This is a genomic window from Brevibacterium ihuae (assembly GCF_900184225.1).
Classification (GTDB): domain Bacteria; phylum Actinomycetota; class Actinomycetes; order Actinomycetales; family Brevibacteriaceae; genus Brevibacterium; species Brevibacterium ihuae.
On the sequence record NZ_FXWZ01000002.1, the window covers coordinates 403,337 to 458,067 of the forward strand.

The following is a 54,731-nucleotide window of genomic DNA, read 5'->3' on the forward strand; positions in this document are numbered from 1 at the left end:
GGGGAGACGTCCGCCACCTCGGCGGTGTGTGGGTCTGGCACCAGCACGGCGGCGTGCCGCACACCCACTCGCCCGAACCGGTGGCGCACCTGCTCGCCGAGCTCGCCCGGCGCGGCGAGGCCCCGCCGGACCTCGTCGTCGCCGACCACGGCTGGGCCGGGTACGCCGGCGGGCAGGGGCTGCGCGCGATCGGCTTCGCCGACTGCAACGATCCGGCCCTGTTCGTCGCCGAGGCGCAGGGACAGGTCGAGGTCGCCGTCCCGCTCGACGACGACATCGAGCCCCAGCTCTATCTGCCGCTCATCGAGTTCATCCTGCGGCGCGCGGGCCTCCCCGCCGAGGGGATCGCGCCCTAGCTGTACTTCCTCGGGAGGTTGTGATCGGGATTTGAGGTGAAAGAAGACCTCCGATATCGAAGTGGGTAACCACACTCACTCGAACCGGAGGTCTTCCATGACTCACCGTAATGCACCGATGACCGTCGAGGGTAGGCGCCGGATGGTCGCCCTGGTTGTTGAGGCCGGCTGGTCCCAGCGCCGCGTGGCCGAACGGTTCCAGGTCTCCCCGGCCACCGTGTCCCGCTGGGTGCGCCGCCACCGATCCGGGGCCGGGCTGCAGGATCGCTTCAGCCGTCCGCACCGCAGCCCGCACCGGCTGGCGCAGCGCACCGAACGGCGGATCATCGCCATGCGGTTCACCAAGCGGTGGGGTCCGCACCGCATCGGCTACCACCTGGGCATCCCGCGGTCGACGGTGGGACGGGTGCTGGCCCGCTACCGGATGCCGAAGCTGGAGTGCATCGATCAGGCCACCGGGCTGCCGGTGCGGCGACCACAACCGCACCGCTACGAGGTCGATGCTCCCGGGCAGCTGGTCCACGTCGACGTCAAGAAGCTGGGCCGGATCCCCGACGGCGGCGGCTGGCGGGCTCACGGCCGCGGTTCAGTCCAGGACCTGCGGGCGCAGTCGGCCCGCACCAAGGCGGCCCGTGCGAAGGGGTCCCCATCACGCGGGTATCGGTACCTGCACCACGCCGTCGATGACCACTCCCGGCTGGTGTACTCCGAGATCCTCGACGACGAGAAGAAACACACCGCCGCCGGCTTCTGGAACCGGGCGAACGCCTTCTTCGACACCATCGGCGTCACCGTGGAGGCGGTGATGACCGACAACGGGTCCTGCTACCGGTCCGGCGACTTCAGACAAGCTCTCGGCCCAGACATCAAGCACAAGCGCACCAGACCTCGCCGGCCGCAGACGAACGGGAAAGCCGAGCGGTTCAACCGGACCCTGATGGTCGAATGGGCCTACGCCAGGCCCTACTCCAGTGAAGCCGAGCGGGAAGCCGCCTACGAGACGTTCCTCCACGACTACAATCAGCATCGAGCCCACACCGCTATCGGAGGCCTCACCCCAGCCGACCGCGTTCACAACCTCACGGGGAAGTACATCTAGGCGAAGGCGGCGGCGAACTCCGGGCTCGGCTCGATGGGCTGGATGATGTCGACGAGCACCTCGTCCGGGCCGGCGACGATGAAGTGCCGCTGACCGAAGTCCTCGTCGCGCAGTGGGAGGACCGGGGTGAGCCCGTGCTCCCGTGTCAGGCGCTCGTGCACGGCGTCGACGTCGTCGACCTCGATGTTGACGATGATGCCGCGCGGGACCGCCCGGAAGGGTTCGGGAACGGTGGGGTGGTCGAAGCGGAGCACGGCGAGCTCGTGGTCGCCGAGCCGCATGCTCACGTACCAGTCCGCGGCGAACGTCGGGGTGAAGCCGAGCACCTCCCGGTAGAAGGCCGCCGTCCGGGCGACATCGGGGGTCATGAGGACTGGGTAGCAGCCGGTGACGGTCATGAGGGTCTCCTCGCGGGGATGCGGGGTCGGGTGGACCGGAGGATCCGGTGACGGATGCGCCGGTGTTACGTACACTGTGTACGTAACGTGTTCAGCATACATACACCGTGTACGTAAAGGAACTGTCGATGCCCCGTGCCTCTGTCACCGATGCGCTCCGCACCGCGAAACAGATCCGTGCCTCCGCCGAATCCCTCTTCGCGCGCGAGGGATTCGCGCAGGTCGCGCTCGAAGACGTGGCGAGTGATGCGGGGGTGACGCGCGGCGCGGTCTACCACCACTACCGGAACAGGGCAGGGCTGTTCCACGCGGTCGCCGCACACCTGCAGTCGCGGGTGGCCGAAGCGGTCGTGGAAGCGGCCGAGCAGGCCGGGGCCGACCCGTTCCGGCAGCTGAGCGCCGGCTCGCATGCCTTCCTCGACGCCATCACCTCGGTCTCCGCGGCGCGCATCCTTCTCGTCGATGCGCCGGCGGCGCTCGGCTGGGACGAGTGGCGGCGACTCGATGCCGAGCATGCGGGAGCGCACCTGTCCGATGCGCTCACTGCGGCCGGGGTGCCGGAGGGACGACGCGAGGCGATCGCGGCCGGGCTGTCCGGGGCGATGAACGAGCTCGCGCTCTGGGTGTCGCGCAGCTCCGGCGCGAGTACGGCCCGGGAGCAGGCGCACGCAGCGCTCGACCAGCTCCTGCGCGGCGTCGAGGCGGGCTGAGCGCGGCGTCCCCTGCGCCGGTCCCCGTTCCGGCGTACGTCCGGGCGGAATCTCCGGACTCAGACCTCGAGCGCGAGGTCCTCGATCACCTCGGCGCCGGGGAGGCGCGCGACCTCGGATCCCGGGAGGATGATCTTCGAGCCCCGGATGCCGGAGCCGATGATGACCTCGGAGGCGGCGACGACGCGGGCGTCGACGAGGAGCCGGTAGCCGGCGGGGAGCCCGATCGGCCCGATGCCGCCGTACTCCATCCCGGATTCCTCGACCGCGCGGTCCATCGGCAGGAACGAGGCCTTGCGGACGTCGAGGAGCTTCCTGACGCGCTTGTTGACGTCGGCCCGCGTGTGGGCGAGCACGAGGCACGCGGCGATGCGCTCCTCGCCCGCGCGGGTGCCGGCGACGAGCACGCAGTTCGCCGAGTGCTCCGGCCGCAGATCGTACGCCTCGGTGAGGGCGGCGGTGTCCGCGAGCTCGGGGTCGATGGGGAACACCTCGGCGGTGAGGTCGGCGGGGAGCGCGGCGAGCGCCTCGGCGGTGGGGCCGGCGACGAGGTCCGCGGTCTCGCGGGCGGGCACAGGGGTCACGGTCTCGGGGAGGATCGTCCACATCATGCGGTCCAGCCTACGTCCGGGCGCGTCCCTGCTTCCGGGCGTGTCCGTGTTTCGCGACCGGGGAGCGAGTCGGGTAGAGTGGATCGTCGGTCCTCCGTGGACCGATCGAATTTGAGCACTGGCAGGCGGATGCGGATCCGCACCAGGGGCTCACAGGAATTCAACGCGAAGGACATTCATGAAGAAGGACATCCACCCGGAGTACGGCACCGTCGTGTTCAACGACCTCGCCTCCGGCACCAAGTTCCTCACCCGCTCCACCGTGAAGAGCGAGAAGACCATCGAGTGGGAGGACGGCAACACCTACCCGCTCATCGACGTCGAGATCTCCTCGGCCTCGCACCCCTTCTACACCGGCAAGCAGCGGATCCTCGACTCCGCCGGCCGCGTCGAGAAGTTCAAGGATCGCTACAAGGGCTTCGGCAAGCGCAAGTGACGCACGCCTGAGACAGAGCGTCCGAGACGACAGCGGAGGGCCCCGGGAGATGTTCCCGGGGCCCTCCGCTGTTCACTGCTCCGCGCGCGTGGATGCTCAGTCGCGCGCGATGGTGATCGATCCGTGCGGGGAGCAGCGCGCGGCGGGGTGGAGCAGCGAGCGGACCCCGGTCGCGTTCTCGATCGCACCGGCGACGCCGTGGGCGACAATCTCCTTGGCACGGCCGACCGCGTCGGGCACGGACAGCCCGGTCGCGATGCCGGCGGCGATCGCCGAGGCGAAGGAGCACCCGGCGCCGTTGACAAGGTGGTCGTTGACCTTCTTCGCCCTGAACACCGTGACGTCCGAGCCGTCGAAGAGCACGTCCACGGCGTCCTCGCCCGCGAGCCGGGCGCCGCCCTTGACGACGACGTTCGCCGCGCCCATCGCGTGGATCGCCCGCGCGGCCTCGATCATGGCATCGACGCTCGTGAGCTCGTCGGAGCCGGTGAGCGTCGCGGCCTCCTCGAGGTTCGGGGTGATGACCGTGGCGAGCGGGACGAGGTTCTCGACGAAGAGATCTTTGAGATCGACCATGGTGCCCACCCCCTTGCACACGAGCACCGGATCGAAGACGTAGGGCAGGTGGTTGTCGCGGAGGCGCTCGGCGAGGACGAGGGCGGACTCCACCGAACCGAGCATGCCCGACTTGATGACATCGAAGTCGTGGACGGCCAGCGCGGAGTCGAGCTGGCGGTTGACAACCTCGGGCTCCAAGAACTCGATGACGTGGCCGAAGGAGTCCTCCGGGTCGAAGGTGACGATGCACGTCACCGCGGCAGTGCCGAAAACGCCGTACTCCTCGAACATCTTGAGGTCGGCGGCGATCCCGGCGCCTCCCGAGACATCGGAGCCGGCGACGGTGAGAGCGCGAGGGGTCATGTGGGGGTCCTTCCGTGGTGGGTGGGCGCAGCGCGCGGTTTCGGCCGCTGGGTGCGGTTCTCTGCGATCGCCCTACTCTACTCCGCTCCGGGCGGTCCGGCGGGGCGATGCCGGGGCGGGCCCACGTCCCCCCGGGGAATCCGAGCTGGCGCCATGCCTCGTAGACCGCGATCGAGGCGGCGTTCGCGAGGTTGAGGGAGCGCCGGGAGGGCTGCATCGGGATGCGGACGGCGAGGTCGACGTGGTCGTCGGCGAGCACCTCGGCGGGCAGCCCGACCGACTCGCGGCCGAACAGGAGGACGTCGTCGGAGGCGTACTCGACCTCATGGAAGCGGGTGTCGGTCTGTGCGGTGAAGGCGATGACGCGGCGGTCGCCGAGCGTCGCCCACAGGTCGTCGAGGTCGGGATGGACGGTGACGTGGGCGAGGTCGTGGTAGTCGAGTCCGGCGCGGCGGAGCTTGGCGTCGGAGAGGTCGAAGCCGAGCGGCTCGACGAGATGGAGGTGCGCCCCGGTGACCGCGGCGAGTCGGATCGCATTGCCGGTGTTGCCCGGGATCTCGGGGGTGCAGAACACGATGCTCAGGTTCATCACGGAGCAAGTGTAGTGCGCGGCGGCCCGGGTGCGCCCGCTGACGACGTCACAGCGGGGACGTCACAGCGGGGACGCGGATCGGGATGGCGCCGGGCGGGAGCTGAGGGCTTCGACCGTAATAGAACAGGGGCGATCAACCGTGTCAGTGGGTGGCGATAGCGTGATGACATGACGACGGTGACGGAGATGGGAACGATGACTGCGGGGTCGGAAGCGACGGCAGCGGCGATGACAACGACGACGGGGATTGCGATGGCCGGCCCTGTTGGCACGGGCGATCCGACCGGTGCCCGCAGACCGGGCGGCCCGCACGGAGGTGGTCGTGCGCAGGGCCCGGCCGGTGTGCATCGACCGGACGGTGCGGAACCGGAGGAGAGTGCGGCGCTCGGGCGTGATTCCGGCGGCGGCGCGGTGCAGGAGGGACCGGAGCGCACCGAGCTCGTCGCAGAGGTGCGCCGCGCCGCGGCCCGGATCGCCCAGTGCCAGGCGGGCTTCATCGCGCTGCTCGATCGCATCGAGCAGGAGCGGGCGTGGGAGGGGTGGGTCGGCATCCGGAGCTTCGCGCACTGGGTGGCGTACGCGTGCGAGATGACGCCCCACACCGCTCGCGAGTACATCCGAGTGGCACGCGGACTGCGCGAGCTCCCCGAGGTGGCCCGGCTGTTCGGGGAGGGGCGCGTGTCGTACTCGAAGGTGCGGGAGATCACCCGCCTCGCCGGTCGGATCGATGCGGACGAGGCCGCCCGGATGTGTCGGTACGCCACCTCGGCCCAGCTCTCACGCATGGTCTCCACCTATCGCCGGATCGCACCGGACCCGGAGCAGGATGTGCGGTCGCTGCCCGGTGATGTGCTCCGGGTCGAACCGCTGCCCGGCGATCGGGCGCGGATCGTCATCGAGCTCCCCGAGCCGGAGGCGGCCGAACTGCTCGCGCTCGTCGAAGCGGCGGTCGATCGCACGGTGAGAGCTGGCGCCGGGGAGGCCGGTGCCGAGAGTGATGGTGACGGCGAGCAGGTGGCTCCTGCGGAACCGATCTCGCGCGTCGACCGACTCCTCGATCTCGTGCGGCGGGGAGCGCGGAGCCCGGGTGAGGGCGGGGCGACCTCCCGCCGCGCCGAGGTCTACGTCCACGCCGCGGTCGGGACCGTGGCCGCAGCGGGAAGCGGAGCCGAGGGAACGGGGCCGAAAGCTGCGAAGCCGGTGACCGAAAGGGCGGGTGCCGAAGAGTTGACGGTCGATGCGGCGGCGGGGACCCGCGCGACGGTCGAAGTGCCCGAGGGCGAGGGACCCGTGGGTGAGGCGCCCGATACCGCCTACATCGAGGGGTACGGGCCGGTGTCCGCCGCCGTCGTCGGACGGATGGTCTGCTCCGCGCCACTGGTCGGAGCGCTGCTCGACGGATCGGGCGATGTGCTCGCGCTGGGGCGGACGCGGCGGCTCGCCTCCCACCGGCAGCGCCGCGCACTCGCCATCCGGGACGTCGGCTGCCAGTTCCCCGGGTGCTCTCGCACCCGTCTGCTCGAAGCGCACCACATCCGACCGTGGTCCGCGGGTGGGAGCACGGACGTCGACGGCATGCTCCTCCTGTGCCGCTCGCATCACATCGCGGTCCACGAGCATGCCGTGGTCATCACCCGGGCGGTGCCGTCCTCGCCCCCGTCCATGGATGCGGCATGTGCGGCACCTTCCGCATCCGCGGTCCCTTCTGCATCTGCGGCGGCGAGGCGCTTCGTCTTCACGGTCGACGGTGCGGACCTTATGCCGGAGCCGAGTGCCGGGAGCGATGTCGCGGTCTTCGACAGCGCCTGGTTCCGCTGGTCGGACGCGTACCGGATCCGGTCCGGTGAGCGGTCCGCCGGAACACTCCAGCAAGCCTCCGAGAATCAGGGCCCCGATGCCGTGGAGCCGGATCGCATCCGCACCCTCGGCGGGGGAGAGGGCTTCGACCTGGGCGAGTGCGTCCGCTGGATCTTCGACGCGGCCCGCCTCCTGGCAGAAGGGCAGGCCGAGGGGGAGGCTGAGGGACATATCGAGGGGCATGTCGAGGAGGGTGAAGCGGCGCACCGGGCTGCATGAGGAGTCGCGCCGCGGGAATGTCATGCTGCGGGCTCCCTCGGTACTCCAGGGCGCCCATCGCTCTGCTGCGCTCAGCGTTCCTGCACTCCCTTGCACTAAGCGCTCCTGCACCCCCTGCGCTCTGCACTCTGCGCTGCGGCCTCGCCCGTTCGCCGTTCCTATCCGGAATCCGTGGATGCCTCCGGTCGTGGTCCCGCCGGCGCGCGTCGGACACGTCCCCACGGGGACGTGCTCGACCTGCGCGGAGCGGATGATGCCCCCACGGGGCGGGGAGTGGGACGCGGGTCGGGGAGTGGAACGAGGGGGCTGGGAGACCGTCGCGGGGGCGGCCGCGGTGGTCGATCCGGCCGTTCGAACGGAGTGCTCACTCGGTCTGTTCGAACAGGGATTCGAACGGGTTGCGAATCCCGCTTGAATGATTAGAACTGACGTTCGATACTGGATGCATGTCCGCCGAACCCGCGCACTCGATGAGTGCGCTCACCGAACAGCTCACGCGCCTGCCGGGGATCCGGACGGCCTCCGAGCTGTTCGCGGGCTGTCCGCCGCATCCCGTCGACGCGCCTCTCGCCCCGCTCTTCCGGCGCGGAGGGCTGCCGCGCGGGGAGATCGTCGCCGTCACCGGCGAGCACGCGTTCTCCCTCGCGCTGGCCGCCTGCGCGGCCGCCACCCGGGAGCAGCTGTGGTGCGCGGCGCTCGGGATGGGGGAGCCGGCCGTCGCCGGGGTCGCGGACCTCGGGATCGACCTCGCGCACTTCGTCAGTCTCCGGACCCCGGCGCAGGACTGGCTGCGGGTGACCTCGATCCTCGTCGAATCCTTCGACATCCTCATCGTCCGCCCCGGCTTCGACGCCTCCCCGGGCGAGAGGCAGCGACTGCTGGCCAAGGTCCGCGAACGGCGGATGACCCTCATCACCCTCGAGGACGTCCCCGGCGCGGGGGAGCGCCTGCGCGTGGGCGGCCTCCGCTGGGAGGGGACCGATCACGGCAGCGGCCGCTTGGAGCAGTGCACGATCACCGTGCGCGCCGCACGCACCGGAACGCACACACTCCTCCTTCCCGCAGCCTCCGGCCGGGCCGAGCGTCCTGCCCCGGCGAGGGGGCCGGCCATGGGACCGGCGGCTGTGGTGCTCCCGGCCGACGCAGGCCCTCCGGAACCGAGGATCCGCAGTGTCGAGTGACCCTGATACCGCGCCCGCCCCCGCACCTGACCCCCCCGCACCTGCGTCCGCATCGGACCGGTCGGACTCCGTGCACCGCACTCTCGTGCTCGCGGTGCCCGACTGGCCGGCGACGGCGGCGGGGATCGCGCACGGGCTGGGATCCGCCGCCCCGATCGCCGTGCTGCGCGCCGGACGCGTGATCTCCTGCAGCGCCGCGGCGCGCGCCGCGGGCGTGGAGACCGGCCTCAATACCCGCTCCGCCCGGCTGCGGTGCCCCGCGCTCGAGGTCATGCCGTGGGACCCCGAGGTCGACCACCGGGTGTTCGCCGCCGGGGTCGGCGTGCTCGAGGAGCTCGTCGCCCGGTTCACGCTCCTGTCCCCGGGCGTGGTGAGCATCCCGGTCGCCTCGCTCCGCCGCACCCATCCGATGGAGGAGTCCGCCGTCGAAGCGCTCCTCACCGGCCTCACCGACGCCACCGGCTGGGAGTTCTTCCCCGGCGTCGCCGACACCGCCTTCGCGGCCCTGCTCGCCTCCCGCACCGCGACCCGGGTGCCGCCCGGACGGACGGCGGCCTTCCTCGCCCCGCTCCCGATCTCCTCGCTCACTGCGGTCGACGCCCACGCCTACGGCGCGCTCGTCCCGTTGCTCGGCAGGCTCGGCCTCACCACGCTCGGCGCCTTCGCCCGGCTGTCCGAATCCGCTGTCCATGCCCGGTTCGGCACGCTCGGGCAGCGCGCCCGGCGGCTCGCCCGCGGCCTGCCCGACCGCATCCCCGTCGATCACGTCCGCGCCCGGGAGTTCCGGGTGAGCAGTCCGCTCGAACCGCCGAGCGGCCGCGGCGACGTCCTCTCCTTCCGCGCCCGCGCGCTCGCGGCGGACCTGCTCGGCGCCGTCCGCGCCGCCGGTCTCGTGTGCACCCAGGTGGGCATCGAGCTCACCGCGGTGACCGGGGAGACCTGCCGACGCACGTGGCGGCTCGAGGGGATGGACGAGTCGATGATCGCCGACCGCCTCCGCTGGCAGGCCGAGGGCTGGCTCGCCGGGGGAGGACTCTCCGGTGCCCCGCCCGCCGGGGGAGGAGCAGCCGCGGGAGGCCCCGTCGGGAGAAGACAGCGCACCGGCCGCCGGGGCACCGAGCCGGAGGAGGACCCCGGCCCGGATCCCACCGCGGTCACGGGGGAGGACGGGATCTGCGCGATCGAGCTCGCCGCCGCCGAGCTCCTCAGCCCGCTCGGCACCCAGCAGAGCCTGTTCGACCAGCACCCCGGGCGGATCGCGCACACCCTCGAACGGCTCCAGGGCCTGTTCGGGCCGGACTCCGTGCTCGTCCCCGGTCTGCAAGGCGGTCGCGATCCCGCGGAGACGAATCTCTGGACCCCGTGGCAGCAGCGGCCGCAGCCGGAGCGCGATCCCGCGGCCCCCTGGCCGGGTGCGCTCCCGGCCCCGCGGCCGACCCTCGTCGAGCGCACCCCGGTCGACCTGCTCGATGCCCGCGGCATCACGGTCGTCGCCCGTCCCTCCGGGCTCGACGCCGCCCCCGCCGAGCTCCGGATCCCGGGTGCGGGGACGCTGCGCGTGGTCGATCACTCCGCGGCCTGGCCGGTCGAGGCCGGCTGGTGGGACCGGAGCACGGCCCAGTACCGAGTGCGGCTCCAGGTCGTCACCGAATCCGGCGCCGCCTATCTCCTGAGCAAGGAGAGCGGCCGCTGGTACCTCACCGGGCGGTACGCATGAACCGCTTCTTCAACCCGCGCACCCCCTGGTCCGAGCTCGAGCGGCGGCTCTCGGGCCGGCCGGATCCGAAAGCGCCCGGGGTGGGTCCGCGCGCTCCCGAGCAGGACCCGGGACCCGTCTCGGTGGGGCCGGGCGGCTCCGACGGCCCGTCCCGCTACGCCGGGGCCGACGGGTCCGACGCCCCGGCGTTCTCCCGCCCCGACCGCTACCGGGACCGCGATCAGGACCGCTGTCCCGACGGCGCGCGCCCGCACCCGCCGCGCGGCGCCCCCGCGCTCCTGCCCGCCCGCATCCCGTGGGCGGAGCTCCACGTGCACTCCGACTTCAGCTTCCTCGACGGCGCCTCGGAGCCGGAGGAGCTCGTCGCCGTCGGTGAGCGGGCCGGGCTCACCGGGATGGCCCTCACCGACCACAACGGGCTCTACGGCGCAGTCCGGTTCGCCCAGGCCGCGGCCGAGGCGGCGCTGCCCACGGTCTTCGGCGCCGAGCTCTCCCTCGGGCTGGCGGAGAAGATCCCCGGACAGGTCGATCCGCGCGCCGAGCACCTCCTCGTGCTCGCCCGCGGCGTCGCCGGCTACCGCGCCCTGTCCGCCGCCCTCACCGCCGGGGCGCTGGCCGGCGAGAAGACCCGGCCGGTGTTCGACCGGGAGCGGCTCGCGGCATCCGCCGACGACTGGACCGTCCTCACCGGCTGCCGCAAGGGGCCTCTGCTCCCGCACCTCGCCGACCCCGACGGCGGGCTCGGCGCGCTGCGCGGCCTCGTCGCCGAGTTCGGCCGCGACCGGGTGGTCGTCGAGCTCCCCCGCCACGGCCTGCCCACCGACGATGCGCGGATCGCCCACCTGTGCGAGCTCGCGCACCGCGCCCGGGTCCGCGTCGTCGCCACGAACGCCGTCCACTACGCGACCCGCGCCCGCTTCGCCGACGCCCAGGTGCGCGCCGCCGTGCGCTCCCGCCGCTCCCTCGACGCGGTCGCCGGCTGGCTGCCGCCCACCGCCTCGGCCCGCATCCACACGGGGGAGGAGATGCGGGAGCGCTTCCCCGCCGCCGCCCTCGACACCGCCGTCCGGCTCGCGGAGGACCACGCCTTCGAGCTCACCGCCGCCCGGGCGGGGCTGCCCGCCGCCCCGATCCCCGACGGGGTCGGCGAGGCGGAGCACCTGCGGCGCCTCGTCGAGGAGGGCGGGCTCCGGCGCTACGGCACCCGGGCGGAGCATCCGCGCGCCTGGGAGCAGCTCGACCGGGAGCTCGACACCATCGGGACCATGGGGTTCTGCGGCTACTTCCTCATCGTCCACGACATCGCCCGCTTCTGCCGCGAGCAGGACATCTTCTGCCAGGGCCGGGGCTCGGCGGCGAACTCCGCGGTCTGCTTCGTGCTCGGCATCACCGCGGTCGACGCCGTCCGGTTCCGCCTCCTCTTCGACCGCTTCCTCGCCCCCGACCGGGCCGGCTACCCCGACATCGACATCGACATCGAGTCCGGCCGCCGTGAGGAGGTCATCCAGTACGTCTACCGGCGCTACGGCCGCCACCGCGCCGCCCAGGTCGCCAACGTCATCACCTACCGGGCGAAGTCCGCGGTGCGCGACGCCGCGGCCGCGCTCGGCTACGACCCCGGCCAGCAGGACGCCTTCTCCAAGGGCATCCACCGCTGGTCGACCCTGCCGGACCCGGCGGACACCGCCGTGCCCGCGCAGGTGCTCGAGGTCGCCGGCGGGCTCCTCGGCACCCCCCGCCACCTCGGCATCCACTCCGGCGGGATGATCCTCGCCGACCGGCCGATCGGCGAGGTCGTGCCCATCGAGCCGGCGACGATGGACGACCGCACCGTCGTCCAGTGGGATAAGGACGACTGCGCGGCGATGGACCTCGTCAAGTTCGACCTGCTCGGCCTCGGCATGCTCACCGCCCTCCACGAGATGGTCGACCTCATCGCCCGGCACACCGGCGAGCGCATCGACCGCGCGGCGATCCCGCAGGAGGACGCGGAGGTGTACGACATGCTCTGCGAGGCCGACGCGGTGGGCGTGTTCCAGGTCGAGTCCCGGGCCCAGCTCGCGACCCTCCCGCGGCTGCGCCCCCGCACCTTCTACGACCTCGCCGTGCAGGTCGCGCTCATCCGCCCCGGGCCCATCCAGGGCGGATCGGTCCACCCCTACATCCGTCGCCGCCAGGGGCTCGAGCCCGTCGAGCACCTCCATCCGCTCCTCGAGAACGCGCTCGGCAAGACCCTCGGGGTGCCGCTGTTCCAGGAGCAGCTCATGCAGATCGCGATCGATGTCGCCGGCTTCACCGGGGCCGATGCCGACGAGCTCCGGCGGGCGATGGGGGCCAGGCGGTCGGCGGCGCGGATGGCGCAGCTCGCCGAGCGCTTCCACGCCGGGTGCGCCGCCCGCGGGGTCGCCCCGGACATCGCGCAGGCGATCTTCGACAAGATCGCCGCCTTCGCCAACTACGGGTTCCCCGAGAGCCACGCCATCAGCTTCGCGAACCTCGTCTACGACTCGGCCTGGTTCAAGCGCCACCACCACGCGGCCTTCACCGCCGGACTCCTGCGCGCCCAGCCGATGGGCTTCTACTCGCCGCAGTCGCTCATCGCCGACGCCCGCCGCCACGGGGTGCGGATCCGCCCGGTCGACATCAACGCCTCCGCCGCGCAGGCCGACCTCGAGGCGGACGCGGACTCCCGCGGCGGGTTCGCCATCCGGATCGGGCTCGAGTCCGTGCGCGAGGTGGGCGGCGCGGGCGCCGCCGTCGTCGCCGAGCGCGAGGCCGCCGGGCCCTACGCCTCGATCGCCGATCTCGCCCACCGCACCGGGGTCGAGGTGCGGGTGCTCGAGGGGCTCGCGACCGCCGGGGCCTTCGCGGGCTTCGGCCTCGACCGGCGGCAGGCGCTGTGGATCGCCGGAGCCCTCGCCGGCTCCGGGCCCGGGGTGCTGCCGGGGACCGCGCCGGTGAGCGCCGCGCCCGCGCTGCCGCTCATGAGTGCGTTCGACGTCACCCTCGCCGAGCTGTTCGCCACCGGGCTCACCGTCGACGGCTATCCCACCGCGGGCCTGCGCGGCGCGCTCACCGCCCGCGGGTACGCCTCGACCGCGGACGCGCGGGCCGCCGCCGACGGCTCGCGCATCACCGTCGCAGGGATCGTCACGCACCGGCAGCGTCCGGCCACTGCCTCCGGCATCACCTTCATGAACATCGAGGACGAGTTCGGGATGCTCAACGTCGTGTGCACCCCGGGTCTGATGAAGCGCTTCGCCCCGATCTCGACGAGCCGGAGCACCCTCGTCATCACCGGTCTGCTCCAGCGCGCGGGATCGGTGGTGAGCCTGTACGCGCACCGTCTCATCCCGCTCGACGTGCAGCTCCCCGCCCGGTCGCGGGACTTCCGCTGAGCGCACGCAGCCCGCTGATATGACGCAATGTGACGTCGGATGACGCGAAGATGACATTCCCCGGCGCCGCCGACCGGCGCAAGGGCGAGAGTGGCCGGAACAGCTTCGAGGAGGAAGACATGAGCGAACTCGCGTTCGAGACCCGCCAGGTGCACGCCGGGCAGACCCCCGACTCCCAGACCGGAGCCCGCGCGCTGCCGATCTACCAGACGACGTCCTTCGTCTTCGACGACGCGAAGACCGCCGCCGACCGCTTCGCCCTCGCCGACCTCGGACCGATCTACACCCGCCTCGGCAATCCCACCGTCGCCGTGGTCGAGGAGCGGATCGCGAGCCTCGAAGGGGGCGTCCAGGCGCTGCTCCTCGCCTCCGGCCAGTCCGCGGAGTTCCTCGCGATCATCAACCTCGCCGGCGCCGGGGACCACATCGTCGCGAGCCCGAGCCTCTACGGCGGCACGTACAACCTCTTCCACGTCACCCTGCGCAAGCTCGGCATCGAGACGACCTTCGTCTCCGACCCCTCTGACATCGAGTCCTGGAAGGCCGCGGTGCAGCCGAACACCAAGGCGTTCTTCGGCGAGTCGGTGTCGAACCCGCGCTCCGACGTCCTCGACATCGCGGCCGTCGCCGAGGCCGCCCATGCCGCCGGCGTGCCGCTCATCGTCGACAACACGCTCGCCACGCCCTACCTCGTGCGGCCGATCGAGCACGGCGCGGACTTCGTCATCCACTCCGCCACGAAGTACCTCGGCGGCCATGGCACGGCGATGGCCGGAGTCATCGTCGACGCCGGGCGCTTCGACTTCTCCGCCGATCCCGAGCGCTACCCGGGCTTCAACACCCCCGACGAGTCCTACAACGGCATCGTCTACGCCCGCGACCTCGGACCGGACTCCGCCTTCGGCGCGAACGTGTCCTTCGGCATCAAGGCCCGCGTCCAGCTGCTGCGCGACCTCGGACCGGCCGCCGCCCCCTTCAACGCGTTCCTCATCGCCCAGGGGCTCGAGACGCTCAGCCTCCGCATCGAGCGCCACGTCGCGAACGCGAACACCGTGGCCGAGTGGCTCGAGGCGCACTCCCAGGTCGAGCGGGTCGCCTTCGCCGGCCTGCCGTCGAGCCCGTGGCACGCGCTCGCGCAGAAGTACCTGCCCAAGGGCGTGGGCTCGGTGCTGTCCTTCGACATCGCCGGCGGCTACGATGCCGCGGTGCGGTTCGTCGACGCTCTCGAGCTCCATTCCCACGTCGCGAACATCGGCGACGTCCGCTCGCTCGTCATCCACCCCGCCTCGACGACGCACTCCCAGCTCGATGAGGTGGCCCAGGCGGCGGCCGGCGTCAACCCGGGCCTCGTCCGGCTCGCGGTCGGCATCGAGGGCATCGACGACATCATCGCCGACCTCGAGAAGGGCTTCGCCGCCGCGCGCGGCTGAGCGCCATGCCGGTCGCCGGGCGCACGGGACTCGCCGGATTCACCGATCACCACCTCGAATCCGGGTACGTCTTCGAGGAGATGCACATCGCCTTCGAGACCTTCGGCACGCTCAACGCCGCGGGGACGAACGCGGTGCTCATCGAGCACGCGCTCACCGGCGACGCCCACGCGACCTCCGGCGTGGCCGAGCCCGCCACCGCCGAGCACCCGCGGTCCTTCGCCCCCGGCTGGTGGGAGGAGGTCATCGGTCCCGGGCGGGCGATCGACACCGACGAGTTCTTCGTCGTGTGCGCCAACGCGCTCGGCGGGTGCAGCGGCACCACCGGGCCGACGACGACGCACGCCGACGGGCTGCCCTACGGCTCCCGGTTCCCCGCGCTGACGATCCGCGACCTCGTCGCCGCGGAGATCGCGCTCACCGACCGGCTCGGGATCGCGTCGTGGCACGCGGTGATCGGCGGGTCGATGGGCGGGGCGCGCGCCCTCGAGTTCGCCCTCATGGCGCCCGAGCGGGTGCAGCGGGCCACGGTGCTCGCGGCCCCCGCGTACTCCGACGCCGACCAGATCGCATGGGCGCACGCCCAGATCCAGGCGATCGAGCTCGACCCCGATTACTGCGGGGGCGACTACGCCGCGCTCGGCCGGTTCCCGACGGCGGGACTCGGGCTGGCGCGGCAGATCGCCCATCTGACGTACCGGGCCGACACCGAGCTCAACCACCGGTTCGCGAACACCCGGCAGTTCCCGCGTCCGGCCGGGGCGCCGGACACGTACTACTCGATCCAGAGCTACCTCGATCACCAGGCCCGGAAGCTCGTCGGGCGCTTCGATGCGGAGTCCTATCGCGTCCTCACCGGCGCGCTGCGCGACCACGACGTGCGCCGCGGACGGAGCCAGGACCTCGGTCAGGCGCTCGCGCACGCGACGAGCGCCTTCCAGGTCATCAGCGTGTCCTCCGATCGGCTCTACCCGCCGGGCCAGGTGGCGCAGCTCGCCGAGGCGCTCCCCGGCACCGTCGCCCACCACACGATCGACTCGTGGGCCGGCCACGACGGCTTCCTCACCGAGGGGCGGGCCGTCGGCCAGCTGGTCCGCGCGTTCCTCGAATCCTGAGGCCGCGCGGACCGCGGGCGCGGCCCGTGCTCAACTCCGGGCCGCGGTCTTCCGGGCGGCGTGGAGCACCTTCTCGTCGACGGGGTGGTCGGCCTGCGCGCGGGCCCGTCGGTAGTGCTCCCGCGCCTCCGCCTGACGTTCGGCCTCGATGCCCTCGGCGATCGTCGCGCGCCGGTGCTCGGGTCCGTAGCCGAACGCCGCGACGAGGTCGGCGGCATTGCCCGCGAGCTTCGTGCACAGGCGGCTGATGGTCGGCCCCACCTGGCGCGCCCGGTTCATCGACAGCCGACCGTACATGATGTGCCAGCCGATCTTCCGCTCGATGAGCGTGAGCCCGTAGAGGTCGCGGATGCGGCGGAGCGCCTTCGCCTCGTCGGCGCGCGCAGGGTCGTCGTCGAGGGAGTGGAGCGCGGTGTCGAGCGCCTCCCATTTGAGGAGTTCGATGTAGGCGCGCGCGGCCTCGATGAGCTCGTGCTGGTTCTCGTTGAGCAGGGCCGCGGCATCGGCCCGCGACATCTTCGCCGCAGGCCGCAGGTTGCCCGCGAGCTCGGCGACCATGGTGTCGACGCGCGCGGACAGGAGCATCTGCTGGAGCCTGCCGGACCGGATGCGGCGCTCGGTGAGCCCCGGGGTGAGGACCTCTCCGATCGTCCGCCCGACGTTCGCGAGGCCCGAGCGGTAGAGCGAGTGCTCGGCGGCCTGCGTGCCGATGAAGCGGGCGACCCCGCCGAAGTCGATGTTCTTGAACTCCGCCGCGTAGTCGCCCAGCAGCCGCTTGCCGACGAGCTGGAGCAGCACGGTGTTGTCGCCCTCGAAGGTGACGAAGATGTCGAGGTCGGACCGCAGGCCGGTGAGCCGGTTCTCCGTCATGAACCCGGCGCCGCCGCACGCCTCGCGGCACTCCTGGAGGATGTCGAGCGCGGACCAGGTCGAGACGGCCTTGAACCCGGCCGCCTGGGTCTCGAGGACCTGCCGGGCCTCGTCGGAGTCGTCGGTGCCGGAGAACACCTGCTGGAAGGACTCGAGCAGCACCTCGTGGGCGATGCCGTTGGCGTAGGTCTCCGCGAGCAGCGGCATGAGCCGACGCTGGTGCTGCTGGTAGTCGAGGAGGACGACCTCCTCGGTGTCGTCGGCCCCGGTGAACTGGCGCCGCTCGAGGCCGTAGCGGATCGCGATGTCGAGGCCGAGCTTGGCCGCGACGACGGCGGCCCCGTCGAGCGACACGCGGCCCTGCACGAGCGTGCCGAGCATGGTGAAGAAGCGCCGCCCGGGGGAGTCGATCGGCGAGGAGTAGGTGCCATCGGGAGCGACATCGCCGTAGCGGTTGAGGAGGTTCGTCCGCGGGACGCGGACGCCGTCGAAGCTCAGCCGGCCGTTGTCGACGCCGAGGAGCCCGCCCTTGCGGCCGTCGTCCTCGATCGTCACGCCCGGCAGCGGGACGCCGGATTCGTCCCGGATCGGGACGAACAGCGCGTGCACGCCGTGGTCGACCCCGGCGGTGACGAGCTGGGCGAACACCACCGCGGCCCGGCCGTGCGCGGCCGCATTGCCGATGTACTCCTTCGTCGCCGCGCGGAAGGGGGTGGTGATGACGAACTCCTGCTCCTCCGGGTCGTAGACCGCGGTGGTGCCGATCGAGGCGACGTCGGAGCCGTGCCCGATCTCGGTCATCGCGAAGCAGCCGAGGAGCTCGGCGCGCTGGGCGGGCAGGAGCCACTGCGCGTGCTGCTCGGCGTTGCCGAGGTGCTGGATCGCACCGCCGAACAGGCCGAACTGCACCCCGGCCTTGATCTGCAGGCTGGGGGAGGCGGTGACCGCCTCCTCGAAGGCCGCGACGTACCCGGCGTGGTCGTTCGCGCCGCCGAGCTCCTCGGGCAGCGAGCGGAAGGTCGCCCCGGACTCCGCGAGCGCCTTGACCCCGCGCAGGGTCGCGGCGCGGAGCTCGTCGAGGTCGCCCGTCACCGGGGGGATCGCGTCGGGGTGCTCGACGAGCGCGCGGCCGCGCCGGCGCTCCGCCGCCCAGGCGCCGTCGAGGAGCGCGCCGAGGACGGCGGGATCGAGGGTGAGGGGGGTCTTGCTGCGGGTCATCGGTGTACCTCCATGAAGGATCGGCTGGAATCCCAGAGCCAGGTGGTGAGTCGGTCGGTGAAATCCGTGCGGTCGGTCGGGTCGTGGAGCCAGCGCTCCGTGCACGAGCGGACGAATCCGATGGCGCCGTCGGCCCACAGGATCTCGGAGTCCCCGGTCAGTCCCATGCGCACGCACAGCAGGTCGGTGACGTCGGCGAGGAATCCGCGAGCAGGCGCCCCGGCGCTGCGGGCGAGCGCGGAGTCGCAGAAGCGGTAGACGGCGGGGGAGCCGGCGGCGAGCGCGGTGAAGGCGTCGATCATGCCGGCAAGCGCGGCGCGCCGGTCGCCGGCCGGGGCCGGGGCCTCGGCGAGCGAGCGGCGGATGACGTCCATCGCCCAGTCGCCCATGCACGCCTGGAGGCCGCCGCGATCCCCGAAGTAGCGGTAGAGGACGGTCTTCGTCGTGCCCGAGCGGGCGGAGATCTCATCCATCGAGAGATCGGCGCCGTGCTCGTCGATGACATGGCGGATCGTGCGGAGCAGCTCGCGGCGTCGTCGCCGCCGGTGGTCGTCCCAGCGTGCGGAGCGGCCGTCCGATGTGACGGGTTTCATGGGTCCCACAGTATCAGGTACTGTCGGTACCGGTTAATCGTTCCGGCATTCCCAGGAGGGAAGCATGACGCTTCGCAAGGCCGCCGTCCTCGGCGGCAATCGCATCCCGTTCGCCCGCTCAAACAAGGAGTACGCGCACGCGTCCAACCAGGACATGCTCACGAGCGCCCTCGACGGCCTCGTCGCGCGCCACGGTCTCGCCGGCCGTCGCCTCGGCGAGGTGGCCGCAGGCGCGGTGCTCAAGCACTCGAAGGACATCAATCTCACCCGCGAGGCGGTGCTCGGCTCCGCGCTCAGCCCCGAGACCCCGGCGTTCGACCTCGGCCAGGCCTGTGCCACCGGGCTCGAGGCGGTGGTCTCGATCGCCGGCAAGATCAGGCTCGGCCAGATCGACTCCGGGATCGCCGGCGGCGTTGACTCCGCCTCCGACGCCCCGATCGTCGTGAGCGAGGAGCTGCGCGGCATCCTGCTCGAGGTGTCGCGCGCGAAGTCGCTCCCGCAGCGCCTCAAGGCGCTGTCCCGGCTCCGCCCGGCCGACCTCGCGCCGCAGGCGCCGAGCACCGGCGAGGCGCGCACCGGGAAGTCGATGGGGGAGCACCAGGCGCTCTCCACCGCCGAATGGGGCATCACCCGGGAGGCGCAGGATGCGCTCGCCGCGGCCTCCCACCGGAACCTCGCCGCCGCCTGGGACCGCGGGTTCTTCGACGATCTCGTCACCCCGTACCTCGGCGTCACCCGCGACACCAACCTGCGTCCCGATTCCACCGTGGAATCGCTCGCTAGACTGCGCACGGTGTTCGGCAACGGACTGCCGGGCGAGCCGACGATGACCGCCGGCAACTCCACGCCGCTCACCGACGGCGCCTCGACCGTGCTGCTCGGCAGCGAGGAGTGGGCCGCCGAACAGGGCCTCGCACCGCTCGCCTACATCGTCGACGCGGAGGCCGCGGCGGTGGACTTCGTCGACGGGAACGAGGGGCTGCTCATGGCGCCCGCCCACGCCGTCCCGCGGCTGCTCGCGCGCAACGGGCTGACCTTCGCGGACTTCGACGTGTTCGAGATCCACGAGGCCTTCGCCTCCACCGTGCTCTGCCACCTCGCGGCCTGGGAGAGCGAGGAGTACTGCCGGGAGGTGCTCGGCCTGCCCGCCGCCCTCGGCTCGATCGACCGCGAGCGGCTCAACCCGCTCGGCTCCTCGCTCGCCGCCGGACATCCCTTCGCGGCGACCGGCGGCCGGATCATCGCGAGCGTGTCCAAGCACCTCGCCGAGACCGGGAAGCGGCGCGCGCTCGTCTCCATCTGCGCCGCCGGCGGCCAGGGTCTCACCGCCATCGTGGAAGGGGCCTCGGCATGAGCGATCGGTACATCTCCTTCGTCAACGGCCCGCTCAAGGGCATCGTCAAGAGCCTCGGGCTGCCCGCGCCGGTCGAGCTCCGACGCTTCGACCCGGCGGATCCGGCCCACGGCTACCTGCGCGAGCCGATCCTCGTCGTCGGTCCCACCGCCGGCGCCGACCTCATCTCCGAGCTCCTCCTCGCCAACGACTTCGAGGTCGTCCGCACCGCCACCCCCGGGCAGACGCTCTCGGCGATCATCGGCGTCTTCACCGGGGTCGAGGAGCCCGGCGAGCTCGGTCCCGTCGCCCTCGCGATGGGTCAGGGGATCAAGCAGCTCGCCCGCTGCGGACGGGTGATCACCGTGTCCGAGGCCGCCGGGCTCACCGCGGACGCCGCTGCCGGTTCGAGTGCGGCGGCGAACGCGGCGCGCCACGGCGTCACCGGCATCACCCGCTCGCTCGCGCACGAGCTGCGGGCGGGCGCCACGGCCAACGGCATCGTCCTCGACGGTGCGGACGTCACCGCGCCGTCCGCGGTGTCGGCGCTGTGGTTCCTCCTCTCGGCGAAGTCCGCCTACGTGTCCGGGCAGTTCATCACCGTCGACTCCGCGACCGGCACCGGGCTCACCGCCGTCGAGTTCGCCGGAGCACCCCTCACGGGCCGCAGCGCGGTCGTCACCGGTGCCGCCCGCGGGATCGGGGCGTCGATCGCCGCCGCGCTCGCCCGCGACGGCGCCCGGGTGTACGGCGTCGATGTGCCGGCCGCCGGCGATGCGCTCGCTGCGACCATGAACGCGATCGGGGGAGTGGCGATCCAGCTCGACATCACTGCTCCGACCGCCGGACGGACGATCGCCGGGCATGTGCCGGGCGGGATCGACATCCTCGTCCACAACGCGGGGATCACCCGCGACAAGCTCCTCGCGAACATGGACGAGGCGCGGTGGAACGCGGTGCTCGAGGTCAACATCGCATCGCAGCTCCGGATCAACGACACCCTCACCGAGCTCGGCGCGTGGGGTGAGCGACCCCACGTCGTGTCCCTCGCCTCGACCTCGGGCATCGCCGGCAACCGCGGGCAGACGAACTATGCGGCCTCGAAGGCCGGCGTCATCGGCATGGCCGCCGGCGCCGCGCACGGGTTCGCCGCGCTCGGCGGCACGATCAACGCCGTGGCGCCGGGCTTCATCGAGACCGAGATGACCGCGCGGATGCCGACCCTCACCCGGGAGCTCGCCCGTCGGGTGTCGAGCCTCCAGCAGGGCGGCACGCCGCAGGACGTCGCCGAGGCGATCGCCTACCTCGTGTCCGACTCCGCCGGCGGGATCAACGGCCGGGTGCTCCGGGTGTGCGGGCAGAACATGGTGGGGGCGTGACATGACCACGGATGAGAAGAAGCCCGCCTCGATGCTCCCGGTCTACGGCCGGGCGGTGCTCGGCATGCTCCCGGGACGCCGCGGGAGCGGCAGGGTGCCGGCGCGCGAGCTCACCGAGACGCTGACGATCGACCCCTCCGCCGTCGCCCGGTTCTGCCGGGTCGTCGGCGCGCCGGTGGCCAACCGGGTCCCGCCGGCCTACCTCCACGTCCTCGGGTTCCCGTCGAGCATGCGTCTGATGACCGATCCGGGGTTCCCGGTTCCCGTCATGGGCATGGTGCACATCCGCACCGAGTTCACCCAGTTCCGACCGGTCCTCGTCGGCGAGCAGCTCAGCCTCACGGTGAGCGCCGAACCCGCCCGCACGCATCCGCGGGGCACCGAGATCGGGATGCGGGTGCGCGGTGCGGTCGCGGGGCAGCCGGTCTTCGACGAGACCTGGGTGTGCCTCGCGAAGGGCGTCGAGCTGCCCAAGGCCGCGCCGGCCCCCGCTCGGGAGCGCACCGAGTTCGCCGCTCCGGTGCCGACCGCGGAATGGCGCCTCGACCCGGGTGTCGGCCCGCGCTACGCTCGGGTGTCCGGCGACTTCAACCCGATCCACCTCAACCCGCTCGCGGCGAAGGCGTTCGGCTTCCCGCGCTCGATCGCGCACGGGATGTACACCGCGGCGCGCGGCTTCGCCTCCGCCGGCGTCACGCTCGACGCGTTCCGCTGGGAGTTCGAGTTCGCCAAGCCCGTCGTGCTGCCGGCGACCGTCGGCTACCGCGTGACGAGCCGCGAACCCGACGGCGGCCTCGACTACGCGGTGTGGAGCCCGAAGTCCGGGAAACCGCACCTCCTCGCCGCCGTGCGCCCGCTCTGAGGGCACTGAAACGGCGGTTGGATCGGCCCGGATATGACATGCGCCACATCCGGGCCGATCCGGTTGTACAGAGGCGGGACAGTGTGTAGAGTTCTATCTGTTGCCTGCGCGGGTGGCGGAATTGGTAGACGCGCTAGCTTGAGGTGCTAGTGCCCAATTTATCGGGCGTGGGGGTTCAAGTCCCCCCTCGCGCACAGGAACACAGGCCCCGGAGAGATCCGGGGCCTGTTGCTTTCCCGGAACCGTCCGGGTCCTCCCCTAGACTCGAGCCACGATCGGGATCGAGGGGGACGGGCATGGAGCAGGTGGCGGACACCTCGCGCGCGTTGCTCGCCCTGCTCCTCGAGATCACCCCGCTCATGCTCATCGCCGCGGTGAGCCCGGTCGTCTTCATCACCGCCACGACGATCGCCACCTCGATGTCACCGCGCGCCGGTCGGCGCTTCGTCCTCGGCTGCGCGGCAGTCCTCGCCGCGATCGGAACGGTGAGCGCGGGCATCCTCGGCGCGAGCCTCACCGCCCTCATCGAGCGCGAGATCCTCTCCGGGGTCTTCCAGGTGACGGTGGGCGCGGTGCTCGTGCTCTACGGCATCTACCTCGCCCGGCAGTACGGGGCGGAGCAGGCGCGCCGCCGGGCGTCCGTGCACACCGGGTCGAGCGCCGCGCGCTCCCCGGCCACCGAGGCCTTCGAGGCCGTCGGCGAGGTCCGCAGCCGGGGCACGCTCGTGTGGGGCGCGGCGACGATGGCGACGAACTACACCACCCTGCCCCTCTATGTCGCGGTGACGCAGGACATCGGCTCGGCCCCCGTCGAGGTGTGGTGGAAGATCCCCATGCTGCTCGTCGTCATCGGCGTCGTCGCAGCGCCCGCCTGGCTGCCCCTCGTCCTCACCCGCACCGCCCCCGAGCTCCTCGCCCGGCTCCAGGCGCGCTTCTCCTCGCGCGCACCGCGCCGCTGGCCGCTCGCTCCGCTGCTGCCGATCATCGCGTGCCTCGCCGGCGGCGGCTGGCTGCTGTGGATCGGGTTCCGCGGCTGAGGCGCGCTAGGCTCGGATCCGTCATCGCCCGACCCCGAAGGGAGCACCGTCGCTCGTGAATGACCGGGACCGCTACTCCGCCGACGCCGTCGCGGCAGGAGTCCACCTGCTCTACGCCGCCGCCCACGGCCTCGCCGGCTCCGCCGCACCGGAACCCGACCCGACCGGCGACGCCGCCGCGACCGAGGTCCGCGCGATCCTCGCAGCGCAGGGCGCCGGTCCGGAGGAGATCGCTGCCGGCCTGTCCGCGATCCGGGCCGCCCGGCGCACGATCGAGGAAGGAGCCGCAGAGCAGTTCTCCGTCCAGGCCTACGACCGCGCGCGCGAGGCGGCCGTGGCCGGTGCCGCGTCCTCGTGCCTGCCGGGCCACCGGATCTGGCCGCCGACGAGCCAGACGGTGCGCCGCACGCTCGGCGGGGGCTACTGGAACGCCGCTCTCGCCGCACTCGGCTATCCGGTCTCCGGCCTCGGCCGGACACCGGGCGGCGGGCGCTACTCGGAGGACGACTACCGGACCGCGGTGGGGGAGTTCCTCGCTGCGGCGGGGACCGCCGGGGGATCGGCGAGCTTCGCCGCCTACGGGGAGTGGGTGCGCACGGAGACCGCAGCCGGCACCCGGCGGCCGTCCGGGGCCGGGGTGCGGGCGCACTTCGGGAGCTGGCAGGCGGCGAAGGACGCCGCCGCAGGGGTCAGCGGGCGCGCGGCATCGGACGACCGAGGAGCTTGATCCGCCACGCCGGCTCGACGTGCTGGTACCAGTGGCGCTCGATCGCGAGCTCGTAGAACTCGACGAGGCGCTCCGTCGCGGCGCGCCAGCCGTACTGCTCGGTGCTCGCCCGGCCCTGCGCGCCGAGCCGGCGCAGCAGGTCCTCGTCGGCGAGCAGGCGGGAGATCTGCCGTGCCATGTCGTCGGCGCTGTGCGGTTCGAACAGGAGTCCGTCGACGCCGTCCTGCACCGCGAACGGGATGCCGCCGGCCCTGGCGCCGACCACCGGCACGCCCGAGGCGAGCGACTCGAGGGCGACGAGGCCGAGGGTCTCCGTCGTCGACGGGAAGACGAAGACGTCGGCCGAGGCGTAGGCGGAGGCGAGCTCGCGCCCGCCCATGTAGCCGGTGAACACCGTGGGCGTGCCCGCGAAATCGCGCTCGAGGTCCGCCCGGTGCGGTCCGGAGCCGATGAGCGCGAGCCGGGTGCCGGCGGGGAGCCGGTCGAGGACCGCGCGGAGGATGCCGAGGTCCTTCTCCTTCGACAGCCGCCCGACGTAGACGAGGAGCCGGTCCTCGGGGTGTCCGTCGGTGAGGCGCTCCCGCATCGCCCGGGAGGCGTTGTCCGGGGTGTATCCCACGGTGTCGACGGCGCGCGGCCACAGGTCGAGGTTCTCGATCCCGGCGGCGGCGGCCTGCTCGACCATCTGCTGCGAGGTGCAGAGATTGACCTCGGCGAGGTTGTGGATCCAGCGGATCCAGCGCGAGGTCGTGTCGGTGATCCATTCGAGGCCGAGGCGCTGCGTGTACTCGGGCACATCGGTGTGGAAGGACGCGAGCATGGGGAGGTCGCGGCGCTTCGAGGACATCGTCCCGTAGGCGGCCAGCCACACGGGGTTGACCGCGTGGACGACGTGCGGATGGAACCGCTCCATCGTGCGGGCGATGTTCGGCGTCGGCAGTCCCACCCGGAGCTCCGGGTACCACGGCTTGAACGCCACCGAGCGCACGGGGACCACGCGGAACCCGGCGTAGCGGGCGGGCGGGTTCCCGGGAGCGAACACGACGACCTCGTGGCCGAGCTCGGCGAGCTGGTCGAGCGTCCCCATGAGGCGGGTGACGACGCCGTCGATCTTCGGCAGGAAGACCTCGGTGAAGAGCGCGATGCGCACCCGGGCGTCAGCTCCCGGCCGCGGCGGACGCGGGCGCGCCGGCGGCGAGCGAGGGCGGCACACCCTCGTGGGTGGTCCGGTTCCACAGCGAGCGCGCGGGGATCCGGGTGAGATCGGCCCGGTCGCGGTAGCGCTTCGCGGTCTCCTCGACCTCGAGGAGGAGCCCGGCGGAGAGCGTCGTCGGCTCGAGCCCGAGGTCGAGGAACGTCGCGTTGACGACGTGGAGCTCGTTCTCCGGCGACTCCTGGCGCGGGTTGGGCACGAGCTCCATCTGGGCGCCGGTGATCTCGCAGATGAGGGCGGCGAGATCGCGCACGCGGTGGGTCTCGGTCATCTGGTTGAAGATCTTGACCCGGTCGCCGGCGGCCGGGGGATTGGCGAGCGCGATCTCCACGCAGCGGACCATGTCCTGGATGTGGATGAATGCGCGGGTCTGTCCGCCGGTGCCGTGCACGGTGAGCGGGTAGCCCACCGCGGCCTGCATGAGGAAGCGGTTGAGGACGGTGCCGTAGTCGCCGTCGTAGTCGAAGCGGTTGACGAGCCGCTCGTCCTGCTGGGTCTCGGCGGTGTTCGTCCCCCAGATGATGCCCTGGTGGAGATCGGTGATCCGCAGCCGGTCGTTCTTCGCGTAGAACGCGAAGAGGTGCTGGTCGAGGACCTTCGTCATGTGGTAGATCGACCCCGGGTTCGTCGGGTAGAGGATCTGCTGGTCGACGGTGTACGGCTCGACGGGGTTGCCCGCGGCGTCCTCGGTGGCGGTGACCTGGACGTCGAGGTAGCCCTCCGGGATCTTCATGCCCGCGGTGCCGTAGCCGTAGACGCCCATCGTGCCGAGGTGGACGACGTGGACGTCGAGCCCCGATTCGACGACCGCGGCGAGGAGGTTGTGGGTGGCGTTGACGTTGTTGTCGACGGTGTAGCGCTTGTGGCCGGCGGACTTCATCGAGTACGGCGCGGCGCGCTGCTCGGCGAAGTGGACCACGGAGTCCGGGCGGATCCGGGTGAGGAGGTCGAGGAGGCCGGCGGGATCCTGCGCGAGGTCGATGTTCTCGAAACCGATCCGGTCGCCGCTGATCTCCTCCCAGGCCGCGATCCGCTCCTCGATCGAGCGGATCGGGGTGAGCGATTCCGCGCCGAGCTCGGAATCGATGGCCCGGCGGGACAGGTTGTCGACGATCGTGACGTCGTGGCCGCGGGCCGACAGGTGCAGTGCCGTGGGCCAGCCGCAGAAGCCGTCCCCGCCGAAGACGATGGTCTTCACTCGGTTCTCCTCGTTCGTGTTCCGGTTCGCATGTCCGTGCGGCGCGCGATGCGCCCATCACAGCACATTAGTCGCTTCCGCACGGCCCACCTGCCAGACTCCCCGGCCGGGCTCCGACCGGTAGACTCGCCCCATGCCGGTATTCGAGCTCGAGAGCGTGCGATTCGGCGACGTGCTCGACGTGCCGGCCCTGACGATCCGCCCCGGGATCACCGCGGTCACCGGCCCCTCGGGCTCGGGGAAGTCGACCCTGCTCCGTCTGCTCGACGACCTGCGTCGCCCCGACGCCGGGACGATCGCCTACCGGGGCACGGACATCCGGGACATCCCCGCCGTCGCTCTGCGCAGACGGGTCGTCATGGCCTCGCAGACCCCGGTGACGCCGCCCGGGACGGTGTTCGACGCCCTCGCGCGCGCCCACCGTCTGCAGGAGATCCCGGATCCCGCGCCGGACGCCGCCACCGGCGTGCTCCGGGCCCTCGGCCTGCGGACGGACCTCGCGGCCGACGCCGCCGAGCTGTCGGGCGGAGAGCGGCAGCGCCTCGGTCTCGCCCGACTCCTGCTCCTCGAACCGGAGACCGTGCTGCTCGACGAGCCGACCTCCGCCCTCGACGCCGATACCGCCCGGCAGGTCATGGACCACGTGCTCCGACGGTTCGCCGAGCGGGGGACCGACGTCGTGCTCGTCTCGCACTCGACCGCGCTCGTCGACGCCCATGCCGAGCACCGCATCGAGGTCGCCGGCGGCACCGCGCGCGAGGTGGGCCGATGACCGAGGGGCTCGTCGTGCTCGGGTGGCCGCAGGTGGGGCTCGCGTTCGTCCTCGTGCTGCTCGTCCTCCTCCTCATGGTCCTCACCCGGGTGGGCCGGAAGGGCGAGCTCCTGTGGGCCTGCGCGCGGATGACGGTGCAGCTCGCGCTCGTCGGGCTCGTCCTCGGCTGGGTCTTCGCCCATCCCGCCTGGTGGATCACCGTGGGCGTGCTCGCGCTCATGCAGGTGTTCGCCGTCGCCACGATCCTCGGGAAGTTCCGGGGGCGCCTGTCCTCTGCGATGCGGCGCGTCGTCGTCGTGTCCTCGGTCGCCGGCACCACCGCGGCGCTCGCGTGGTTCCTCCTCGTCGTCGTCGGGCTGTCCCCGTGGTACGACCCCCGCTACGTCATCCCGATCGCCGGCATGCTCATCGGCAACTCGATGACCGGCATCACTCTCGGGCTCGCGACGCTCGTCGACGGGATGCGCGACCGGCGGGCGGAGATCGAGGACGCGCTCGGCCTCGGCGCGACCCCGCGGCGCGCAGTGGACCCGCTCGTCCGCGCCGCGTTCGAGAGCGCGCTCATGCCGACGATCAACAGCATGCTCGGCACCGGGATCGTGTTCCTCCCGGGGATGATGACCGGGCAGATCCTCGCCGGCGTCGACCCGGGCACCGCGATCGGCTATCAGATCGCGATCCTCCTCGGTATCGTGGGGGCCGTCGGCACGACCGTGTTCCTCGCGCTCGTCCTGGGTGCGCGCACGTACTTCGACCCGCGGGCTCGGCTGCGGCCCGCACGGACCGGCTGACCGACCCGACGCGAAAGGACGACCATGCTCGAGACGCTCCCGGAGGACTTCGACTCGGTCCTCCTCATCATGGCCCACCCCGACGACCCCGAGTACGGCGTCGCCGCGGCGGTCGCCCGCTGGCTCGCCGCGGGGAAGCGGGTCGGCTACGTGCTCGCGAGCCGCGGCGAGGCGGGGATCTCCGGCCTCCCGCCTGCGGAGTCCGCACGGGTGCGCGAGGAGGAGCAGCGGCGCGCGTGCGCGGCGATCGGCGTCGCCGACCTCGTCTTCCTCGACGAGCCGGACGGCTCGATCATGTACTCCCGCGAGCTCCGGACCGCGATCGCGCACGAGATCCGCCGCTTCCGCCCCGAGGTCGTCGTCCTCCTCAACTTCCACGAGACCTTCGGCGGCCGGTTCCCGAACTCCGCGGACCACCGCCACCTCGGGCTCGCCGCTTTCGACGCGGTGGCCGACGCCGGCAACGAGTGGATCGTGCCCGGCGAGCGCTACCAGGGCGTCAAGTACATCCTCGAGTACGGCACCGAGCCGACCCATGTCGTCGATGTCGCCGGTCACGTCGACACCGCCGTCCGTTCGCTCATGGCCCACGAGCAGTACCTCGCGGCGCTGTCGGACGCGCCGATCGAGGAGCAGGCGCGCGCGCAGATCGAGCGGGCGACGAGCGTCGAGGGCCACGACACCCCGCACCTCGCCGTCCGCCTCTACGGCTGAATCACGTCGACAGGAGACCCTGGCACCATGACCGCAGAGATCGCATCGTCCCCGCACCCGTCCGCCGAATCCGAGGTCGCGGACATCTGCCGCGAGCTCATCCGCTTCGATACCCAGAACTGGGGCGGCAACATCGCGCACCCCGAGCGCCCGGCCGCCGAGCGGATCGCCGAATGGTTCGCCGAGGTCGGCCTCGACTCCGAGATCTTCGAGTCCGAGCCCGGCCGTGCGAGCCTCGTCGCCCGCATCCCGGGCACCGACCCCTCGCTGCCCGCGCTCGTCGTCCACGGGCACACCGACGTCGTTCCCGCCGACGCCGCGGAGTGGTCGGTCGATCCCTTCGCGGCCGAGGAGCGCGACGGGCTCATCTGGGGCCGCGGCGCGGTCGACATGAAGGACATGGACGCGATGATCATCGCGGTGGTGCGCTCGTACCTCCGGACCGGGGTGCGGCCCCGGCGCGACCTCATCGTCGCGTTCTTCGCCGATGAGGAGGCCGGCGGCACCTACGGCGCCCGCTGGATGGTCGAGAACCATCCGGAGCTGTTCGCCGACGCCACCGAGGCGGTGTCCGAGGTCGGCGGCTACTCCGTCGACATCCGCGGGCAGCGGGTGTACCTCGTGCAGACGGCGGAGAAGGGCATCGCGTGGCTCAAGCTCGTCGCCCGCGGCACCGCCGGCCACGGCTCACAGCTCAACGACGACAACCCGGTGACGAAGCTCGCGGCGGCCGTCGCCCGGATCGGGGCGCACCGCTGGCCGGAGCAGCTGCCGGAGGCCACGCGGGATCTGCTCCGCGGGGTCTCCGACATCACCGGGGTGCCGTTCGCCGCGGAGTCGTACCCCGACCTGCTCGCCGAGCTCGGTTCGGTCGCGAAGTTCGTCGGGGCGACCCTGCAGAACACCGCGAACCCGAGTCTGCTCGCCGCCGGCTACAAGCACAACGTCATCCCGTCGAGCGCGGAGGCGCTCATCGACTGCCGTCCGCTGCCCGGCGAGCACGAGAACCTCGTGGCGACGATCCGCGAGCTCGCCGGCGAGAGGGTCGAGGTGCACACCGAGATCGAGGCCCCCGCTCTCGAGGCGCCGTTCTCCGGGCGTCTCGTCGACACGATGACGAGCGCGCTGCTGGGCGAGGACCCGGGAGCGCGGGTGCTGCCGTACACGCTCTCCGGCGGGACCGACAACAAGTCGCTCGCCGCGCTCGGCATCCGCGGCTACGGGTTCGCCCCGCTGCGGCTCACCGGCGACCTCGACTTCCCGGCGATGTTCCACGGCGTCGACGAGCGGGTGCCGGTGTCGGCGCTGACGTTCGGCACCCGGGTGCTCGACCGCTTCCTCCGCGAGGCCTGAGCGGGTGCTCAGGACCTGCCGCGGCGGCGCGGCAGGGAGGCGATGACGACCCCGAGGAGGACGAGGACCATCGCGAGAACGGTCGTCCACGTCACCGGGGTGCGGGAGATCGGCAGCACGAGGTCGATGACGAGCGAGCCGACGAGGCTGCCGAACAGCGAGCACAGGCTGAGCAGGAGGACGCCGAGGTGCTCGACGGCGATGGTCGTCACGCCGATGAACATCACCCCGAGCACCCCGCCGACGAGGGTCCAGGCCTGGCCGGGGAACTCGGGCAGCGCGGTGATCCGGGTGCCGGTGCCGAGGAGCACGAGCGACATCGCGACGAGGAGGACCGAGCCGGTGAGGAAGTTGATGAACGTCGCGGCCCCCGCCGAGGAGGTGCGGAGCTTGAGGCGTCCGTTGAAGGCCTGCTGGAAGGCGGTCATCGCGCCGGCGGTGAACGGCAGGAGCGGCGCCCACCAGCTGATGCCGTGCTCGAGTGCCCCGGCCGAGGACAGCACGACCCCGCCGAGCACGACGAGGACGCCGAGCACCCGTCGGAGGGTGAGCGCGGACCGCCCGCCCGGCGGGAGATCGGTGTTGTCGACGACGAGCGCGCCGACGAGCTGACCGGACACGAAGGCCATGGTGAAGATCGCGACCCCGAAGAAGGGGACGGTGAGCGCCTGCGCGCTGACGACCGCGGCGCCGGCGAAGCCGCCGAGCGTCATCCACCAGGGGAAGTCGCCGTCGGCGACGAGTCGGACCGCCCGGCGCAGCGCGGTCCGGGTGCCGGGGGAGGCGAGGGCGACGACGACCATGACGAGCATCCCGCCGAGGAAGGATCCGGAGGCGGCGAACACCCCGGCCCCGGTGATGCCGGCGAGCGCGGCGTTCGCGGTGCCCTGGAACGCCATCGCGGTCCCGGCGAGCGTCGTGGCGAGCGCGCTGAGGAGAACTGCGGGCGGCATCCTCAGGCAGTCCGCTGCACGCGGATGATACGACGGCGCAGCCACACCGTGCGCGAGCCGCCCATTCCGATCCGGGTCCGGGCGAGCTCCCACCGTCCGTACTCGGCGGCCTCGGTGAGGAGCGACCGGGCCTCGTTGCGGGTGGTGTCCCGAGGGAAGCTCACGGTGCGGAACTCGTACTCGACCGGGGTCCGGGTGCGCTTCATCGTTCCTCCGAGATCTCCGACATTCGGGGTCGGCGGCCACTGTATCACCGGCCGCGGGCCCGGGCGCGGCGTCTCGGCTAGCCTGGGTGCATGGTGCACATCGTGCTCGTCCGCCACGGCGAGAGCTCCGCGAACGCCGACGGGATCCTCGCCGGGCGCATGCCCGGCGTGTCTCTCACCCGGGCCGGGATCGAGCAGATCCGGGGCCTCGCCGACATCTTCCCCTTCCGGACCGTGGCCGAACTCCGGTGCTCGACCCTCCAGCGCTGCCGGGAGACCGCCGAGGTGCTGCTCGCCGGCATCCGCGCTGAGCGGGTGCGCGAGTCCCCGGAGTTCGCCGAGGTCGACTACGGAACGTGGTCGGGCAGGCGGCTCGCCGAGCTCAAGGAGCTCCCGGAGTGGCAGGCGGTGGCCGGCAGGCCGTCGACCGTGCAGTTCCCCGAGGGTGAGGCGCTGAGCGCCGCGGCCGCACGGGCGGTCGCCGGGGTGGAGGCCTTCGTCGCCGAGCTCCGGACGGCGGCCCCGGCCGAGACCGTGCCCGTCGGGGTCGTCGTCGCCCACGGGGACATCATCAAGGCCGTGCTCGCCGCCGCGCTCGGGATGCCGCTCGACGACTTCCAGCGGATCGCGGTCGCACCCGGATCGCTGAGCGTGGTGAAGTACCCGGGGACCGCGCACCCCACGGTGACGGCGATGTCGGTGACGGCGACCGTGCGACCCGGCGAGGCGGGAACGCTCGGCGGAGGACGCTGAGCGGACCGATGCGGCGCTCAGACCGCGGCGATCGTCCCGGTGCCGAGGAGTGCGAAGAGCACGAGGCCGAGCGCGACGCGGTACCACACGAAGATCGCGAAGGACCGGGTCTGGACGAAGCGGAGGAAGGCGACGATGACGACGTACCCGACGGCGAAGGACACCGCGGTGGCGAGGATCGTCGGACCCCAGCCGAGCACCATCGGCTCGCCGATGCTCTGGAACAGTCCGTAGACGCCCGAGGCCATGACGGCGGGGACCGCGAGGAGGAACGAGTAGCGGGCGGCAGCCTCCCGGGTGAAGCCCATGAGGCGGCCGGCGATGATCGTCCCGCCGGAGCGCGACACGCCGGGGATGAGCGCCATCGCCTGGGCGAACCCGTAGACGAGACCCTGCTTCCACGTCATGTGCTCGAGATCGCGCTCGCGCGGGCCGACCTTGTCCGCGATGCCGAGGATGAGGCCGAACAGGATGAGCATCGCGCCGGTGATCCACAGATTGCGCAGCACGCTCTCGATCGCGTCCTGGAACGCGAGACCGAGGACGCCGATCGGGATCGAGCCGAGGATGATGAGCCACCCGAGCCGGGCCTGCGGGTCGCCCTTCTCGCGCCGCCCGACGAGCGAGGCGCACCACGAGCGGACGATGCCGACGATGTCGCGCCAGAAGTAGACGAGCACGGCGGTCTCGGTGCCGATCTGCACGATCGCGGTGAAGAACGCTCCCGGGTCCTCGCCGGGAAGCAGGAACTCCCCGACGATCCGCAGGTGCGCCGACGACGAGATCGGGAGGAACTCGGTGAGCCCCTGCACCACGCCGAGCACCGCGGCGATCAACCAGTCCATCGAAATCCTTCTCATCCGTGCGCGAGCCCGGCCGCGCGGGCCGAGGACGACCCCGAGCTGCGCTCAGGGCCCAGACCAGGGTAGTCCCCGGTTCGGGTAACCTCAAAGACTATGCGCATCAACCGAGTGGGAACGTCCGGCTTCGAGGTCTCCGAGCTCGGCCTGGGGGCCTTCGAATGGGGTCACCGAGTGAGTGCGGAGACCGCGCAGGAGCTCGTCGACGCGTACGCCGAGGCGGGCGGCACCGTGCTCGAGCTGCCGTCCTTCGCCTCGCCGGCGGCCGAGGTCGTGGGAGACCTGAGTCTTCCCTCCGAGATCGCCCTCATCGGCCGTGTCGGCGTCCGCGTGGACCGTCGCGGCGCGCGTCTGTCGCTCGGGCGGGCGACGATCCTCGCCCAGGTCGACGCGCTCCTCGAGCGCACGCGCACCGAGCGGATCGACGTCCTCGCCCTCGACGGCTTCGATGAGCGGACGCCGCTCGAGGAGACCGCCTCGGCGCTCGACACCGTGCTCCGCAGCGGTGCGGTCGTCCACGTCGCGGCCGCGCATCACACGGGCTGGCAGCTCGGTGCCCTGCGGGCCGTGGGCATCCCCGTCGTCGCGGCGCTCAATGAGCTGTCCCTGCTCGACCGGCGGGCCGAGGCCGAGGTGCTCCCGGCCGCGAACCACTTCGGCATCGGGGTGATCGCCGGCTCCGCGCTCGGTCGCGGGATCCTGCCCGGCCGGTACGCGACGGGAATCCCGCGGGACTCGCGCGCCGCAGGCGACGGCCGGGACCGGGTGGTCGAGCGCCTCACCGAGGACACCGAGCACGTCATGGCCGGGGTGACGAAGGCGGCCGCGGGCCTGGGGGTCTCTCCGCTCGACGTCGCGCTGGCGTGGAACCGGCAGCTGCCGGTCGCGTGTTCGCTCGTCGCGCCGCGCTCGGTCGAGCAGCTGCGGCAGATCCTCGACACCGATCTCGAGCTCGAGCCGGAGATCCGGGACGCGCTCGATCAGATCTCGGACCGCTGAGCCTCAGCGGGCGGGCTCGTCGTCCTCGAAGTCGTCGTCCTCGTCATCGTCATCATCGAAGTCGTCGTCGTCCGCATCGTCCTTCGCGTCCTCGACGTCGTCGAACAGCTCGAACGGGGTGACCTCGTCGAACGCGGTGTAGAGCGCGTCCTCGTAGATCTCGAAGGCGTCGGCGAGCGCCATGTAGCTGGCCTCCACCCGGGGGTCGGTGTCGGAGGTCCGGTGCGCGGCCGCGGCATAGTGCTCGCGGACAGCGGAGAGGAAGTCGTCGAGTGCCACCTGCGGATCAAGGCTCATGCACCCAATGTAGCCCACCGCACGCACCCGGGGAACCCGTGCGGAGCGTGCATCGTCGCACGTGACGCGCATGCCGGAGGAGGTGCCCTAGGCTGGTGCCATGCCACCGCAGGTTTTCGATCATTCCGCACCGGATCGGTTCGTCGTCGGCACCGTCGGGCTGCCCGGGGAGCGGACGTTCTTCCTCCAGGCCCGCACCGCCGAGAGGATCACCACCGTGGTGCTCGAGAAGGAGCAGGTCGAGATGCTCGGGGAGCGGGTGAACGAGCTCCTCGACCTCGTCCGGTCGAAGTCGAGCGATCCGCGCTCGATCCCGCTGCAGCCGCGCGAGGACCTCATCGACAATGCCGGGCTGAGCGTCCCGGTCGAAGCGGAGTTCCGGGTCGGCACCATGAGCCTCGGCTGGGACACCGTCGCCGAGCACATGGTCATCGAGTGCTTCGAGTTCACCCAGGAGGACGCGGAGTCGGGGACGAGCGCGGATCCGGACGAGGCGGAGGACCGCGACCGGCTGCGCGTCGTGCTCGGCGCCGCGCAGGCCCGCGAGTTCTCCCGCCGCGCCGATCAGGTGGTCGGCGCCGGCCGCCAGGACTGCCCGTTCTGCTCCCTCCCGCTCGACGCGGACGGACACATGTGCCCGCGGGCCAACGGGGTCGCCCGCTGATGACCGACGAGCAGGTGGCGTGCGCGCTCCTGCGCGAGGGCACCGTCGAGGAGCTCGGCCGGATCCCCGGGGCCTCGAACGACACCCGGCTCGTCACCGTGGCCCGGGGCGCGGAGCTGCTCCGCGCGGTGTACAAGCCGACCGCGGGGGAGCGGCCGCTGCGCGACTTCCCGCTCGGCACCCTCGCCCGCCGCGAGGTCGCCGCCTACCTGCTCGGCCTCCGGTGCGCGGACGTGCGGGTGCCGCCGACGGTCATGCGCCACGACCTGCCCGCAGGTCCCGGGTCCCTCCAGGCCTATGTCGAGGCCGACGGCGACCCCGAGGAGCGCGTCGGGGTGTTCGCGCCCGCGGCGGTGCCCGACAACTGGGCGCCGATCCTCAGCGCGCTCACCCCCGATGACGAGGAGGTCGTCGTCGCACACGCGCTGAGCGACGAGCTGCGCGCGCAGGCGCTGTTCGACGTCGTGACGAACAACGCCGACCGCAAGGCCGGGCACCTGCTCCACGGCCACTACCTGCCGGGGACCGCCGCGCCCGGGCTGTTCGCGATCGACAACGGACTGTCGTTCCACGTCCGACCCAAGCTCCGCACGATCCTCTGGGGCTTCGCCGGCTCCCCGCTCAGGGCGCAGGAGCACGCGCTGCTCTCCGGACTCCTCGCCGCGCAGGACGCGATCGCGGACGAGCTCACCGGTCTGCTGTCGGGCGCGGAGCGCGACGCGCTCTTCGAGCGCATCGCCGGGCTGCTCGTCCGGGGGCGGCTGCCCGCGGTGCCGCAGGGCCGGACGCCGATCCCCTGGCCGCCGCTGTAGGCGCCTTTGCCCGGTCTCGCCCGGGCTGTCTATGGTGGGGTGGTGAAATCCTGGTCTGCACCCGCCGTCCCCGAGCTCGCGACCGCCGGCGACGCCCCCGTGATCTTCTGCTCCTCCGCCCGCGGCCCCGTCGCCGCACCCCGAGCGAAGGGTGAGGCGCGCCTCTACGTCTGCGGCATCACCCCCTACGACTCGACCCACCTCGGCCACGCGGCGACCTACGTCGCCTTCGACGTGCTCGTGCGCGTGTGGCGCGACGCCGGGATCGACGTCACCTACGTGCAGAACACCACCGATGTCGACGACCCGCTCCTCGAGCGCGCCCAGGCGACCGGTGTCGACTGGCGGGATCTCGCCCGCTCCCAGATCGAGCGGTACTTCGGCGACATGGAGGCCCTGCGGATCATCCCGCCGGACTCGTACATCGGCGCCGTCGAATCCGTCGACCTCATCGTGGCGGCCGTCGAGCGGCTGCTCGAGCGCGGCGCCGCCTACCGGATGCCGAACGGCGACGTGTACTACCGCATCGGCACTCCGGTCGAGCCCCCGTTCGGATCGATCTCCAAGCTCGATCGCGCAGCGATGCTCGAGCTGTTCGCCGAGCGCGGCGGCGACCCCGAGGTCGAGGGCAAGGAGGATCCCCTCGACGCCCTCCTCTGGCGCGCTGCCCGCGAGGGCGAACCGCACTGGGAGGGCGGGGCGCTGGGGCCCGGTCGGCCGGGCTGGCACATCGAGTGCGCGGTCATCGCCGAGCAGTACGCCGGGCTGCCGCTCACCGTGCAGGGCGGCGGCAGCGACCTCGTGTTCCCCCACCACGAGATGGGCGCCGCGCACGCGACGGCGCTCACCGGCACCGAGTTCGCCCGGACCTACATGCACACCGGGATGGTCGGACTCGACGGCGAGAAGATGAGCAAGTCGAAGGGCAACCTCATCTTCGTCTCCTCCCTGCGCGAGGACGGGGTCGACCCGATGGCGATCCGGCTCGTGCTCCTCGCCCACCACTACCGCAGCGACTGGATGTACCGGGCGGACGATCTCGAGGCCGCACGGCACCGCCTGCAGACGTGGCGCGCGGCCGCCGGCCGGGCCTCGGCCGTGCCCGCCGCCGAGGTCATCGCGAACCTCCGCCAGGAGCTCACCGACGACCTCGACTGCCCCGCGGCACTGTCCGTCGTCGACGACTGGGCGGCGGGGACCGCGAGCGGTCCGGCCGATGCCGACACCGCCGCGATCGTCACCGCGATCGACGCCCTCCTCGGCGTCGAGCTCTGAGGAGCCCTCACTCCTCCCTGCGGCGCCGGCTGAGATAGCGCTCGAACTCGCGCGCGATCGCCTCGCCGGAGGCCTGGGGCAGCTCGGTGGCGTCGGTCATGCCCTCGATCCGGGCGACGTGCTCGGCGAGGTCCTCGTCGCTCTCGACGAGCGCGTCGGTGCCGACCTCCCACGCCCGCGCCTCGTCGACGAGCTCGCGCTGGTCGACGACGAGCCCGGTGAGATCCTCGAAGGCGCCGAGCATCGCGAGCACCGCCTTGGGGGAGGGGCTCGACGCGGCGTAGGCCGGGACCGCGACCCAGTGCGACACCGCGGCCATGCCGTCCCCGGCGAGCGTCGTCGACAGCACCCCGAGGATGCCGACCGGTCCGGTGTAGTGGGCCTCGTCGATGCCGAGCTCCCGGGCGAGCGCGGGATCCTCCGCGGTCGTCGCCACCGGCAGCGGACGGGTGTGGGTGACGTCGGCGAGGAGCGAGCCGAGGAGGACGACCCGGTCGTCCGGTGCGAACCGCTCCCGCAGCCGGTCGATGTACTCGCGCCACCGGTACGAGGGCTCGGTGCCGATGACGACTTCGACGGGCAGCTCCGTGCCCGGCACCACCCCGGTGTGGGCGACGCAGCCGGGCCACTCGATCGCCGGACCGTCCGCGTCGCGCCGCAGCGCAGGGCGGATGAAGGTCATGTCGTAGTACTCGTCGCCGGAGAACAGCGTCTCTGCGGAGAGGTCCCAGGCGCCGACGAGATGGCGGGCGGTGTCGACGGCCGCCTCCCCGGCGTCGTTCCACCCCTCGAACGCGATGACGACGAGCCGGCCTCCGGCGGATGGCAGAAAACTCATGTCCTCAGATTACGCTGGTGCGTCTATGGACACCTTCTCCGCGGTCCTCTGGGACATGGATGGCACCCTCGTCGACACCGAACCGTACTGGATGCGGGCCGAGACCGCGCTCATGCACGCCCATGGCCTCGACTGGGACGACGAGCACGGCCTCCTCATGGTCGGCAACGATCTCCTCACCTCCGCCCGGATCCTCATCGATCACGGACTTCCCCTCCCCGCTGAGCAGATCGTCGAGATCCTCCTCGACGGGGTGATCGAGCAGGTGCGCGAGCACGTCCCGTTCCGTCCCGGCGCCCGCGCGCTCCTCGAGGAGCTCCGGGAGGCCGGGGTGCCGTGCGCGCTCGTGACGATGTCCTACCGGCGGCTCGCCGAAGCGGTGGTCGAGGCCTGCCCCGCGGGCAGCTTCGCGGTGCTCGTCACCGGGGACGAGGTGCCGGCCGGCAAGCCCGACCCGGCGCCCTACGTGCTCGGGGCCGAGGCGCTCGGCCTCACGCCGGGCGAGTGCCTCGCGCTCGAGGACTCGATCCCCGGTCTCACGAGCGCCGAGGCGGCGGGCACCGTGGCCGTGGGCATCCCGCACCTCGTCCCGCTGCCGGAGCTGCCCGGACGGACGCTCGTGCTCTCGCTGTCCGGCCTCGATCTCGCCGGCCTGCGCAACCTCGCGGCCCGGGCGCGGGAGGCTCAGGTCTCCGACAGGAGGTCGTGACCGGCGATCGCGGTGACCGGCGGCGGCTCCGGTGCGGTGTTGCCCCACGCCGGACACAGAGGCTTGAAGTGGCACCAGCCGCACAGCGGGGACTTCCGCGGCCGCCAGCGGCCGGTGCGCGCGCTCGCGGTGATGTCGTCCCAGATGCCGAGGATCTCCGCCTCCGTGCGCTCGATGTCCGCGGCGGTCGGGTGGTAGCTCGCGATCGACCGGCTGCCGAGGTACAGGAGCTGGAGCGTATGGACGAGGACGCCGTCGGTCCGATGCCGCAGCAGCGCGTAGAACCGCATCTGGAAATCCGCCTCGCGGCGGTACTGGGGGCGCGGCTGCTTGCCCGTCTTGTAGTCGACGAGCCGCACCTGCCCGCCCGGCGCGACGTCGACCCGATCGATGAATCCGCGCAGCACGAGCCCGTTGTCGAGCGTGACGGAGACGAACTTCTCCCGTTCGGCGGGCTCGAGGTTCTCCGGCAGCTCGAGTCCGAAGTACGCGCGGAGCAGCTCGGTCGATTCCCGGAACAGCGCGTCGACGGCCGGCTGGTCGGGGTACATCGCCGCGATCTCCGGGTCGCGCTCGCTCAGCGCGGTGTAGCACCCGGGGAGGAGCGCGACGGCGGTGTCGAGGGTGCGCTCGGGCGGCGGCGAGTCGAAGAGCCGTTCGAGGACCGCGTGGACGAGGGTGCCCTTGAACGCCGCGGGCGAGGGAGGCTCCGGAAGGCGGTCGAGCGTGCGGAAGCGGAACTTGAGCGGGCACTGCACGAAATCGTTCGCGCGGGAGGGGGATAGGGCTGCGAGTTCGACCATGGTCGCACTCTATCGAGAGCCGCGGACACCGGGAGCGCGGGCTCCTGCGCGGACCGGCGGACCGGTAGGATGGACCGCATGTCGGAGACCACCTCAGCGCGCCGTGCCCCCGGGGCGGCGCGCGGCCTGCACCTCGGGCGCGTGCTCGGCGCTCCCGTCGTCCTCGCCTGGTCGTGGTTCCTCGCCGCTATCGTCATCACGCTGCTGTTCCGGCCCTGGATCAGCGACGTCCGCCCCGACCTGGGCCACGGCGCCTGGCTCGTCGCCTTCGCCTACGCGGTCCTCCTCTTCGGCTCGGTGTTCCTCCACGAGCTCGCCCACGGGGTCGCCGGCCGCGCCGCCGGACAGCGGGTCGCCGCCATCGAGCTCAACGTGTGGGGCGGCTTCACCCGGTTCGAGCCGCGCATCGAGGAGGACTCCGCCCGCGCCGCCTCGACGAGCTTCGTCATCTCGATCGTCGGGCCGATCGTCAACATCGTGCTCGCCGGCCTCGGCTGGGCGGGGCTCCAGTTCACGCAGGGCGGGTCGGTCGCCTGGCTCCTCCTCATCGCGCTGACCTTCGCCAACCTCGCCCTCGGGGTGATCAACCTGCTGCCGGGCATCCCGCTCGACGGCGGCTGGGCGCTCCAGGCGCTCATGTGGCGCGCCACCCGCAGCCAGTACCGCGGCACGGTTGTCGCGAGCTGGGTCGGCCGCCTCATCGCCGCGGGCTTCGTGGGCTGGGCGCTCATCGCGCCCCTCCTCGCCGGCCGCCGGCCCGATCTCGTCACCGTGCTGTGGATGACCGCGATCGCGGTCATGCTGTGGGTGTCCGCCGGCGACGCCCTCGTCCACGCCCGGCGCGCCCGCCGGATGGAGACCTACGACCTGTCCCGGGTGATCCAGCCGGCGATCGCCGCGACCGGGGACGCCGACGTCGAGGCGCCCCTCGCCTACGCCGACCGCGCGGGCGCCGCGGGCGCACCCGGCACCCCGCCGGGCCCGCCCCCGCTCGTCGTCGTGCTCGATCCCGCCGACCTGCCCTACGGGCTCCTCGACCGGCACGCCGCCTCGCAGGTCGCGGCCGGCCCTGGCCCGGGCGCACAGGTCAAGGACTTCGTCCGGCCGTTCGGGGCCTGGATCGGCGTCCCCCGCGACATCACCGCCCCGCACCTCCTCGAATCGCTCACCCACCGCCCCAAGGCGCAGTTCTGCCTCGTCATGGACGGCAGCACGCTCACCGGCGTCATCGACCTCCAGGAGTTCTTCGACGAGCTTCTCGCGGACTGAGCCGCGCGCGCCCGTCCGGCCGCTCCCGACTAGAGTGGAGGCGATGACTACCGACACCTCCACCGGCGCGGTCCACCGCCGCGGACCGCTGCGCATCGGCGACAAGGTCCAGCTCACCGACCCGAAGGGCCGCCTCCACACGATCGTCCTCGAGGCCGGTCGCGAGTTCCATACGCACAAGGGCTCCCTCGCCCACGACACGCTCATCGGCGGCAGCGAGGGCACCGTCGTCCACACCACCGGGGGAGTGCCGTACCAGGTGCTCCGGCCGCTCCTCGAGGACTTCGTCATGTCGATGCCGCGCGGTGCCGCGGTCGTCTACCCCAAGGACGCGGCGCTCATCGTGACCTTCGGCGACATCTTCCCCGGTGCCACCGTCGTCGAGGCCGGCGTCGGCTCCGGGGCCCTCACCCTGTCCCTGCTCCGCGCGGTGGGCGACGGCGGGCGCGTGCACTCCTTCGAGCGTCGCGAGGAGTTCGCGCGGATCGCCGCCGGGAACATCGAGGACTTCTACGGCGCGCCCCACCCCGCGTGGGGCCTCACGCTCGGCGACCTCGCCGAGGAGCTGCCCCGGGAGTTCGCGCCCGGCACCGTCGACCGGGTGGTCCTCGACATGCTCGCCCCCTGGGAGTGCCTGCCGGCCGTCACCGCCGCGCTCGCCCCCGGCGGCGTGCTCGCGTGCTACGTCGCGACGGTTCCGCAGCTCTCGCGCACCGCGGAGGCGCTGCGCGCCTCGGGAGACTACACCGAGCCGCGGGCCATGGAGTCGATGGTCCGCGACTGGCACCTCGAGGGCCTCGCCGTCCGCCCCGAGCACCGGATGATCGCCCACACCGGCTTCCTCGTCTTCGCCCGGCGCCTCGCCGACGGCACCGAACCCCTCGAGCGGCGACGCCGCCCGCAGGGCAGCGAGCCGAGCCCCGAGGACCGCGCCGCGTGGGAGGGCGGGGAGATCACCGCCCATGCGATCGGCGCCCGCGAGGCGACCGGCAAGAAGCTCCGCCGCGTCATCCGCGAAGCGGGGTCCCGGAACCGCGCCCTCGACAGCGCCGCCCAGGCCGGCCCCGCGCACCCCACCGACCCGACCGGGGAGATCGACCCCGGCAGCACGCCCGAGGAGGACTCATGACCGACGTCGACCGGACCGCCGAACTCGCCGCCGTCCGCAAGGACGCGTCCCAGCTCCGTCAGCAGCTGTTCAACGCCTCGAAGCGCAACGACGCGCTCTCGCGGACTCTCAAGACCGCCCGCGAGGAGCTCGTCCGGATCCGCGCCGAGGCCGAGCGCCTCTCCGAGCCGCCGAACTCCTTCGGCACCGTCCTCGCCCTCGTCCCCGGTCCCGACGACACCCATCAGCTCGACGTCATCGCCTCCGGGCGTCGGATGCGCGTGGGCGTCACCCCGGAACTCGACGTGTCGACCCTCGTCCCCGGGACCGAGGTCCGCCTCTCCGAAGGGCTCGTCGCCCTCGAGGCGGTCGGCTTCGCCGACGCCGGGAACGTCGTGTCGGTGCGCGAGGTGCTGCCCGACGGACGGATCCTCATCGGCGCGCCCGGCGACGACGAGCAGATCCATCGCCTCTCCGGCCCGCTGCGCGCCGAGGGGGTGCGACCGGGCGACGCGGTCCTCGTCGACAGCCGGACCCACTTCGCGCTCGAGAAGATCGAGAAGCCCGAGGTCGCTTCGCTGCTGCTGGAGACGGTCCCGGACATCTCCTACAACGACATCGGCGGTCTCGAGGACCAGATCGACATGATCCAGGACGCCGTCGAGCTCCCGTTCGAGCATCCCGAGCTCTACACCGAGCACGGCCTCAAGCCGCCCAAGGGGATCCTCCTCTACGGCCCTCCCGGCTGCGGCAAGACCCTCATCGCGAAGGCGGTGGCGAACTCGCTGGCCCAGCGCCGCGGGGGCGAGGGCACGCGCTCGTACTTCCTCAACATCAAGGGTCCCGAGCTCCTCGACAAGTACGTCGGCGAGACCGAGCGCCAGCTCCGGCTGATCTTCTCCCGCGCCCGGGAGAAGGCGACCGCCGGATCCCCGGTCGTCGTGTTCTTCGACGAGATGGAATCGCTCTTCCGTACCCGCGGGACCGGCAAGTCCTCCGATGTCGAGACGACGATCGTGCCGCAGCTGCTGAGCGAGATCGACGGCGTCGAGCGGCTCGACAACGTCATCGTCATCGGCGCGTCGAACCGCGAGGACCTCATCGATCCTGCGATCCTGCGCCCCGGCCGGCTCGACGTCAAGATCCGCATCGAGCGCCCCGACGAGCAGGGCGCGGCCGACATCTTCTCGAAGTACCTCACCACCGACCTCCCGCTCCACCCGAGCGTCCTCGACGCGGCCGACGGCTCCCGCACCCAGGCGGTCGAGCGTCTCATCACCGCCTGCGTCGAGCGGATGTACGCGCGGGACGCGGAGAACGCCTTCGTCGAGGTGACCTACGCGACGGGTCAGCGGGAGCTCCTCCACTTCGCGGACTTCGCCTCGGGCGCGATGATCTCGAACATCGTCGACCGCGCGAAGAAGCACGCGATCAAGTCGTTGCTCGCCGACGGCGAGCGCGGTCTGACCTGGGAGCACTTCGCACGGGCGATCGCCGAGGAGTTCTCCGAGCACGAGGACCTGCCGAACACGACGAATCCGGACGAATGGGCCCGCATCAGCGGCCGGAAGGGCGAGCGGATCACCCACCTGCGGATGGTCCAGCACGAGGCCCCGAGCGGGGACGGCGTCGGCGAGCGGGCCCCGGCGGCCGGTCCCGGCACGCCGATCGTCACCGCGGAGGCCGACTCCGACCTCGTCTGAGGCGGCTCAGCGGCCGGAGCGGCCGGCCACCGCGGTGGCGATGAGGCGCCAGCCCACGAGCGTGACGAGGTTGAGCGAGGCGGCGACGACGACGAAGGGTCCGGCGGTGCCCTCGCCGATGAGCGCGCGGACCACGAGCCCGACGAGCACGGTCGTCGCCCAGATGCCGACCCCGGTGCGCAGCGGGGCGAGCGGAGCGACCCACACCGCGTTGAGGAGCCACGCGACGAGGAGGCCGAGGAGGAACGGCCAGGCGGTCCCGATGATGCCGTCGACGTCGAGGTCCCGTGCATGGGTCCAATAGCCCACGACGGTGAAGATCGCGACGAGCACGAGGTCGACGACGACGGCGGTGAACAGGTGAGAGGATTTCTTGGCGGCCACGCCTAGAGTGTAGACGTGGAGCCACCGGTCGTCCGAGTGCGGCAGGCCGGAGAGGGGAGAGGACGTCATGCTCAGGGTCGAGAGGATCATGGGGGCGGAGACCGAGTTCGGGATCTCGCGCCCCGGCAATCCGCACGCGAATCCGATGCGCGATTCGGCCCGGGTGGTCGACGCCTACGCGGGTCCCCGGGGCCTGCGGTCGAGCCAGAGCTTCTGGGACTTCGAGACCGAGTCCCCGCTCGCCGACGCCCGCGGTTTCCTCTTGAACGTCGCCGACGCCCACGCCTCCCAGCTCACCCACCTCCCGCAGGCGGAGCCGGAGGCCCAGTACCTCGCCAACGTCGTGCTCACCAACGGCGCCCGGCTCTACGTCGACCACGCCCACCCCGAGTACTCCTCGCCGGAGACCCTCACGCCGCGCGACGTCGTGCGCTGGGACCGGGCGGGCGACCTCGTCGCCCTCGCCGCGGTGGAGGCCCTGGCGGCCGGCGACGAGCCGGTCAACCTCTACAAGAACAACACCGACTCGAAGGGCGCGTCCTACGGCGCGCACGAGAACTACCTCGTCGACCGCGCGATCGAGTTCGACGCGATCGTCGCCGGCATCACCCCGTTCTTCGTCACCCGCCAGATCCTGTGCGGCGCCGGCCGGGTGGGCATCGGGGTCAACGGGGAGACCGCCGGGTACCAGATCTCCTCGCGGGCGGACTTCTTCGAGGCCGAGGTCGGCCTCGAGACGACGCTCCGCCGGCCGATCGTCAACACCCGGGACGAGCCGCACGCCGACCCCACGCTGTACCGGCGCCTCCACGTCATCCTCGGCGACGCGACGCTCGCCGAACCGGCCACGCTCGTGCGGTTCGGCACGACCTCGCTCGTCCTCGGACTCATCGAGTCGGGGCAGGTGCCCGCGCTCGAGCTCGCCGACCCGCTCGACTCGCTGTGGACCGTGTCGCACGACCTCGACCTCACCGCCCGCCTGCCGCTGGCCGACGGGTCGACCATGACCGCCCTCGAGATCCAGCAGGTCTACCTCGACGCCGCCCGCGCCGCCGCCGGGGACTCCCCGGACGCCGATACCGCGGAGGTCCTCTCCGAGTGGCAGCGGTTCATCGATGCGCTCGCCCGGGACCCGCGGGAGCTCGCCGACAGCGTCGACTGGGTCGCCAAGCTCGTCCTCCTCGAGCAGTACCGCACCCGCGAGAACCTCCCGTGGGACCACCCGAAGCTCGCGCTCATCGACGTCCAGTACCACGACGTGCGCCCCGCGAAGGGGCTCTTCCACCGCCTCGAGAGCACCGGGCGGATCCGCCGGATCACCGACCCGGCCGAGGTCGCGCAGGCCGTGGACACCCCGCCGGAGGACACCCGCGCCTGGCTGCGCGGGCGCGTGGTCGAGCGGTTCACCGATGCGCTCGTGTCCGCGAGCTGGGACTCGCTCGTCCTCTCCGCCGGCGGGGAGGCGCTCATCCGGGTGCCCATGCGCTACCCCCTCAAGGGCACGAAGGCCCTCGTCGAGGACCGGATCGCGGCATCCGAGACCCCTGCGGACCTCCTCGCCGCGCTCGGAGTCACTAGACTCGGTACGACAGCCCCCCGAGACAGCAGCGAGGTGTGAGATGAGCGGCCAGGAGCAGATCCGGAGCAATCGCAAGGACGACGTCGAACCGATCGACCCCCCGGTCGCCGCGCAGGCGCAGACACAGGTGAACACCGCGGCAGTCGACTCGATCCTCGACGACATCGACAGCGTCCTCGAGACCAATGCCGAAGAGTTCGTCCGCAACTTCGTCCAGAAGGGCGGCCAGTGACTCCCGGTTTCGATCCCGCGTACCTGAGCTCGACGACGAACTCGTTCCTCGAGTTCGCCCGCGCCACCACGCCCGAGGTGCTCCCGTTCGCCGCCGCCGCGCCCGCCGCCCTCCCGGCGGCGCCGGAGGGCACGACGATCGTCTCGTTCAAGACCGCGAACGGCGTGCTCATGGCCGGTGACCGCCGGGCCACGATCGGCAACCTCATCGCGAGCCACATCATCGAGAAGGTCCATGCGGCCGACTCGACCTCGGTCATCGGCATCGCCGGCACCGCGGGCCTGGCGCTCGAGCTCATCCGGCTGTTCCAGCTCGAGCTCGAGCACTACGAGAAGATCGAGGGCACGCCGCTGTCGCTCGTCGGAAAGGCGAACCGCCTCGCCTCGATGCTCCGGGCCAACCTCGGGCTCGCGATGCAGGGCCTCGCGGTCGTCCCGCTGTTCGCCGGCGTCGAGCCCGGTGCGGACCACGGCCGGATCTTCAGCTTCGACGTCACCGGCGGGAAGTACGAAGAGGTCAACTTCCACTCGATCGGCTCCGGCTCGGGCTTCGCCCGGGGCGCCCTGAAGAAGCTGTGGAGCCCCGGCCTCGAGCCGGGCGAGGCGATTCGGGTCGCGGTCGAGGCGCTCATCGACGCCGCCGACGACGACTCCGCGACCGGCGGCCCCGACTTCGTGCGCCGGGTCGCCCCCGTGGTCCACCTCGTCGACGCCGCCGGCACCCGGCAGGTGCCGCAGACCGAGGTCCTCGACATCGCGACCGCTGTGGTCGCCGCACGCGCGGAAGGAGACCGGCGATGAGCGCACCGTTCTACGTCTCGCCCGAGCAGCTGATGAAGGACCGGGCGGAATTCGCCCGGAAGGGGATCGCACGCGGCCGCTCGGTCATCGTGCTCCGCTACGACGAGGGCATCCTGCTCCTCGCGGAGAACCCGTCCTCGACGCTGCACAAGATCGCCGAGATCTACGACCGGATCGGCTTCGCCGCGGTCGGCAAGTACAACGAGTTCGAGACACTGCGCCAGGCGGGTGTGCGCTATGCGGACCTCCGCGGGTACTCCTACGACCGCGCCGACGTCACCGCGCGCGGTCTGACGAACGCGTACGCGCAGACACTCGCCGGAGTCTTCACCACCGAATCGAAGCCCTTCGAGGTCGAGATCGTCGTCGCCGAGCTCGGCCGCACCGCCGCGGACGATCGGCTCTACCGGCTGTCTTACGACGGCTCGGTCGCCGACGAGAACGACCACGTCGCGATCGGCGGGCAGGCGGAGGCGATCTCCGCTCGGCTCGCCCGCGAGGTCACCGCGGAGAAGCCGCTGCCCGAGGTGTTCGCGATCGGTGTGCGCGCGCTGTCCCCGCAGGACGGCCCGCAGATCCCGGTCGAGAGCATCGAGGCCGCGATCCTCGACCGCACGTCGGGGACGCATCGCACCTTCCGCCGGCTCGCCGACAACGCGATGAGCGCCCTCCTCGATGCCGCCGGCCCCGCACCGGAGCCTCCCGCGGATCCGGGGAGCGCGTCGTGAAGCGGATCTTCGGGCTCGAGACCGAGTACGGCATCGCCTACACGCAGCGCGAGGGGCGTCGCCTCGGTCCCGAGGAGATCGCGCGCTACCTCTTCCGCCCCGTCGTCGAGTGGGGCCGCTCCTCGAACGTGTTCCTCCCCAACGGCGCCCGGCTCTACCTCGACGTGGGATCCCATCCCGAGTACGCCACCGCGGAGTGCGATGCGCTGCCCGACCTCCTCGCCCAGGACGCGGCCGGCGACGCGATCATGGTCGATCTCCTCGCGCGGGCGCAGGCCGCGATGGCCGAGGACGGGATCGACGGCACCGCCCACCTCGTGAAGAACAACACCGATTCGGCCGGGAACTCCTACGGCAGCCACGAGAACCTCCTCGTCCGCCGCTCGATGGACTTCTCCCATCTCACCTCGGTGCTCCTGCCCTTCCTCGTCGCCCGGCAGCTCATGGTCGGCGCCGGCGCGGTGATCCCGCGGACGGTCTCGACCGACCTTCGGCCGGCCGACTCGAACCGCGCCGCAGCTCCCGGCAGCACCCCGGCAGGGCCCGCCGTGCCCGCCACCGGCGATCTCGTCTACGGGCTGTCGGCCCGGTCCGACGTCATGTGGGAGGGGGTGTCCTCGGCGACGACCCGCTCGCGTCCGATCATCAACGCCCGCGACGAACCGCACGCCGACGCGGCGCAGTACCGGCGCCTCCACGTCATCGTCGGCGATTCCTCGATGTCCCGGACGACGACGGAGCTCAAGGTCGGCTCCGCGGCCCTCGTCCTCGACCTCATCGAATCCGGTGCGGCCATCCGGGACCTCGGCCTCCGCAACCCCATCCGCGACATCCGCCACATCGCCCGCGACGTCACCGGCCGGCACGTGCTCGAACTCGCATCGGGCGAGCGGCTCACCGTCATCGAGCTCCTCTCGATCTACCTCGAGCGCGCCCGTGCGCTCGTCGAGCGCGGCGACCACAGCCTCGGCTCCGACGCCACCGCTGCCAGGGTCGTCGACCGCTGGGCCCGGGTGCTCGCGGCCGTCGAGTCCGGGGACCTGTCCGGCATCGACACCGAGATCGACTGGGTGATCAAGAAGACGCTCGTCGAGCGCTATCTCGAGCGCTCCGAGGTCGGCCTCGCCGATCCGCGGATCGCGCGCCTCGACTTCGCGTACCACGACCTCACCCCGGGATCCGGGATGTTCGCCCGCCTCGAGGAGGCCGGGCTCGTCGCCCGCGGAGTCGAGCCCGCGGCCGTGCAGCGCGCCGTCGAGGAGCCGCCGGCGACCACCCGTGCCGCGGTCCGGGGACGCTTCGTCGCCGCCGCCCACGCCGCCCGGCGGGACTTCACCGTCGACTGGGTCCATCTGCGGCTCAATGATCAGCTCCAGCGGGCGGTGGTCCTCAAGGATCCGTTCGCCGCGCAGAGCGACTCCGCGGACGCCCTGATCTCCGGCCTCGGCGAGGCTCCGGGTGGGCACTCAGTGTGATTCGCTAGGATCGGGGCGGCTTCACCGCCCCGACCGATCCGCCGTGGAAAGGACGCCTTCGTGCGCAGAACCCTCATCAGCGCCCTGAGCATCGCCGTGCTGGCCCTCGCCGGCTGCGGCGACCAGGGTGCGGACTCGACCACCGAGACCCAGGCGGTCTCCACCGCCGAGGCCGCGACCACCTCGCTCGACGGCGTCACCGTCGAGGGGGAGCCCGACTCCGAGCCGACCGTGACCTTCGAGGCCCCGCTCGTCATCGAGGAGTCCGAGCACACCGTGCTCAACGAGGGTGATGGCGATCCGATCGCCGAGGGCCACCAGGTCACCGCGAACATGACCATGGTGTCCGGGACGAGCGGGGAGACCCTCGAATCGAGCTACCAGGCGGAGTCCCCGTCCGGCTTCCCGATGGACACCGCGCAGATCAACCAGGCGCTGTTCGACGCGCTCATCGATGTGCCGGTCGGCTCCCGGGTGCTGCTGAGCCTCAACGGCTCGCCCCAGTCCGGCCAGCCCGCCGAGACCCTGATCTACGTCGTCGACGTCGTGAGCGCCGAGGAGATCCCCGAGCCGCTCGAGCGCGCGTCCGGCGAGCCGCAGGAGCCCGTCGAGGGCATGCCCGAGGTGAGCACCGACGACGCCGGCGTACCGAGCATCACCGAGCCCGAGGGCGAGGCCCCCGGCGAGCTCACGGTGCACCCGACGATCGTCGGCGAGGGACCCGAGGTCACCGAGGGTCAGACCGTGAGCGTCCACTACTCGGGCTGGCTGTGGGACGACGCCTCGCAGACCTTCGACTCGAGCTGGGACCGCGGCGAGCCCTTCGCCGTCGAGGGCGTGGGCTCCGCACCCGTCATCGACGGCTGGAACGAGGCGCTCATCGGCCAGCCGGTGGGCTCCCAGATCCTCGTCGTCATCCCGCCCGAGAAGGGCTACGGCGCCCAGGGCTCGCCGCCGTCGATCCCCGGCGACGCGACCCTCGTGTTCGTCATCGACATCCTGTCCGCGGTCGGCTGATCCCGCCGACCCCACCGTTCCGTCCGTCACCTGCGAAAGGACCGCATCCATGGCCAAGAGCAAGCCCGAGGTCGAGTTCCCCGGCGACCAGCCGCCCACCGAGCTCGAGATCGTCGACGACGAGATCGGCACCGGCGCCGAGGCGAAGGCCGGCGACACCGTCGCCGTGCACTACGTCGGCGTCGCCCATTCGACCGGCGAGGAGTTCGACTCCTCGTACAACCGCGGCACCCCGCTCGAGTTCCGGCTCGGCGTCGGCATGGTCATCGCCGGCTGGGACCAGGGCGTGCAGGGGATGAAGGTCGGCGGCCGTCGGACGCTGCGCATCCCGCCCCACCTCGCGTACGGCGAGCAGGGAGCCGGCGGCGTCATCGCCCCCGGGGAGAGCCTGATCTTCGTCTGCGACCTCGAGAACGTCCGCTGACGACACTCTGATCGACCGCCGCACGGCGCCGTCCTCCGTCCCGTCGACCGGGCCGGCGGCGGCGCCGTCGGTGTGTCAGCCGGCGATCGCCCGGGCCGCCCACCGGCCGGCCGCGGCGGCCGACAGGAACGACACGGCGTCCTCGGTGAGGCCCCGGCCCATCGTCGACAGGCGGACCGGGGAGTCCTCGAGCGCCGCGAAGAGCCCGTCGAGATCGACGGGCACGAGCGTGTGCGCGGCGAGCGCCTCGAGCTGCGCGTCGAGGACGGGAGCGATGATCCGCGGATCGGGGTCGCACGCGGCAGCCGTCTCCTCCGGGAGCGTCGCGAGGTCGGGGAGCGGAACCGTGCACCCGGGGCGCGCCCCGCGTCCGACCGCAGTGAGAGTGTGGTGCGAGATCCCGAAGTGCCGACCGCGGGCATCGGCGTTCGACATCCGCGCCACCGCGACGGGGATCCCCCCGAGGAGCGCGGCGGCGTCGAGATGGTCGCCGACCACCATGCCGGAGAAGCCGAACGGGGTGCCGGTCCCGAGGTTCCCCGGTCCCTGGCTGAAGATCGTGATATCGGCGCCGACGACGTGGCGGGCGGCGAGCAGCGCGGAGTGCACCGTCACCGCTTCGTGGTCCCCGCCCCAGGCCTGACCGACGCTGATCGTGTCGGCGAGCCAGCCGGCCTCCTGCAGTCCCGTGACCGCCCGGGAGAAGGGGAGGGGGAGGGCGGCGCCGTCGGTCATCGCATAGGCGACGCGCAGGGTCGGGTCTTCGGCCCGGATGCCGGCGAGCACCGCCGGCAGGGCGGAGTGGAGGTCGGCGACGAGCACGGGCATGCCGTCGATCCCGGTGGCCGCGGCGAGCGTCGCGTGGTGCTCGGACTCCTGGTCGTCGACGCCGAGCACCATGGTCTGGGTGGGGGAGTAGCGTTCCTTGACGAGGTGCCCCGGGCCCGGCGGCAGGTCCGCGGGCAGCGCGTCGGGCAGCGCGACGACGAGCGCGAAGCCGCCGGTGCCGAGACCGCGGGCGAGCGCGGAGACGTTGAGGAGGACGGTGTCGCCCGGTTCCGGGGAGCCGACGAGCTCGGTGTAGGCGACCGCTCGGAGCGGCGCGCGCTCGGTGCGACCGGGCAGCGGCGCGTCCGGGGTCGCGAGGACCTCGCGCACTCCCGGCCGGTCGCTGTGGACGGAGACGACATGCGCGCGGCGCCAGTGGATCATATGACCACCGTACCGGGTGGGGGCCGTGTAGCGTGGAGGACGTGAACGATGCCGAGACGCGGGTGCGCGACCAGACGGAGCGGATCCTCAACCTGCTCATCGCCCTGCGCGCCGCGTCCGGATGGATCGACCGCGACACGCTCAAGGCGAGCATGGACGAGTACGCCCCGCTGAGCGACCAGGCCTTCGACCGCGCGTTCTCCCGCGACAAGCGTCTGCTGCGCGAGCTCGGCATCGAGATCAGCACCGCCACGTGGGCCGACGACTTCACCGGGGAGAACGGCTACGGCTACCGGATCACCTCCGCGGACTACGCGCTGCCGGAGATCGCGCTCACCCCGCAGGAGGCCGCGGTGCTCTCCGTCGCGAGCCGGTTCTGGAAGGACTCCGCGCTGAGCGAGCACAGCGGCCGCGCCCTCAACAAGCTCCGCGGGCTCGGCGTCGACCTCGACGCGGACGTCGCAGGTCTGCGCACCGAGGCGCGCTTCGCCACCGAGGTCTTCGCCGCCGCGCTGTCGGCGGTCAACGCGCGCCGGGCGGTCGGATTCGCCTACCGCCGGCCGGGCGGCGCGGTGCGGCAGCGACGCCTCGAGCCCTATGCGCTGCTCACCCGGGGCGACCGCGTCTACCTGCTCGGCCGCGACCTCGACAAGGACGAGATCCGCACGTTCCGCCTCTCGCGCGTCGACGGCGGGATCACACGTCTGCGCGGCCGCCGGGACGGCGACTTCACGGTGCCGGACGACTTCCGGCCGGGGGAGTGGTTCCGGCCCGTCCACGCCTCCGGGGAGAGCGTGACCGCCCGCATCCTCATCCGCCCCGGCAGCGCGGACCCGCTGCGCCGCCGCGGCACCGTGGTCGGGACGGATGCCGCCGGCCTCGACGTCGTCGAGCTCGAGTGCGAGGACGTCGACGAGCTCGCCGAGTCGATCCTCGGATTCGGGTCCGCAGTGCGCGTCGACGGCCCCGACGCCCTCGTCGACGCCCACGCCCGGATGCTCGACGCCACCCGCGCGTCCCTCGCCGCGCTCGCCGCAGGGAGCGACGCATGAGCACTGCCGCCTCCTCGCGCCTCGCCCGACTCCTCGGGCTCGTCCCGTACCTCCTCGAGAACCCCGGCGCGGAGCTCGAGCGCACCGCCGCGGTGTTCGGCGTCACCGTCGACGTGCTCGTCGACGACCTCCAGCTCCTCTTCGTCACCGGGAGGCCGGGACGGATGCCCGACGACCTCATCGAAGCGAGCTGGGAGGACGGCCGGATCCACCTCGGGAACGCCGACGAGGTGTCGGTGCCGGTGCGGCTCACCGGCGACGAGTCGACGAGCCTGCTCGTCGCCCTCGACCACCTCGCCACCCTCGACCCGGAGCAGGAGCCGGTGATCGCGTCGGTGCGCGACAAGATCCGGGCTGCGGCCGGGCTCGAGCACGCGCGCGCCGCCGTCGACGTCGAGGTGCCCCCGCTCGACCCCGAGCTCGCCGCCCTCGTGCGGCGCTCCGCGGAGGCCGGGACCGGGCTCGCCCTCGACTACTACGTCCCGTCCCGCGACGAGCGGACCGCGCGCACGGTGACCCCGCGCGCCCTCCGGCTCACCGGGCGGTGGTACATGGACGCGTGGTGCCACACCTCCGGCGGGGAGCGCTCGTTCGCCGTCGACAACATCCGCGAGCTCACCCCGGCCGACGCCCCTGCGGCGCCACCGGCACCGACCGGGGGCCGCACCGCCGAGGACGCCGGAACCGCGGTCGAGCTCACCCTGGCGCCTGAGGCCGCGTGGCTCGCCGACGAGCTCGACCCGACCGCGATCGAGCACGACACGCTCGGTCCCGGCACCGTCACGCTCACCCTCCGGGTGTACTCCGACACCTGGCTCACCCGGTTCCTCCTGCGGCACGGCAGGCATGTCCGCGCGATCTCCCCGCGCACCGCGGTGCTCCCAGCGCTGCGCGCCCTCGACACCGGCCCGGCGGCGGATGATTCCGCACCGGACAGGGCCTAGAATAGGTGTCTGCACCCGTTTCCCTGAGGAGTTCGCATGCGCCCGGAACCCATCCACATTCTCATCCTGCTCATCGTCATCCTGGTGATCTTCGGCGCACCGAAGCTCCCGATGATCGCGAAGAACCTCGGCAAGTCGGCGAAGATCTTCAAGTCGGAGATCAAGGACCTCCGCGGCGACGAGGGCGAGCCCGGAGCGGATCGCGGGGCCGAGCGCCACGAGATCACCGATGCCCCCGAGCGTCCCGCTGACGTCCAGCACCCTGCTTCCCGCCCCGAGGAAGCCGCCGCTCCCCGGCCGTCCGCCGCGCCCGGTGATGAGCACCGCCCCCGTTCCTGAGCAGGCATGAGGATCAGGAAGGTCGGTCGCCGGGGGGAGGCCAACCCGGAGAAGCGGATGCCGCTCGCCGGGCACCTCGTCGAACTCCGCAACCGGCTCCTCGTCTCGATCATCGCGCTCGGACTCGGCGCCTGCGTCGGCTGGTTCCTCTACGATCCCGTCCTCCAGTTCCTCCAGGCCCCGGTGATGGAGGTCTCCGCGCAGGACGGCCGCGTCGCCGAGGTCAACTTCGCCGGCGTCGCCTCGCCCTTCGACATGAAACTCAAGGTGTCGGTGTTCATCGGCTTCTTCATCACCTCGCCGATCTGGCTGTACCAGCTGTGGGCCTTCGTCATGCCGGGCCTGACGAAGCGCGAGAAGCGCTACTCGATCGGCTTCCTCGCCGCCGCCATCCCGCTCTTCCTCGGCGGCGCGGCGCTCGCCTCGTTCGCCCTGCCGAACGCGGTCCGCACGCTCACCGCCTTCACCCCCGAGGGCGCCACGAACATCATCCCCGCGCAGGACTACCTCAACTTCGTCATGCTCATCATCGTGGTGTTCGGCATCGCCTTCGTGCTGCCGGTCCTCATGGTGGGCCTCAACATGCTCGGCATCCTCTCCGCCGCGACGATCCGCCGCTCGTGGCGCTGGATCATCGTCCTGATCTTCGCGTTCGCCGCGATCGCGACGCCGACGCCCGACGCGATCTCGATGTTCTTCCTCGTCATCCCCATGGCCGGGCTCTTCGCGCTCGCCTGGGTGCTGTGCTGGCTGGGCGACCGCCGGCGGCGCGCCCGGATGATCGCCGAGGGCACGTGGGAGGACCCCGCCGAGCTCGACGACTGAACCGGCCGACGCGGTAGAGTCGGGGCATGGACGACCGCCTCTCCCCTTCCCGGGCCTATGCCGCGTACCGCGCACGGACCGCCGAGGCGGACACCCCGCTGGGACGGTTCGCCGCCCGCCTCGAGTACGCGCTCGACCCGTTTCAGGAATCGGCCTGCCGCACCCTGCAGCAGGGGAGGTCCGTCCTCGTCGCCGCCCCGACGGGCGCGGGCAAGACCGTCGTCGCGCAGTTCGCTGTGCAGCTCGCCGTCGAGCAGGGCGTGCGCGTGTTCTACACCACCCCGATCAAGGCGCTGAGCAATCAGAAGTTCGCCGAGCTCGGCCGCGAGTACGGGACCGAGCGGGTCGGACTGCTCACCGGCGACGTGTCG

Annotated in this window: 55 protein-coding genes, 1 tRNA gene and 1 pseudogene (2 of these 57 running past the window's edge); 41 read left to right on the plus strand and 16 right to left on the minus strand. The window is 72.2% G+C overall.

Translation table 11 applies throughout. The features are described 5' to 3' along the window. Positions 1–356: the final stretch of a phosphatase gene (locus C1A17_RS01800; protein ID WP_101650161.1), read on the plus strand. 472 nt of this gene lie to the left of the window's left edge; 356 of the gene's 828 nt are visible here — the last part of the coding sequence; its start codon lies off the left edge, out of view; it ends in the stop codon at positions 354–356. Positions 357–453: 97 nt separating this feature from the next. Then, positions 454–1,455 carry an IS481 family transposase gene (locus C1A17_RS01805; protein WP_101650163.1) on the plus strand — a complete coding sequence of 334 codons (1,002 nt, stop codon included), beginning with the start codon at positions 454–456 and terminating at the stop codon, positions 1,453–1,455. Here C1A17_RS01805 and C1A17_RS01810 read toward each other — a convergent pair. Then, the gene (locus C1A17_RS01810; protein WP_101650165.1) at positions 1,452–1,853 is read right to left on the minus strand and encodes a VOC family protein; all 402 of its coding nucleotides are present in this window, start codon (positions 1,851–1,853) and stop codon (positions 1,452–1,454) included. The two genes, C1A17_RS01805 and C1A17_RS01810, sit on opposite strands and share 4 nt — an antisense overlap. 128 nt (positions 1,854–1,981) lie before the next feature. Between C1A17_RS01810 and C1A17_RS01815 the strand changes: the two genes are divergently transcribed. Further along, the gene (locus C1A17_RS01815; RefSeq protein ID WP_101650167.1) at positions 1,982–2,563 is read left to right on the plus strand and encodes a TetR family transcriptional regulator; all 582 of its coding nucleotides are present in this window, start codon (positions 1,982–1,984) and stop codon (positions 2,561–2,563) included. A gap of 59 nt (positions 2,564–2,622) precedes the next feature. Here C1A17_RS01815 and C1A17_RS01820 read toward each other — a convergent pair whose 3' ends face one another. Further along, the gene (locus C1A17_RS01820) at positions 2,623–3,171 is read right to left on the minus strand and encodes a YbaK/EbsC family protein (protein ID WP_219618246.1); all 549 of its coding nucleotides are present in this window, start codon (positions 3,169–3,171) and stop codon (positions 2,623–2,625) included. A 181-nt stretch (positions 3,172–3,352) separates the two neighbouring features. Between C1A17_RS01820 and C1A17_RS01825 the strand changes: the two genes are divergently transcribed. After that, positions 3,353–3,610: a type B 50S ribosomal protein L31 gene (locus tag C1A17_RS01825; protein WP_101650171.1), complete on the plus strand. Its 258-nt coding sequence runs from the start codon at positions 3,353–3,355 to the stop codon at positions 3,608–3,610. Between the two features lie 96 nt (positions 3,611–3,706). Here C1A17_RS01825 and C1A17_RS01830 read toward each other — a convergent pair whose 3' ends face one another. Together C1A17_RS01830 and C1A17_RS01835 are read right to left on the minus strand one after the other, a co-directional pair. Beyond that, entirely contained in the window at positions 3,707–4,531 is an 825-nt protein-coding gene (locus tag C1A17_RS01830) for a PfkB family carbohydrate kinase (protein WP_101650173.1), read from the minus strand. A gap of 130 nt (positions 4,532–4,661) precedes the next feature. After that, positions 4,662–5,120: pseudogene (locus tag C1A17_RS01835) on the minus strand (tRNA (cytidine(34)-2'-O)-methyltransferase); the annotation flags it as partial. A gap of 414 nt (positions 5,121–5,534) precedes the next feature. Here C1A17_RS01835 and C1A17_RS01840 point away from each other — a divergent pair. From C1A17_RS01840 to metX, 6 genes are all read left to right on the plus strand, one after another. After that, positions 5,535–7,199: an HNH endonuclease signature motif containing protein gene (locus tag C1A17_RS01840; RefSeq protein WP_180953187.1), complete on the plus strand. Its 1,665-nt coding sequence runs from the start codon at positions 5,535–5,537 to the stop codon at positions 7,197–7,199. A gap of 446 nt (positions 7,200–7,645) precedes the next feature. Continuing rightward, a complete protein-coding gene (locus C1A17_RS01845; RefSeq protein WP_101650177.1) occupies positions 7,646–8,380 on the plus strand; it encodes a porin in 735 nt (244 codons plus the stop codon). A gap of 70 nt (positions 8,381–8,450) precedes the next feature. Next, positions 8,451–10,097 (plus strand): DNA polymerase Y family protein, encoded by a 1,647-nt coding sequence (locus tag C1A17_RS01850; RefSeq protein ID WP_101650179.1) that lies wholly within the window; start codon positions 8,451–8,453, stop codon positions 10,095–10,097. Continuing rightward, on the plus strand, positions 10,094–13,495 hold the full coding sequence (locus C1A17_RS01855) for an error-prone DNA polymerase (protein WP_101650181.1): 3,402 nt from the start codon (positions 10,094–10,096) through the stop codon (positions 13,493–13,495). The genes C1A17_RS01850 and C1A17_RS01855 overlap by 4 nt, the downstream gene beginning before the upstream one ends. 119 nt (positions 13,496–13,614) lie before the next feature. Continuing rightward, a complete protein-coding gene (locus tag C1A17_RS01860) occupies positions 13,615–14,925 on the plus strand; it encodes a bifunctional o-acetylhomoserine/o-acetylserine sulfhydrylase (protein ID WP_245873373.1) in 1,311 nt (436 codons plus the stop codon). A gap of 5 nt (positions 14,926–14,930) precedes the next feature. After that, complete coding sequence (gene metX, locus C1A17_RS01865) at positions 14,931–16,040, plus strand: homoserine O-acetyltransferase MetX (protein WP_101650185.1); 1,110 nt, start codon at positions 14,931–14,933, stop codon at positions 16,038–16,040. Positions 16,041–16,070: 30 nt separating this feature from the next. On the opposite strand, the gene C1A17_RS01870 is transcribed toward metX, so the two are convergent. Together C1A17_RS01870 and C1A17_RS01875 are read right to left on the minus strand one after the other, a co-directional pair. After that, entirely contained in the window at positions 16,071–18,128 is a 2,058-nt protein-coding gene (locus C1A17_RS01870) for an acyl-CoA dehydrogenase family protein (RefSeq protein ID WP_101650187.1), read from the minus strand. Continuing rightward, positions 18,125–18,721, minus strand: coding sequence for a TetR/AcrR family transcriptional regulator (locus C1A17_RS01875; RefSeq protein ID WP_101650189.1), 597 nt, complete (start codon positions 18,719–18,721; stop codon positions 18,125–18,127). Before C1A17_RS01875 ends, C1A17_RS01870 begins: the two co-directional genes overlap by 4 nt. A gap of 64 nt (positions 18,722–18,785) precedes the next feature. Here C1A17_RS01875 and C1A17_RS01880 point away from each other — a divergent pair, with 64 nt between their 5' ends. The 6 genes from C1A17_RS01880 (at position 18,786) to C1A17_RS01905 (ending at position 24,059) form a co-directional block, all read left to right on the plus strand. Then, positions 18,786–20,075, plus strand: a complete 1,290-nt coding sequence (locus C1A17_RS01880) for an acetyl-CoA C-acetyltransferase (protein ID WP_101650191.1) — start codon at positions 18,786–18,788, stop codon at positions 20,073–20,075. Next, positions 20,072–21,433: a 3-oxoacyl-ACP reductase gene (locus C1A17_RS01885; protein ID WP_101650193.1), complete on the plus strand. Its 1,362-nt coding sequence runs from the start codon at positions 20,072–20,074 to the stop codon at positions 21,431–21,433. The genes C1A17_RS01880 and C1A17_RS01885 overlap by 4 nt, the downstream gene beginning before the upstream one ends. 1 nt (position 21,434) lies before the next feature. Then, the gene (locus C1A17_RS01890; RefSeq protein ID WP_101650195.1) at positions 21,435–22,295 is read left to right on the plus strand and encodes a MaoC/PaaZ C-terminal domain-containing protein; all 861 of its coding nucleotides are present in this window, start codon (positions 21,435–21,437) and stop codon (positions 22,293–22,295) included. 106 nt (positions 22,296–22,401) lie between these two features. Continuing rightward, positions 22,402–22,489: transfer RNA gene (locus C1A17_RS01895), tRNA-Leu, on the plus strand. 102 nt (positions 22,490–22,591) lie between these two features. Further along, positions 22,592–23,332 carry a hypothetical protein gene (locus C1A17_RS01900; RefSeq protein ID WP_101650197.1) on the plus strand — a complete coding sequence of 247 codons (741 nt, stop codon included), beginning with the start codon at positions 22,592–22,594 and terminating at the stop codon, positions 23,330–23,332. Positions 23,333–23,387: 55 nt separating this feature from the next. Next, positions 23,388–24,059: a hypothetical protein gene (locus C1A17_RS01905; protein ID WP_101650199.1), complete on the plus strand. Its 672-nt coding sequence runs from the start codon at positions 23,388–23,390 to the stop codon at positions 24,057–24,059. Here the strand turns inward: C1A17_RS01905 and C1A17_RS01910 are convergent. Then, positions 24,022–25,209 (minus strand): glycosyltransferase, encoded by a 1,188-nt coding sequence (locus tag C1A17_RS01910; RefSeq protein WP_101651485.1) that lies wholly within the window; start codon positions 25,207–25,209, stop codon positions 24,022–24,024. The genes C1A17_RS01905 and C1A17_RS01910 overlap by 38 nt on opposite strands. Positions 25,210–25,216: 7 nt before the next feature. After that, the gene (locus C1A17_RS01915; protein ID WP_101650201.1) at positions 25,217–26,470 is read right to left on the minus strand and encodes an NAD-dependent epimerase/dehydratase family protein; all 1,254 of its coding nucleotides are present in this window, start codon (positions 26,468–26,470) and stop codon (positions 25,217–25,219) included. A gap of 133 nt (positions 26,471–26,603) precedes the next feature. Between C1A17_RS01915 and C1A17_RS01920 the strand changes: the two genes are divergently transcribed. Genes C1A17_RS01920 through C1A17_RS01935 form a run of 4 tightly spaced genes read left to right on the plus strand, consistent with a single transcriptional unit; the run spans position 26,604 to position 30,100 of the window. Beyond that, entirely contained in the window at positions 26,604–27,242 is a 639-nt protein-coding gene (locus C1A17_RS01920) for an ATP-binding cassette domain-containing protein (protein WP_101650203.1), read from the plus strand. Continuing rightward, positions 27,239–28,033 carry an ABC transporter permease gene (locus C1A17_RS01925; protein ID WP_101650205.1) on the plus strand — a complete coding sequence of 265 codons (795 nt, stop codon included), beginning with the start codon at positions 27,239–27,241 and terminating at the stop codon, positions 28,031–28,033. Before C1A17_RS01920 ends, C1A17_RS01925 begins: the two co-directional genes overlap by 4 nt. Before the next feature lie 24 nt (positions 28,034–28,057). Then, positions 28,058–28,747, plus strand: a complete 690-nt coding sequence (locus C1A17_RS01930; protein ID WP_101650206.1) for a PIG-L deacetylase family protein — start codon at positions 28,058–28,060, stop codon at positions 28,745–28,747. A 27-nt stretch (positions 28,748–28,774) separates the two neighbouring features. Continuing rightward, complete coding sequence (locus tag C1A17_RS01935; RefSeq protein WP_101650208.1) at positions 28,775–30,100, plus strand: M20/M25/M40 family metallo-hydrolase; 1,326 nt, start codon at positions 28,775–28,777, stop codon at positions 30,098–30,100. An 8-nt stretch (positions 30,101–30,108) separates the two neighbouring features. Here the strand turns inward: C1A17_RS01935 and C1A17_RS01940 are convergent, their stop codons facing one another. Together C1A17_RS01940 and C1A17_RS01945 are read right to left on the minus strand one after the other, a co-directional pair. Then, positions 30,109–31,053 carry a DMT family transporter gene (locus C1A17_RS01940; protein WP_101650210.1) on the minus strand — a complete coding sequence of 315 codons (945 nt, stop codon included), beginning with the start codon at positions 31,051–31,053 and terminating at the stop codon, positions 30,109–30,111. A gap of 2 nt (positions 31,054–31,055) precedes the next feature. Further along, positions 31,056–31,259: a DUF5703 family protein gene (locus C1A17_RS01945; RefSeq protein ID WP_101650212.1), complete on the minus strand. Its 204-nt coding sequence runs from the start codon at positions 31,257–31,259 to the stop codon at positions 31,056–31,058. Positions 31,260–31,349: 90 nt separating this feature from the next. Here C1A17_RS01945 and C1A17_RS01950 point away from each other — a divergent pair, with 90 nt between their 5' ends. Further along, entirely contained in the window at positions 31,350–32,012 is a 663-nt protein-coding gene (locus C1A17_RS01950) for a histidine phosphatase family protein (protein WP_101650215.1), read from the plus strand. A gap of 17 nt (positions 32,013–32,029) precedes the next feature. On the opposite strand, the gene C1A17_RS01955 is transcribed toward C1A17_RS01950, so the two are convergent. Beyond that, complete coding sequence (locus tag C1A17_RS01955) at positions 32,030–32,857, minus strand: undecaprenyl-diphosphate phosphatase (protein WP_101650216.1); 828 nt, start codon at positions 32,855–32,857, stop codon at positions 32,030–32,032. A 111-nt stretch (positions 32,858–32,968) separates the two neighbouring features. Between C1A17_RS01955 and C1A17_RS01960 the strand changes: the two genes are divergently transcribed. Next, positions 32,969–33,871: an aldo/keto reductase gene (locus tag C1A17_RS01960; RefSeq protein ID WP_101650218.1), complete on the plus strand. Its 903-nt coding sequence runs from the start codon at positions 32,969–32,971 to the stop codon at positions 33,869–33,871. A 3-nt stretch (positions 33,872–33,874) separates the two neighbouring features. Here the strand turns inward: C1A17_RS01960 and C1A17_RS01965 are convergent, their stop codons facing one another. Continuing rightward, entirely contained in the window at positions 33,875–34,168 is a 294-nt protein-coding gene (locus C1A17_RS01965; protein ID WP_101650220.1) for a hypothetical protein, read from the minus strand. A gap of 100 nt (positions 34,169–34,268) precedes the next feature. On the opposite strand from C1A17_RS01965, the gene C1A17_RS01970 reads away from it, so the two are divergent. From C1A17_RS01970 to mshC, 3 genes are read left to right on the plus strand one after another with little or no spacing between them, the layout of a single operon-like run. Beyond that, complete coding sequence (locus C1A17_RS01970) at positions 34,269–34,832, plus strand: DUF3090 domain-containing protein (protein ID WP_101650222.1); 564 nt, start codon at positions 34,269–34,271, stop codon at positions 34,830–34,832. Then, positions 34,832–35,644, plus strand: coding sequence for an SCO1664 family protein (locus C1A17_RS01975; protein WP_101650224.1), 813 nt, complete (start codon positions 34,832–34,834; stop codon positions 35,642–35,644). The genes C1A17_RS01970 and C1A17_RS01975 overlap by 1 nt, the downstream gene beginning before the upstream one ends. 42 nt (positions 35,645–35,686) lie before the next feature. After that, positions 35,687–36,919: a cysteine--1-D-myo-inosityl 2-amino-2-deoxy-alpha-D-glucopyranoside ligase gene (mshC, locus tag C1A17_RS01980; protein ID WP_101650226.1), complete on the plus strand. Its 1,233-nt coding sequence runs from the start codon at positions 35,687–35,689 to the stop codon at positions 36,917–36,919. Positions 36,920–36,926: 7 nt separating this feature from the next. On the opposite strand, the gene C1A17_RS01985 is transcribed toward mshC, so the two are convergent. Further along, positions 36,927–37,757, minus strand: coding sequence for a proteasome assembly chaperone family protein (locus tag C1A17_RS01985; protein WP_101650228.1), 831 nt, complete (start codon positions 37,755–37,757; stop codon positions 36,927–36,929). Positions 37,758–37,782: 25 nt separating this feature from the next. On the opposite strand from C1A17_RS01985, the gene C1A17_RS01990 reads away from it, so the two are divergent. Beyond that, positions 37,783–38,466 (plus strand): HAD family hydrolase, encoded by a 684-nt coding sequence (locus C1A17_RS01990; protein WP_101650230.1) that lies wholly within the window; start codon positions 37,783–37,785, stop codon positions 38,464–38,466. Here the strand turns inward: C1A17_RS01990 and C1A17_RS01995 are convergent. Further along, the gene (locus tag C1A17_RS01995) at positions 38,442–39,269 is read right to left on the minus strand and encodes a RecB family exonuclease (protein ID WP_101650232.1); all 828 of its coding nucleotides are present in this window, start codon (positions 39,267–39,269) and stop codon (positions 38,442–38,444) included. The two genes, C1A17_RS01990 and C1A17_RS01995, sit on opposite strands and share 25 nt — an antisense overlap. Positions 39,270–39,347: 78 nt before the next feature. On the opposite strand from C1A17_RS01995, the gene C1A17_RS02000 reads away from it, so the two are divergent. Genes C1A17_RS02000 through arc form a run of 3 tightly spaced genes read left to right on the plus strand, consistent with a single transcriptional unit; the run spans position 39,348 to position 43,349 of the window. Beyond that, positions 39,348–40,538 carry a site-2 protease family protein gene (locus C1A17_RS02000; RefSeq protein ID WP_101650234.1) on the plus strand — a complete coding sequence of 397 codons (1,191 nt, stop codon included), beginning with the start codon at positions 39,348–39,350 and terminating at the stop codon, positions 40,536–40,538. A 43-nt stretch (positions 40,539–40,581) separates the two neighbouring features. Continuing rightward, a complete protein-coding gene (locus tag C1A17_RS02005; protein WP_101650236.1) occupies positions 40,582–41,667 on the plus strand; it encodes a tRNA (adenine-N1)-methyltransferase in 1,086 nt (361 codons plus the stop codon). Beyond that, positions 41,664–43,349: a proteasome ATPase gene (gene arc, locus C1A17_RS02010; protein WP_101650238.1), complete on the plus strand. Its 1,686-nt coding sequence runs from the start codon at positions 41,664–41,666 to the stop codon at positions 43,347–43,349. Before C1A17_RS02005 ends, arc begins: the two co-directional genes overlap by 4 nt. A 6-nt stretch (positions 43,350–43,355) precedes the next feature. Here arc and C1A17_RS02015 read toward each other — a convergent pair whose 3' ends face one another. Continuing rightward, entirely contained in the window at positions 43,356–43,802 is a 447-nt protein-coding gene (locus C1A17_RS02015) for a DUF3054 domain-containing protein (RefSeq protein ID WP_101650240.1), read from the minus strand. Between C1A17_RS02015 and dop the strand changes: the two genes are divergently transcribed. Genes dop through C1A17_RS02050 form a run of 7 tightly spaced genes read left to right on the plus strand, consistent with a single transcriptional unit; the run spans position 43,801 to position 49,988 of the window. Next, positions 43,801–45,351 (plus strand): depupylase/deamidase Dop, encoded by a 1,551-nt coding sequence (dop, locus tag C1A17_RS02020; RefSeq protein ID WP_101650242.1) that lies wholly within the window; start codon positions 43,801–43,803, stop codon positions 45,349–45,351. The genes C1A17_RS02015 and dop overlap by 2 nt on opposite strands. 1 nt (position 45,352) lies before the next feature. Then, on the plus strand, positions 45,353–45,544 hold the full coding sequence (locus tag C1A17_RS02025) for a ubiquitin-like protein Pup (RefSeq protein ID WP_101650244.1): 192 nt from the start codon (positions 45,353–45,355) through the stop codon (positions 45,542–45,544). Next, the gene (gene prcB, locus C1A17_RS02030; protein WP_101650247.1) at positions 45,541–46,344 is read left to right on the plus strand and encodes a proteasome subunit beta; all 804 of its coding nucleotides are present in this window, start codon (positions 45,541–45,543) and stop codon (positions 46,342–46,344) included. The genes C1A17_RS02025 and prcB overlap by 4 nt, the downstream gene beginning before the upstream one ends. Next, complete coding sequence (prcA, locus tag C1A17_RS02035; RefSeq protein ID WP_101650249.1) at positions 46,341–47,072, plus strand: proteasome subunit alpha; 732 nt, start codon at positions 46,341–46,343, stop codon at positions 47,070–47,072. Before prcB ends, prcA begins: the two co-directional genes overlap by 4 nt. Continuing rightward, positions 47,069–48,547 (plus strand): Pup--protein ligase, encoded by a 1,479-nt coding sequence (pafA, locus tag C1A17_RS02040; protein ID WP_101650251.1) that lies wholly within the window; start codon positions 47,069–47,071, stop codon positions 48,545–48,547. Before prcA ends, pafA begins: the two co-directional genes overlap by 4 nt. A gap of 60 nt (positions 48,548–48,607) precedes the next feature. Continuing rightward, positions 48,608–49,564, plus strand: coding sequence for an FKBP-type peptidyl-prolyl cis-trans isomerase (locus C1A17_RS02045; protein WP_101650252.1), 957 nt, complete (start codon positions 48,608–48,610; stop codon positions 49,562–49,564). 49 nt (positions 49,565–49,613) lie between these two features. Then, the gene (locus tag C1A17_RS02050; protein ID WP_101650253.1) at positions 49,614–49,988 is read left to right on the plus strand and encodes an FKBP-type peptidyl-prolyl cis-trans isomerase; all 375 of its coding nucleotides are present in this window, start codon (positions 49,614–49,616) and stop codon (positions 49,986–49,988) included. Positions 49,989–50,063: 75 nt separating this feature from the next. Here the strand turns inward: C1A17_RS02050 and C1A17_RS02055 are convergent, their stop codons facing one another. Beyond that, positions 50,064–51,200, minus strand: coding sequence for a DUF3866 family protein (locus C1A17_RS02055; protein ID WP_101650255.1), 1,137 nt, complete (start codon positions 51,198–51,200; stop codon positions 50,064–50,066). Positions 51,201–51,241: 41 nt separating this feature from the next. Here C1A17_RS02055 and C1A17_RS02060 point away from each other — a divergent pair, with 41 nt between their 5' ends. The 5 genes in view from C1A17_RS02060 to C1A17_RS02080 are tightly spaced (at most 36 nt apart) and all read left to right on the plus strand, a layout consistent with a single transcriptional unit that may run on beyond the window. Beyond that, positions 51,242–52,252: a helix-turn-helix transcriptional regulator gene (locus C1A17_RS02060; RefSeq protein WP_101650257.1), complete on the plus strand. Its 1,011-nt coding sequence runs from the start codon at positions 51,242–51,244 to the stop codon at positions 52,250–52,252. Continuing rightward, complete coding sequence (locus tag C1A17_RS02065) at positions 52,249–53,196, plus strand: WYL domain-containing transcriptional regulator (protein WP_101650259.1); 948 nt, start codon at positions 52,249–52,251, stop codon at positions 53,194–53,196. Before C1A17_RS02060 ends, C1A17_RS02065 begins: the two co-directional genes overlap by 4 nt. Positions 53,197–53,232: 36 nt before the next feature. Continuing rightward, a complete protein-coding gene (gene tatA, locus C1A17_RS02070) occupies positions 53,233–53,535 on the plus strand; it encodes a twin-arginine translocase TatA/TatE family subunit (RefSeq protein WP_101650261.1) in 303 nt (100 codons plus the stop codon). A 6-nt stretch (positions 53,536–53,541) separates the two neighbouring features. Beyond that, a complete protein-coding gene (gene tatC, locus C1A17_RS02075) occupies positions 53,542–54,360 on the plus strand; it encodes a twin-arginine translocase subunit TatC (protein WP_245873374.1) in 819 nt (272 codons plus the stop codon). Between the two features lie 26 nt (positions 54,361–54,386). Next, positions 54,387–54,731, plus strand: partial view of a DEAD/DEAH box helicase gene (locus C1A17_RS02080; RefSeq protein WP_101650263.1) — the start only. 2,343 nt of this gene lie beyond the right edge of the window; only the first 345 of its 2,688 coding nucleotides appear in the window; the start codon lies at positions 54,387–54,389; the stop codon falls past the right edge of the window.

What these genes read in the sequence shown, in the direction of transcription:
- C1A17_RS01805 (WP_101650163.1), top strand. Translation starts at nt 454, where the DNA reads ATGACTCACCGTAATGCACCGATGACCGTCGAGGGTAGGCGCCGGATG.
- C1A17_RS01810 (WP_101650165.1), bottom strand. Translation starts at nt 1,853, where the DNA reads ATGACCGTCACCGGCTGCTACCCAGTCCTCATGACCCCCGATGTCGCC.
- C1A17_RS01815 (WP_101650167.1), top strand. Translation starts at nt 1,982, where the DNA reads ATGCCCCGTGCCTCTGTCACCGATGCGCTCCGCACCGCGAAACAGATC.
- C1A17_RS01820 (WP_219618246.1), bottom strand. Translation starts at nt 3,171, where the DNA reads ATGTGGACGATCCTCCCCGAGACCGTGACCCCTGTGCCCGCCCGCGAG.
- C1A17_RS01825 (WP_101650171.1), top strand. Translation starts at nt 3,353, where the DNA reads ATGAAGAAGGACATCCACCCGGAGTACGGCACCGTCGTGTTCAACGAC.
- C1A17_RS01830 (WP_101650173.1), bottom strand. Translation starts at nt 4,531, where the DNA reads ATGACCCCTCGCGCTCTCACCGTCGCCGGCTCCGATGTCTCGGGAGGC.
- C1A17_RS01845 (WP_101650177.1), top strand. Translation starts at nt 7,646, where the DNA reads ATGTCCGCCGAACCCGCGCACTCGATGAGTGCGCTCACCGAACAGCTC.
- C1A17_RS01855 (WP_101650181.1), top strand. Translation starts at nt 10,094, where the DNA reads ATGAACCGCTTCTTCAACCCGCGCACCCCCTGGTCCGAGCTCGAGCGG.
- C1A17_RS01860 (WP_245873373.1), top strand. Translation starts at nt 13,615, where the DNA reads ATGAGCGAACTCGCGTTCGAGACCCGCCAGGTGCACGCCGGGCAGACC.
- metX (WP_101650185.1), top strand. Translation starts at nt 14,931, where the DNA reads ATGCCGGTCGCCGGGCGCACGGGACTCGCCGGATTCACCGATCACCAC.
- C1A17_RS01870 (WP_101650187.1), bottom strand. Translation starts at nt 18,128, where the DNA reads ATGACCCGCAGCAAGACCCCCCTCACCCTCGATCCCGCCGTCCTCGGC.
- C1A17_RS01875 (WP_101650189.1), bottom strand. Translation starts at nt 18,721, where the DNA reads ATGAAACCCGTCACATCGGACGGCCGCTCCGCACGCTGGGACGACCAC.
- C1A17_RS01880 (WP_101650191.1), top strand. Translation starts at nt 18,786, where the DNA reads ATGACGCTTCGCAAGGCCGCCGTCCTCGGCGGCAATCGCATCCCGTTC.
- C1A17_RS01885 (WP_101650193.1), top strand. Translation starts at nt 20,072, where the DNA reads ATGAGCGATCGGTACATCTCCTTCGTCAACGGCCCGCTCAAGGGCATC.
- C1A17_RS01890 (WP_101650195.1), top strand. Translation starts at nt 21,435, where the DNA reads ATGACCACGGATGAGAAGAAGCCCGCCTCGATGCTCCCGGTCTACGGC.
- C1A17_RS01900 (WP_101650197.1), top strand. Translation starts at nt 22,592, where the DNA reads ATGGAGCAGGTGGCGGACACCTCGCGCGCGTTGCTCGCCCTGCTCCTC.
- C1A17_RS01920 (WP_101650203.1), top strand. Translation starts at nt 26,604, where the DNA reads ATGCCGGTATTCGAGCTCGAGAGCGTGCGATTCGGCGACGTGCTCGAC.
- C1A17_RS01925 (WP_101650205.1), top strand. Translation starts at nt 27,239, where the DNA reads ATGACCGAGGGGCTCGTCGTGCTCGGGTGGCCGCAGGTGGGGCTCGCG.
- C1A17_RS01930 (WP_101650206.1), top strand. Translation starts at nt 28,058, where the DNA reads ATGCTCGAGACGCTCCCGGAGGACTTCGACTCGGTCCTCCTCATCATG.
- C1A17_RS01935 (WP_101650208.1), top strand. Translation starts at nt 28,775, where the DNA reads ATGACCGCAGAGATCGCATCGTCCCCGCACCCGTCCGCCGAATCCGAG.
- C1A17_RS01940 (WP_101650210.1), bottom strand. Translation starts at nt 31,053, where the DNA reads ATGCCGCCCGCAGTTCTCCTCAGCGCGCTCGCCACGACGCTCGCCGGG.
- C1A17_RS01945 (WP_101650212.1), bottom strand. Translation starts at nt 31,259, where the DNA reads ATGAAGCGCACCCGGACCCCGGTCGAGTACGAGTTCCGCACCGTGAGC.
- C1A17_RS01950 (WP_101650215.1), top strand. Translation starts at nt 31,350, where the DNA reads ATGGTGCACATCGTGCTCGTCCGCCACGGCGAGAGCTCCGCGAACGCC.
- C1A17_RS01955 (WP_101650216.1), bottom strand. Translation starts at nt 32,857, where the DNA reads ATGGACTGGTTGATCGCCGCGGTGCTCGGCGTGGTGCAGGGGCTCACC.
- C1A17_RS01960 (WP_101650218.1), top strand. Translation starts at nt 32,969, where the DNA reads ATGCGCATCAACCGAGTGGGAACGTCCGGCTTCGAGGTCTCCGAGCTC.
- C1A17_RS01965 (WP_101650220.1), bottom strand. Translation starts at nt 34,168, where the DNA reads ATGAGCCTTGATCCGCAGGTGGCACTCGACGACTTCCTCTCCGCTGTC.
- C1A17_RS01970 (WP_101650222.1), top strand. Translation starts at nt 34,269, where the DNA reads ATGCCACCGCAGGTTTTCGATCATTCCGCACCGGATCGGTTCGTCGTC.
- C1A17_RS01975 (WP_101650224.1), top strand. Translation starts at nt 34,832, where the DNA reads ATGACCGACGAGCAGGTGGCGTGCGCGCTCCTGCGCGAGGGCACCGTC.
- C1A17_RS01985 (WP_101650228.1), bottom strand. Translation starts at nt 37,757, where the DNA reads ATGAGTTTTCTGCCATCCGCCGGAGGCCGGCTCGTCGTCATCGCGTTC.
- C1A17_RS01990 (WP_101650230.1), top strand. Translation starts at nt 37,783, where the DNA reads ATGGACACCTTCTCCGCGGTCCTCTGGGACATGGATGGCACCCTCGTC.
- C1A17_RS01995 (WP_101650232.1), bottom strand. Translation starts at nt 39,269, where the DNA reads ATGGTCGAACTCGCAGCCCTATCCCCCTCCCGCGCGAACGATTTCGTG.
- C1A17_RS02000 (WP_101650234.1), top strand. Translation starts at nt 39,348, where the DNA reads ATGTCGGAGACCACCTCAGCGCGCCGTGCCCCCGGGGCGGCGCGCGGC.
- C1A17_RS02005 (WP_101650236.1), top strand. Translation starts at nt 40,582, where the DNA reads ATGACTACCGACACCTCCACCGGCGCGGTCCACCGCCGCGGACCGCTG.
- arc (WP_101650238.1), top strand. Translation starts at nt 41,664, where the DNA reads ATGACCGACGTCGACCGGACCGCCGAACTCGCCGCCGTCCGCAAGGAC.
- dop (WP_101650242.1), top strand. Translation starts at nt 43,801, where the DNA reads ATGCTCAGGGTCGAGAGGATCATGGGGGCGGAGACCGAGTTCGGGATC.
- C1A17_RS02015 (WP_101650240.1), bottom strand. Translation starts at nt 43,802, where the DNA reads ATGACGTCCTCTCCCCTCTCCGGCCTGCCGCACTCGGACGACCGGTGG.
- C1A17_RS02025 (WP_101650244.1), top strand. Translation starts at nt 45,353, where the DNA reads ATGAGCGGCCAGGAGCAGATCCGGAGCAATCGCAAGGACGACGTCGAA.
- prcA (WP_101650249.1), top strand. Translation starts at nt 46,341, where the DNA reads ATGAGCGCACCGTTCTACGTCTCGCCCGAGCAGCTGATGAAGGACCGG.
- C1A17_RS02050 (WP_101650253.1), top strand. Translation starts at nt 49,614, where the DNA reads ATGGCCAAGAGCAAGCCCGAGGTCGAGTTCCCCGGCGACCAGCCGCCC.
- C1A17_RS02055 (WP_101650255.1), bottom strand. Translation starts at nt 51,200, where the DNA reads ATGATCCACTGGCGCCGCGCGCATGTCGTCTCCGTCCACAGCGACCGG.
- C1A17_RS02065 (WP_101650259.1), top strand. Translation starts at nt 52,249, where the DNA reads ATGAGCACTGCCGCCTCCTCGCGCCTCGCCCGACTCCTCGGGCTCGTC.
- tatA (WP_101650261.1), top strand. Translation starts at nt 53,233, where the DNA reads ATGCGCCCGGAACCCATCCACATTCTCATCCTGCTCATCGTCATCCTG.
- tatC (WP_245873374.1), top strand. Translation starts at nt 53,542, where the DNA reads ATGAGGATCAGGAAGGTCGGTCGCCGGGGGGAGGCCAACCCGGAGAAG.